This window comes from Streptomyces sp. ADI95-16 (assembly GCF_003721495.1).
GTDB classification, from domain to species: Bacteria; Actinomycetota; Actinomycetes; order Streptomycetales; family Streptomycetaceae; genus Streptomyces; species Streptomyces goshikiensis.
In genome coordinates, this window is the sequence record NZ_CP033581.1 from 2,228,065 (window position 1) to 2,285,735 (window position 57,671).

45 protein-coding genes and 3 pseudogenes (2 of these 48 only partly in view) are annotated in these 57,671 nt (G+C 73.6%); 19 read left to right on the forward strand and 29 right to left on the reverse strand.

Annotation, left to right across the window (positions count from 1 at the left end; all coding sequences use genetic code 11):
- Nucleotides 1-1,075 carry the 5' portion of a hypothetical protein gene (locus tag EES41_RS09635; protein WP_367995774.1) on the reverse strand. It extends 146 nt beyond the left edge of the window, so 1,075 of the gene's 1,221 nt are visible here — the first part of the coding sequence; it begins with the start codon at nt 1,073-1,075; the stop codon falls past the left edge of the window.
- Entirely contained in the window at nt 1,072-4,548 is a 3,477-nt protein-coding gene (locus EES41_RS09640) for a DNA polymerase III subunit alpha (RefSeq protein WP_123077274.1), read from the reverse strand. Before EES41_RS09640 ends, EES41_RS09635 begins: the two co-directional genes overlap by 4 nt.
- A gap of 169 nt (nt 4,549-4,717) precedes the next feature.
- Here EES41_RS09640 and EES41_RS09645 point away from each other — a divergent pair, with 169 nt between their 5' ends.
- Entirely contained in the window at nt 4,718-5,800 is a 1,083-nt protein-coding gene (locus EES41_RS09645; protein WP_123077276.1) for an ABC transporter permease, read from the forward strand.
- 122 nt (nt 5,801-5,922) lie between these two features.
- Here EES41_RS09645 and EES41_RS09650 read toward each other — a convergent pair whose 3' ends face one another.
- A complete protein-coding gene (locus EES41_RS09650) occupies nt 5,923-6,333 on the reverse strand; it encodes a hypothetical protein (RefSeq protein ID WP_123077278.1) in 411 nt (136 codons plus the stop codon).
- Between the two features lie 169 nt (nt 6,334-6,502).
- On the opposite strand from EES41_RS09650, the gene EES41_RS09655 reads away from it, so the two are divergent.
- Nucleotides 6,503-7,405, forward strand: a complete 903-nt coding sequence (locus tag EES41_RS09655; protein ID WP_123077280.1) for an alpha/beta fold hydrolase — start codon at nt 6,503-6,505, stop codon at nt 7,403-7,405.
- A 6-nt stretch (nt 7,406-7,411) separates the two neighbouring features.
- Here EES41_RS09655 and EES41_RS41345 read toward each other — a convergent pair whose 3' ends face one another.
- Nucleotides 7,412-7,591: a hypothetical protein gene (locus tag EES41_RS41345; RefSeq protein WP_164495797.1), complete on the reverse strand. Its 180-nt coding sequence runs from the start codon at nt 7,589-7,591 to the stop codon at nt 7,412-7,414.
- A 306-nt stretch (nt 7,592-7,897) separates the two neighbouring features.
- Between EES41_RS41345 and fxsA the strand changes: the two genes are divergently transcribed.
- The 6 genes from fxsA to EES41_RS09685 all read left to right on the forward strand — a co-directional run bounded on the left by fxsA (nt 7,898) and on the right by EES41_RS09685 (nt 17,617).
- Entirely contained in the window at nt 7,898-8,062 is a 165-nt protein-coding gene (gene fxsA, locus EES41_RS09660) for an FxSxx-COOH cyclophane-containing RiPP peptide (protein ID WP_254211390.1), read from the forward strand.
- 28 nt (nt 8,063-8,090) lie between these two features.
- Nucleotides 8,091-10,397: a radical SAM/SPASM protein FxsB, inactivated metallohydrolase extension form gene (gene fxsB, locus EES41_RS09665; protein WP_174261663.1), complete on the forward strand. Its 2,307-nt coding sequence runs from the start codon at nt 8,091-8,093 to the stop codon at nt 10,395-10,397.
- On the forward strand, nt 10,394-11,221 hold the full coding sequence (locus EES41_RS09670) for an aminoglycoside N(3)-acetyltransferase (RefSeq protein ID WP_174261664.1): 828 nt from the start codon (nt 10,394-10,396) through the stop codon (nt 11,219-11,221). Before fxsB ends, EES41_RS09670 begins: the two co-directional genes overlap by 4 nt.
- Nucleotides 11,222-11,301: 80 nt before the next feature.
- Complete coding sequence (locus EES41_RS09675; protein WP_164495798.1) at nt 11,302-12,678, forward strand: TIR-like protein FxsC; 1,377 nt, start codon at nt 11,302-11,304, stop codon at nt 12,676-12,678.
- The gene (gene fxsT / locus EES41_RS09680; protein WP_123077285.1) at nt 12,662-16,642 is read left to right on the forward strand and encodes an FxSxx-COOH system tetratricopeptide repeat protein; all 3,981 of its coding nucleotides are present in this window, start codon (nt 12,662-12,664) and stop codon (nt 16,640-16,642) included. Before EES41_RS09675 ends, fxsT begins: the two co-directional genes overlap by 17 nt.
- Before the next feature lie 87 nt (nt 16,643-16,729).
- Nucleotides 16,730-17,617, forward strand: coding sequence for a DUF4231 domain-containing protein (locus EES41_RS09685; RefSeq protein WP_123082371.1), 888 nt, complete (start codon nt 16,730-16,732; stop codon nt 17,615-17,617).
- Between the two features lie 48 nt (nt 17,618-17,665).
- On the opposite strand, the gene EES41_RS09690 is transcribed toward EES41_RS09685, so the two are convergent.
- The 4 genes and pseudogenes from EES41_RS09690 to EES41_RS09705 all read right to left on the reverse strand — a co-directional run bounded on the left by EES41_RS09690 (nt 17,666) and on the right by EES41_RS09705 (nt 21,077).
- Complete coding sequence (locus EES41_RS09690) at nt 17,666-18,145, reverse strand: hypothetical protein (RefSeq protein ID WP_123077287.1); 480 nt, start codon at nt 18,143-18,145, stop codon at nt 17,666-17,668.
- Between the two features lie 110 nt (nt 18,146-18,255).
- Nucleotides 18,256-19,152 (reverse strand): S1 family peptidase, encoded by an 897-nt coding sequence (locus tag EES41_RS09695; RefSeq protein ID WP_123077289.1) that lies wholly within the window; start codon nt 19,150-19,152, stop codon nt 18,256-18,258.
- A gap of 264 nt (nt 19,153-19,416) precedes the next feature.
- Nucleotides 19,417-19,674 (reverse strand): annotated as a pseudogene (locus tag EES41_RS09700) (hypothetical protein); the annotation flags it as partial.
- A 77-nt stretch (nt 19,675-19,751) separates the two neighbouring features.
- Complete coding sequence (locus EES41_RS09705) at nt 19,752-21,077, reverse strand: DUF5685 family protein (protein ID WP_123077292.1); 1,326 nt, start codon at nt 21,075-21,077, stop codon at nt 19,752-19,754.
- 282 nt (nt 21,078-21,359) lie between these two features.
- Here EES41_RS09705 and EES41_RS09710 point away from each other — a divergent pair, with 282 nt between their 5' ends.
- The gene (locus EES41_RS09710; protein WP_123077294.1) at nt 21,360-21,821 is read left to right on the forward strand and encodes a cell division protein SepF; all 462 of its coding nucleotides are present in this window, start codon (nt 21,360-21,362) and stop codon (nt 21,819-21,821) included.
- A gap of 9 nt (nt 21,822-21,830) precedes the next feature.
- Here the strand turns inward: EES41_RS09710 and EES41_RS09715 are convergent, their stop codons facing one another.
- Together EES41_RS09715 and EES41_RS09720 are read right to left on the reverse strand one after the other, a co-directional pair.
- The gene (locus tag EES41_RS09715) at nt 21,831-23,003 is read right to left on the reverse strand and encodes an acyl-CoA dehydrogenase family protein (RefSeq protein ID WP_123077296.1); all 1,173 of its coding nucleotides are present in this window, start codon (nt 23,001-23,003) and stop codon (nt 21,831-21,833) included.
- 317 nt (nt 23,004-23,320) lie between these two features.
- A complete protein-coding gene (locus EES41_RS09720; RefSeq protein ID WP_123082372.1) occupies nt 23,321-24,928 on the reverse strand; it encodes an MFS transporter in 1,608 nt (535 codons plus the stop codon).
- 368 nt (nt 24,929-25,296) lie between these two features.
- On the opposite strand from EES41_RS09720, the gene EES41_RS09725 reads away from it, so the two are divergent.
- Both EES41_RS09725 and EES41_RS09730 read left to right on the forward strand, forming a co-directional pair.
- Nucleotides 25,297-26,406, forward strand: a complete 1,110-nt coding sequence (locus EES41_RS09725; protein WP_164495799.1) for a glycosyltransferase family 39 protein — start codon at nt 25,297-25,299, stop codon at nt 26,404-26,406.
- Nucleotides 26,407-26,599: 193 nt separating this feature from the next.
- Entirely contained in the window at nt 26,600-27,664 is a 1,065-nt protein-coding gene (locus tag EES41_RS09730) for a phosphatase PAP2 family protein (protein ID WP_123077300.1), read from the forward strand.
- A gap of 716 nt (nt 27,665-28,380) precedes the next feature.
- Here the strand turns inward: EES41_RS09730 and EES41_RS43800 are convergent.
- Nucleotides 28,381-28,971 (reverse strand): annotated as a pseudogene (locus EES41_RS43800) (transglycosylase family protein); the annotation flags it as partial.
- 297 nt (nt 28,972-29,268) lie between these two features.
- On the opposite strand from EES41_RS43800, the gene EES41_RS09745 reads away from it, so the two are divergent.
- Entirely contained in the window at nt 29,269-30,084 is an 816-nt protein-coding gene (locus tag EES41_RS09745; RefSeq protein ID WP_037794344.1) for a hypothetical protein, read from the forward strand.
- Between the two features lie 153 nt (nt 30,085-30,237).
- The gene (locus tag EES41_RS09750) at nt 30,238-30,708 is read left to right on the forward strand and encodes a hypothetical protein (RefSeq protein WP_123077302.1); all 471 of its coding nucleotides are present in this window, start codon (nt 30,238-30,240) and stop codon (nt 30,706-30,708) included.
- 27 nt (nt 30,709-30,735) lie between these two features.
- On the opposite strand, the gene der is transcribed toward EES41_RS09750, so the two are convergent.
- The 5 genes and pseudogenes from der to EES41_RS09775 all read right to left on the reverse strand — a co-directional run bounded on the left by der (nt 30,736) and on the right by EES41_RS09775 (nt 35,516).
- A complete protein-coding gene (gene der, locus EES41_RS09755; RefSeq protein ID WP_123077304.1) occupies nt 30,736-32,196 on the reverse strand; it encodes a ribosome biogenesis GTPase Der in 1,461 nt (486 codons plus the stop codon).
- 75 nt (nt 32,197-32,271) lie between these two features.
- Nucleotides 32,272-32,859: a 1-acyl-sn-glycerol-3-phosphate acyltransferase gene (locus tag EES41_RS09760; protein WP_250570246.1), complete on the reverse strand. Its 588-nt coding sequence runs from the start codon at nt 32,857-32,859 to the stop codon at nt 32,272-32,274.
- Nucleotides 32,860-32,915: 56 nt separating this feature from the next.
- On the reverse strand, nt 32,916-33,614 hold the full coding sequence (gene cmk, locus EES41_RS09765) for a (d)CMP kinase (RefSeq protein ID WP_123077308.1): 699 nt from the start codon (nt 33,612-33,614) through the stop codon (nt 32,916-32,918).
- 209 nt (nt 33,615-33,823) lie between these two features.
- Nucleotides 33,824-34,930 (reverse strand): annotated as a pseudogene (locus tag EES41_RS09770) (prephenate dehydrogenase); the annotation flags it as partial.
- A gap of 118 nt (nt 34,931-35,048) precedes the next feature.
- On the reverse strand, nt 35,049-35,516 hold the full coding sequence (locus EES41_RS09775; RefSeq protein WP_123077312.1) for a YidB family protein: 468 nt from the start codon (nt 35,514-35,516) through the stop codon (nt 35,049-35,051).
- Between the two features lie 139 nt (nt 35,517-35,655).
- On the opposite strand from EES41_RS09775, the gene EES41_RS09780 reads away from it, so the two are divergent.
- The 3 genes from EES41_RS09780 to EES41_RS09790 all read left to right on the forward strand — a co-directional run bounded on the left by EES41_RS09780 (nt 35,656) and on the right by EES41_RS09790 (nt 37,277).
- A complete protein-coding gene (locus EES41_RS09780) occupies nt 35,656-35,997 on the forward strand; it encodes a DUF952 domain-containing protein (protein WP_123077314.1) in 342 nt (113 codons plus the stop codon).
- 80 nt (nt 35,998-36,077) lie between these two features.
- The gene (locus EES41_RS09785; RefSeq protein WP_123077316.1) at nt 36,078-36,536 is read left to right on the forward strand and encodes a Rieske (2Fe-2S) protein; all 459 of its coding nucleotides are present in this window, start codon (nt 36,078-36,080) and stop codon (nt 36,534-36,536) included.
- 42 nt (nt 36,537-36,578) lie between these two features.
- Nucleotides 36,579-37,277 (forward strand): nucleotidyltransferase domain-containing protein, encoded by a 699-nt coding sequence (locus tag EES41_RS09790; protein WP_123077318.1) that lies wholly within the window; start codon nt 36,579-36,581, stop codon nt 37,275-37,277.
- A gap of 4 nt (nt 37,278-37,281) precedes the next feature.
- Here EES41_RS09790 and EES41_RS09795 read toward each other — a convergent pair whose 3' ends face one another.
- From EES41_RS09795 to EES41_RS09855, 13 genes are all read right to left on the reverse strand, one after another.
- The gene (locus EES41_RS09795; RefSeq protein ID WP_123077320.1) at nt 37,282-38,304 is read right to left on the reverse strand and encodes an ADP-ribosylglycohydrolase family protein; all 1,023 of its coding nucleotides are present in this window, start codon (nt 38,302-38,304) and stop codon (nt 37,282-37,284) included.
- Nucleotides 38,301-39,170, reverse strand: coding sequence for an NUDIX hydrolase (locus tag EES41_RS09800; protein ID WP_123077322.1), 870 nt, complete (start codon nt 39,168-39,170; stop codon nt 38,301-38,303). Before EES41_RS09800 ends, EES41_RS09795 begins: the two co-directional genes overlap by 4 nt.
- Nucleotides 39,167-40,261, reverse strand: coding sequence for an AAA family ATPase (locus tag EES41_RS09805; RefSeq protein WP_123077324.1), 1,095 nt, complete (start codon nt 40,259-40,261; stop codon nt 39,167-39,169). The genes EES41_RS09800 and EES41_RS09805 overlap by 4 nt, the downstream gene beginning before the upstream one ends.
- Entirely contained in the window at nt 40,258-40,875 is a 618-nt protein-coding gene (gene pnuC / locus EES41_RS09810; RefSeq protein ID WP_254211392.1) for a nicotinamide riboside transporter PnuC, read from the reverse strand. Before pnuC ends, EES41_RS09805 begins: the two co-directional genes overlap by 4 nt.
- 144 nt (nt 40,876-41,019) lie before the next feature.
- Nucleotides 41,020-42,528, reverse strand: a complete 1,509-nt coding sequence (locus EES41_RS09815) for a pseudouridine synthase (protein ID WP_123077328.1) — start codon at nt 42,526-42,528, stop codon at nt 41,020-41,022.
- Nucleotides 42,528-43,148 (reverse strand): SMC-Scp complex subunit ScpB, encoded by a 621-nt coding sequence (gene scpB / locus EES41_RS09820; protein ID WP_123077330.1) that lies wholly within the window; start codon nt 43,146-43,148, stop codon nt 42,528-42,530. The genes EES41_RS09815 and scpB overlap by 1 nt, the downstream gene beginning before the upstream one ends.
- Nucleotides 43,145-44,449, reverse strand: coding sequence for a ScpA family protein (locus tag EES41_RS42895; RefSeq protein ID WP_254211745.1), 1,305 nt, complete (start codon nt 44,447-44,449; stop codon nt 43,145-43,147). Before EES41_RS42895 ends, scpB begins: the two co-directional genes overlap by 4 nt.
- A gap of 1,347 nt (nt 44,450-45,796) precedes the next feature.
- Complete coding sequence (locus EES41_RS09830) at nt 45,797-46,252, reverse strand: hypothetical protein (protein WP_123077334.1); 456 nt, start codon at nt 46,250-46,252, stop codon at nt 45,797-45,799.
- A complete protein-coding gene (locus EES41_RS09835) occupies nt 46,237-47,274 on the reverse strand; it encodes a ParA family protein (RefSeq protein WP_229895477.1) in 1,038 nt (345 codons plus the stop codon). The genes EES41_RS09830 and EES41_RS09835 overlap by 16 nt, the downstream gene beginning before the upstream one ends.
- A gap of 459 nt (nt 47,275-47,733) precedes the next feature.
- On the reverse strand, nt 47,734-48,849 hold the full coding sequence (gene ald / locus EES41_RS09840) for an alanine dehydrogenase (RefSeq protein ID WP_008742716.1): 1,116 nt from the start codon (nt 48,847-48,849) through the stop codon (nt 47,734-47,736).
- Nucleotides 48,850-49,001: 152 nt separating this feature from the next.
- Nucleotides 49,002-51,056, reverse strand: coding sequence for a tetratricopeptide repeat protein (locus EES41_RS09845; protein ID WP_123077337.1), 2,055 nt, complete (start codon nt 51,054-51,056; stop codon nt 49,002-49,004).
- Nucleotides 51,057-51,112: 56 nt separating this feature from the next.
- The gene (locus EES41_RS09850; protein ID WP_123077339.1) at nt 51,113-51,745 is read right to left on the reverse strand and encodes an NUDIX domain-containing protein; all 633 of its coding nucleotides are present in this window, start codon (nt 51,743-51,745) and stop codon (nt 51,113-51,115) included.
- 86 nt (nt 51,746-51,831) lie between these two features.
- The gene (locus EES41_RS09855) at nt 51,832-53,484 is read right to left on the reverse strand and encodes a CTP synthase (protein WP_123077341.1); all 1,653 of its coding nucleotides are present in this window, start codon (nt 53,482-53,484) and stop codon (nt 51,832-51,834) included.
- A gap of 479 nt (nt 53,485-53,963) precedes the next feature.
- Between EES41_RS09855 and EES41_RS09860 the strand changes: the two genes are divergently transcribed.
- From EES41_RS09860 to EES41_RS09870, 3 genes are all read left to right on the forward strand, one after another.
- Nucleotides 53,964-55,775 (forward strand): glycoside hydrolase family 15 protein, encoded by a 1,812-nt coding sequence (locus tag EES41_RS09860; RefSeq protein WP_123077343.1) that lies wholly within the window; start codon nt 53,964-53,966, stop codon nt 55,773-55,775.
- A 189-nt stretch (nt 55,776-55,964) separates the two neighbouring features.
- Nucleotides 55,965-57,347: an FAD-binding oxidoreductase gene (locus tag EES41_RS09865; RefSeq protein ID WP_123077345.1), complete on the forward strand. Its 1,383-nt coding sequence runs from the start codon at nt 55,965-55,967 to the stop codon at nt 57,345-57,347.
- A gap of 22 nt (nt 57,348-57,369) precedes the next feature.
- Nucleotides 57,370-57,671: the 5' end (the start) of a PucR family transcriptional regulator gene (locus tag EES41_RS09870; RefSeq protein ID WP_123077347.1), read on the forward strand. 1,318 nt of this gene lie beyond the right edge of the window; the window shows 302 of its 1,620 coding nt (coding positions 1-302); the start codon lies at nt 57,370-57,372; the stop codon falls past the right edge of the window.

A 57,671-nucleotide genomic window follows, 5' to 3' on the forward strand; every position in this document is an offset into this window, starting at 1 on the left:
CGGCACCGGTCAGGTCCTCCGCGCGGAGCACCATTCCGGTCAGCCGGGCCCGCTGCAGCCCGGCCGCGTCCATCAGGCGGTACGCCAGGGTCCGCAGGTCCTCGTCGTGCGCGGACGGCTCGGGCAGCCGCCGGGTCTTCTCCCAGCGGGTGCCGCCCGCGAACCGCAGGGTCAGGGTCAGGGCCCGGGCGGCCTGGCGGCGGCCGCGCAGGGTCGCGCCCAGCCGGACCACCAGGCCGAGCAGCTCGGCCCGGGCGTGCGGGCCGTCCAGCTCCTCCCGGGCGAACCGGCTCCGGACGGCCGCCGAGGAGGGCAGGTCCCTCGGAGTGACCGGGCGCGGGTCGATGCCCCGGGCGCGCTCGACGACCACCCGGCCGGCCCGGCGGCCCAGGATCCGCTCGACGACCCCGGGCGGGACCTCGGTCAGCGCCCCGACGGTGTGCAGCCCGTACCCGCGCAGCGCCTCGGCCTGGCGGGAGCCGAGGCCGTACAGCTCCTCCACCGGCAGCGGCCCGAGGAACTCCGCCACCCGCTCCCCGGGCACGGCCAGGACCCCGCCGGGGCCGGGGATCCGCGCGGAGGCCATCGCGGCGACCGCCCAGGTGCCGGCGACGCCGATCCGGACGTCCGTGCCGAGCCGGGCCACCGCGCGCAGCCGGATCACCTCCGCGATGCGTTCGGCGTCCACCCCGAAGTACCGCTGGGCACCCCGGACCTGGACGAGGGCGGCCCGCGGCGGCAGCGCCTGGACCAGCGGGGAAAACTCCCGCAGCAGCTCCAGCACCGCCCGGTACCCCTCCCCGGACAGCGCCGGAGCGCACCGCAGATGCAGAAAGCCGCCGACCGCCCCGCCGGGCACCCCGGCAGCAACCCGGGCAGACGCCCCGGCCGCAACCCCGGCAGACGCCCTGCCGACAGCCCCGGCCGTCACTCCGGCGGCCGCCCCGGCTTCGCCCTCAGCCGTCGTCCAGTTCGCAACTCCGGCCATCACCACAGTCGTTGCCCCGGTGGGCACCCCGGCCGGGGTGCCCGTCGTCACCCCGGCGGGAGCCCCCGTCGCAGCCGGTCGTGTCATCCCGCGCTCCCCGGGCTGGAGTGCCATAGTTTGCGGCCCGTCGCGGCGGGGGTGCCCGGGGGTTGGAGGTCGGACCACGGGTTCATCTCGTATCCCGTCGGCAGGTGGATCCGACGGCCGGCGTCAGCGGGCCCGGGGCCGGGGCCGGGCATCGGCTCCGACAGGCGGGCCGCTACCGCGTCCACGCCGCCCGACGCCCGCAGTTCCACCAGCTCGGCCAGGTTCCAGGCGGCCGTGCCGACCACGCTCAGGCTCTGCGGGCCGCGCCGCTGCACCACGCCCCGTACCAGCAGCAGGAAGGAGTGGAAGACGGTGTGCGCGCACGCCTCGTGACTGTCGTCGAAGAAGGCCAGGTCGACCAGGCCGGTCCCGTCGTCCAGGGTCGTGAAGATGACCCTCCTCCCGGACCGGATCGGCGGCGTCTGGGTGGCCGCCTTGGCGCCCGCGACCAGGACCGTCTGCCCGTGCCCGGTCTCCCGAAGCCGGCGCGCCGGGACCACGCCCAGTTCGGCCAGGAAGGCGTGGTGGTCGCCCATCAGGTGCCGCGAGGCGTCCATGCCGAGGACGCCCAGCTCGGCGCTGAGCCGCTCGGTGTCGGTCAGGTCCGGCAGTCCGACGGCCGCCGTGGACTTCCCGCCGACCAAAGGGAGTTGACCGGCTCCCCGGGCGCCCGCCGCGCGCTGCGCGCCGTGCAGTTCGGTCAAGTGGAGCAGCAGGTCGCGCCGGTTGGCGCCGAAGGCGTCCAACGCGCCCACCTGTGCGAGCCGTTCGGCGACCGGCCGTCCCGGGTGCGCCCGGTCCCAGAAGTCGCGCAGGGAGGCGTACGGCTGCCCGGACTCGATCCGGCCCGCCTCCGCCTCGCTGATCCCGTGGACGTCGGCCAGGGCGAGCCGCAGCCCCCACAGCGGGGGCACATCGGACACCAGTTCGATGCGGTGGGCGACCGCCGACCGGTTCACGTCCAGCGGCAGCACCGGCACGCCCCGCCGCCGCGCGTCCGCCAGCAGCAGCCGCTTGGGGTACATGCCCGGGTCGTGGGTGAGCAGCCCGGCGTAGAAGGCCGCCGGGTGGTGGGCCTTCAGCCAGGCCGACTGGTACGTGGGCACGGCGAAGGCCACCGCGTGCGCCTTGCAGAACCCGTACGAGCCGAAGGCCTCCACGATCTCCCAGGTACGGCCGATCACCTCGGGCGAGTAGCCGCGCCCGGCGGCCGTCGCCGCGAACCAGACCTTGATCCGGCCCTGCGACTCCGGGTCGGACAGCCCGCGCCGCACCCGGTCGGCCTCGTCCCGGCCGCAGCCGGTCATGACGTGCACGATCTCGATGATCTGCTCGTGGAAGACCACCACCCCGTACGTCTCGCGCAGCGCGTCCGCCAGGTCCTCGTGCGGGAAGCGGACGGGGGCCCTCCCGTGCCGCGCCTCGATGAACGGCCGCACCATGTCGGCGGCCACCGGCCCCGGCCGGAACAGCGAGATGTCGACGACCAGGTCGTGGAAGGTCGACGGCTGGAGCCGCCCCACCAGGTCGCGCTGGCCGGGCGATTCGATCTGGAAGCAGCCCAGCGTCTCGGCGGAGCGGATGAGTTCGTACGTCGCCCCGTCACCCGGGGGCACCTGCGCCGGGTCGTCGAGGTCGAGCTCCTCCCCCGTGGCGCGCCGGAGTTCGGCGACCGCGTGGGCCATAGCGGACTGCATCCGTACGCCCAGCACGTCGAGCTTGAGCAGCCCGAGGTCCTCCACGTCGTCCTTGTCGAACTGGGACATGGGGAACCCCTCGCCGCTGGTGGGCACCACGGGGGTACGGGCGAGCAGCGAGGCGTCGGAGAGCAGCACCCCGCACGGGTGCATGGCGATCCCGCGCGGCAGCGCGTCCAGCGCCTCGACGAGCTCCCACAGCCGCCCGCGCTCCTGTCCGCGCACGTCGCGCAGCTCGGGGAGCTCGGCGAGCGCGGCGCGGGCGTCGCGGGCCCGGATGTGCGGGAACGCCTTGGCGAGCCGGTCGGTCTCGGCCGGGTCCATGGACAGGGCGGCGCCCACGTCGCGGATGGCGTGCCGGACGCGGTAGGTCTCGGGCATGGCGACGGTGGCGACGCGCTCGGTGCCGAAGCGGTCGATGACGCGCCGGTAGACCTCCAGCCGACGGGCGGACTCCACGTCGATGTCGATGTCGGGCAGGACGTGGCGGCGCTTGGACAGGAAGCGCTCCATCAGCAGGCCCTGCGCGACGGGGTCGGCGTGCGCGATGCCGAGCAGGTGGTTGACGAGCGAGCCGGCGCCGGAGCCGCGGGCGGCCACCCGGATCCCCATCGCCCTTACGTCGTCCACGACTTGAGCGACCGTCAGGAAGTACGAGGCGAAGCCGTGGTAGGCGATGACATCGAGCTCCTGGTGCATCCGCTCCCAGTACGCGCGCTCGCCGGCGTAGCCGCGCAGCACCATGCCGGCACAGGCGCGGGAGGCCAGCACCCGCTGGGCGGTGCGGTGCCCGGCGCCGACGAGGTGGGCCTCGGGGAAGTGGACGGAGCCGATGCCGAGGTCGTCCTCGGGGTCCACCGCGCAGGCTTCGGCGCTGCGGCGGGTCTCCGCGAGCAGCCGGCGCGCGTCGGCGGGGCGCAGGCCGGCCGCCTGGGCGATCCGGTCGGCGGCCGCGGCCATGGCCGCCGGGTCCTTGAGCCAGCGTTCACCGCTGTCCAGGGGCTTGCGGGGGTCTACGGGGACCAGCCGGCGGGCGGCGTCGAGGATGTCGGCGACCGGGCCTTGGCCGGGGTCGGCGTACCGGACGGCGTTGGTCAGCACGGCCGGGACGCCCTGCTCGGCGGCGAAGCCGACGGTACGGGCGGCCAGGCGCAGCGAGCCGGGGCCGGTGCCGGTGCGGCCGTGGTGGACGGCCTCCAGGCGCAGGGCGTCGCCGTAGATCTCCCGCCAGGGCGCGAGCAGCCGGGCCGCCCGGTCGGGGCGGCCGGCGGCGAGCGCCCGCCCCACCTCGGATCCGGGGCCGAGCAGCACGAGCACGCCTTCGCCGCGCAGGGCCTCCCAGGGGAGCGCGGGCTGCGGGCCGGGGCCGGCGTGGGCGGCGGTGACCATCCGGCACAGCTCGGCCCAGCCGGCCGCTCCGTCGCGGGCCAGGAACACGGCGCGGGGGGCGGACTCGTCGACGAAGGCCCCGCCTTTGACGGGGGTGCGGCGACGGTGGGAGACCTCCGGGCCGGCGCCTGTGCCCAGGCCCGTGCCCGCGCTCGTACGGGGGGACACCGCGGGCGGTACGGCCAGGTCCACGCCGAACAGGGGCCGGATGCCGGCCGGGCCGCACGCCTTCGCGAACCGCACCGCACCCGCGAGGGTGTCCCGGTCGGTCAGGGCGAGGGCGTCCATGCCGCGCTCGGCGGCGCGCTCCGCCAGTCGTTCCGGGTGGGAGCCTCCGTAGCGCATGGAGAACCCCGAAACGGTGTGCAGATGCGTAAAACCAGGCACCCGCCGCCTCCTGCTTCGCTCGATACCCCCCAACACTCTTTCGTCCCGTCTCCACCATAGAGCAATTCGAATACCCGTGCGAAACACCTGTTCGAGCCGTAGCGGGGGCGATCAGCCGTTCGGACCGCCCCTGCTGCGGCTCCGGCGCCGTACGCCGAGCGTGTGAGACATGACCCAGCCCACCGACGCCCCGCCCGCCGGATTCCTCGCCGAACTCAAGGACGCCGTCACCACCCGGGCCGCCCTGCTGGTCCTCGGTGTGCTGGCGCTCCAGCTCGCCTTCATCACCTCCTACGTGGGCGCCTTCCACGACCCCGAACCGAGCGAGATCCCCCTCGCCGTGACCGCCCCGGCCGCGGCGGCCGCCGCGCGGTCCGTGGAACAGCTCGACGCCCTCCCCGGCAAGCCGCTCGACGCCCACACCGTCCAGAACGAGGCGGCGGCGCGCGCGCAGATCGGGAACCGCGAGGTGGACGGCGCGCTGATCATCGACCCCGCCGGCACCACCGACCGGCTGCTCGTCGCCAGCGGCGGCGGGGCCTCGCTCTCCCAGGCCCTCGCCGCGGTCGTCAGCCGGGTCGAGCAGTCCCAGGGCCGCGACCTGCGCATCACCGACGTGGTTCCGGCGGCCCCGGGCGACGCGCGCGCCCTGAGCGCGTTCTACCTGGTGGTCGGCTGGTGCGTGGGCGGCTACCTGTGCGCCGCGATCCTCGCGATCAGCGCCGGGGCCCGGCCCGCCAACCCCCACCGCGCCCTCATCCGGCTCGGCGTGCTGCTCGCGTACGCGGTCGTCGCCGGACTCCTCGGCACGGTGATCGCGGGGCCGGTCCTGGGCGCGCTGCCCGGCAGCATCACGGCCCTGTGGGGCCTCGGCACCCTGGTCGTCTTCTCGGTCGGCGCGATCACCCTGGCCTTCCAGGGCCTGGCGGGGGTGGTCGGCATCGGCCTGGCGATCCTGGTGGTGGTCGTCTTCGGCAACCCGAGCGCGGGCGGCGCCTACCCGTACCCGCTGCTGCCGCCGTTCTGGAAGGCCATCGGGCCCGCGCTGCCGCCGGGCGCGGGTACGTACGCCGCGCGCTCGATCGCGTACTTCCGGGGCAACGACGCGCTCGGCTCCTTCCTCGTCCTGGCCGGCTGGGCGGTCCTGGGCACGGTCGCCACCGTCGCCTGCGCGCTCTGGCGCCGGGACCGCGCGGACGCGCCACGCCCCGAACGCGGCGCGGCACCCGCCGGGGAACACCCGGGGGCATGATCGGTCACCGCCCACCGCGAACTCGGCCTGTCCCGCCCGGACACGCGGGCGGCACGGCCACCCGGAGCCGAGGCCGGACACCGTCGCGGCCGGGCCGGGCCGGGCCGGGGCCAAGGCCGGGGTCAGGCTCCGGGCCGCCCCGGGTCTGCCGGTCGGCGGTCCCGGGTCACGGAGGTGGCCACGGCGCAGAGGGCGGAGGTGCCGATGAGGCTCCCCAGCGCGACCAGGCCCACGCCGATCACGAACAGGCCGCTGGAGTCGTCCGACCAGTCGTAGCCGGCGGCGAAGGTCAGGCCGGCCGTGGTGGCGAGCACGGCGCCCGCGACCAGGCGCCGGGACGCGGCCCACCACACCGGTACCGCCACGGTCAGCACCAGCCCGATCACCTGCCAGGCCTCGTACGGCCCGGTGACCGAGCCGTCGGGGTGTACGTCGCGGTGCTGGTCCCAGCCCAGCCAGGCGGCCCAGGCCGCGACCGGCGCGAGAACCAGCGGCAGCAGGAAGAGAGCGGACTTCATTGGTTTCCGGCGCATGGCACAACCCTCCCGCCCACCCCCGACCCGGGGAAGAGCACAGGTACTCACCTGCCCCCTGAGTACCGGCTCACGCCGGAACTCCGCGGTGAACGCGCCCTATCGCGCTCCTCCCCCCAGCGCGCACAATCACCGTGACGACCCGCGTCGACCGTGAGGGAGGGAGCGCGTGCGCGATCAGGTGCGCGCCGCGGACGGACGCGCTCTGACGGTGGAGCGCTGGGGCGACCCGGAGGGCAAGCCGGTCTTCCTGCTCCACGGCATGCCCGGCAGCCGGCTCGGACCCGCCCCCCGGGGCATGGTCCTCTACCAGCGCCGGACCCAGCTCATCGCCTACGACCGGCCCGGTTACGGCGGCTCCGAGCGCCACCCGGGCCGCACCGTCGCCGACGTGGCCCAGGACGTGGCCTCGATCGCCGACGCCCTCGGCCTGGACACCTTCGCCGTGGCGGGCCGCTCCGGCGGCGCCCCCGGCGCCCTGGCCTGCGCCGCCCTGCTCCCGGACCGGGTCACCCGGACCGCCGCCCTGGTCCCGCTCGCCCCCCGCGACGCGGAGGACCTGGACTGGTTCGCCGGAATGGCCGCCTCGAACGTACGGGAGTACACCACCGCCTCCACCGACCCCGAGGAGCTCGCGGCCCGGCTGATCCCGCGCGCCGACGGCATCCGCAAGGACCCCGGTCGGCTGCTGGACGAGCTGCGCCGGGAGCTGACCGCGAACGACCGCATGATCGTCTCGGACTCGGGGCTGCGGTCGATGCTGCTGCGGAACTACCGGGAGGGGCTGCGCACCTCGGCGTGGGGGTGGATCGACGACGTCCTCGCGTTCAGCGGCCCCTGGGGCTTCGATCCCGCCGACATCCGCACCCCCGTCCTGATCTGGCACGGGGAACTGGACGTGTTCTCCCCCGTCGGCCACTCCCGCTGGCTGGGCCGCCGGATCCCGGGGGCGACCACCACCATCGACCCCCACGCCGCGCACTTCGCGGCGCTGCGCGCGCTGCCCGACGTATTGACCTGGCTGCTGCGGGCGCTGCCCGCCCCGCCCCTCGGCGAACAGCAGCCCGCCTGAGGGGCGTTACCGCGCCGGGTGCCCGGGCTCGCAGTCGGTCAGGACGCAGCCGGCGCGCCGCACAGGCCCCGGGCCGTGACGCCCCAGGAGAGGGTCGCCGTCCACGACGGGCGTGTAGTCGATCGACTCGATCGCGACCGTCCCGGGATCGGTGGAGAACCGCGAACAGTCCACTACCGGGGCCACGAGCTCCTTCAGTTCGGCGACACTGCCCGCGCGCGGCAGCCCGGGGCCGTCTGACGCCGCGTCGACACGGCTGCGGGGCCGGTCAGGGCCGGGTCCGGGAAGCGGAAAGGGAAATGGATCTTGTCATCAGGCGAACGGCCGAATACGGGACGGCGGAAATGCCCGGGGCCTCCCTTAGAACGCTTGACCAGGCGTCATGTCCCGGTTGCCAATGGGGTGCGGACGAGTAAAGTCCACGCTTGACACCAGCATGCCGCTGGTGCCATTCACATGCCCATTCCACATGGCTTCCCCGAGGACGGTGTCGTGAACACTTCCGCAACCCACCCGACCAGCACGGTCAAGGCCCGTCGGGTCCCGCTCGCCCGGATCGACGTCCGCAGCGCCTCCGCCACCGCGACGCTCGGTCGCGTGCTGCCGACGGAATCCGGTCGTTCGGTCCAGGCGCCCATCTTCAACTCCGCGCTCTGACCCGGAAGTACGGCTCTAGACTGGTGGAATGACCGGCCTGATCGCTTTTCGCGAGATCGTCCTGAAAGTTCACAGCAGATGCGATCTTGCTTGTGATCATTGCTACGTCTACGAACACGCAGATCAGAGCTGGCGAGGCCGGCCCAAAGTGATCTCCCCCGAGGTCGTCACCCACACCGCGTCACGACTCGCCGAGCATGCCCGTGACCATGCGCTCCCCTCCGTCACGGTGATTCTCCACGGAGGGGAACCCCTGTTGGCCGGGACCGCCCGGCTCCGGTTCGTCTGCGAGGAATTCACCCGGGCGCTCGCCGGAATCGCGGAACTCGATCTGCGCGTCCACACCAACGGACTTCAGCTCGGCCCCCGGCATCTCGACCTCTTCGCCGAATTCGGCGTCCGGGTCGGCGTCTCCCTCGACGGCGACCGCGCCGCCAACGACCGGCACCGCCGCTTCGCGGACGGCCGCACCAGCCACCCCCTGGTCCTCGCCGCCGTCGCGCTGCTCCGTTCGGAGCCCTACCGCCACCTCTACCAGGGCCTGCTCTGCACGGTGGACGTGGCCAACGACCCCGTCGCCGTCCTGGACGCCCTCGTCGAGCTGGAGCCGCCCCGGGTGGACTTCCTGCTCCCGCACGCCACCTGGGAGACCCCGCCGGCCCGGCCCGACGGCGCCCCCGACGCGTACGCGCGCTGGCTGCTGCGGGTCTTCGACCACTGGGAGCGGCGCGAGCGACCGGTGCCCGTACGGCTCTTCGAGTCCCTGCTCTCCACCCTGCGCGGCGGGCCCAGCCTGACCGAGTCCCTGGGCCTCGCCCCGACCGACCTCGTCGTGGTCGAGACGGACGGGACGCTGGAGCAGGTGGATTCCCTGAAGAGCGCCTTCGACGGGGCCGCGGCCACCGGGTTCAACGTCTTCGACCACGCGTTCGACCAGGTCGCGGCCCACCCGGGGGTACGGGCCCGGCAGCTGGGCCTGGCCGGAGTCAGCGACTCGTGCCGCCGCTGCCCCGTCGTACGCTCGTGCGGCGGCGGCCTCTACACGCACCGCTACCGGGCGGACAACGGCTTCGACAACCCCTCCGTGTACTGCGCCGACCTGCGCGAGCTGGTCGACGGGGTGCAGGCCCGCACCGCGCCGCGCGAGAGCGCGCCACAGCTCGCCGACCCCGCCGCACTCGCCCGGTCCCAGGAGGAACTGACCCGGGTGCTGCTGGCCCGGCTGCACGAGGACCTGGCGGGCCACGCCGACTGGGAGCGGGCCTGGGAGCTGCTGGCCGAGGTGGAGGAGCGCGCCGGGGCCGGCCGGGAGGACGCCGCGGCCGCGGTGGACACGGTGGTGGACCACCCGTTCACCCGGACCTGGGTGCTGGCGGCCCTGGACGCCGTCCGGGAACGCCGCAGCGGCGGCGCGGAGCGCGAGGACCCGGCCCGGGAGGCCGCGCGCAGGCTGGCCGCGCTGACCGCCTCGGCCGTGCTGCGCAGCGGGCTGGAGCTGCCGGCCGAGGTGGCGTACCGGGACGGCGAGGTGTACCTGCCGACGCTGGGGCTGCTGCGGCTCGGGGCGCCCGGCACCGACGGCCGGGCCGCGCTGCGCGCCACCGGCGACGGGTACGCCGTACGGGACGGCCGCGCCGAGCACCGCTTCGGACCCGGCGCCGGGGACGCCCGCTGGCTGCCCGTACGGACCTGGCCGCCCGGGCGGCCGGACGCGGCGCCGGGTACGCCTGCGACGCCGGTGGCGCTGGAGGACCTCGACCCGTACCGCAACTGCTTCGCCCGGCCGCCCCGGCTGCGGCTCGGGGCCGGCGAGGCCGAGGAGTGGCGGACCCGGCTGGACCGGGCCTGGGCGCTGCTGCACGAGACGGTCCCGGAGTTCGCCCGGGCCGCGCGAACGGGGCTGACGACGCTGACCCCGCTCGCGGGCGGCCCGCGCTCGGCGGTCTGGGGCGAGGCCGGGCGGCACGGGCCGGGGGCGCTCGGGGTGCCGTACGCGGCGGGCGTGCGGGAGACCGCGCTCGCGCTGCTGACGGGGCGGCGGCGGGCCCGGCTGCGGGCGCTGACCGAGGTGACGGACCTGTACGCGCTCGACGGGGCCTGGCAGCACCCCTCGCCGTGGCGGGAGCGGCCGGTCCCGGTGTCCCGGCTGCTGGCCGACGTACACGAGCGGGTGGCGGTGGAGGCGTACCGGCGGGCCACCGCGGCGCCGGAGCCGGGCGGGGCGGACCGGATCCACCGGGCCCTGGACCGGCTGTCCGGGGCGGCCGAGCTGACCAGTACCGGCAAGCGGCTGGTGGAGGAACTCCGCTGGGAGCTCAAGGGGGTCGGCGCATGACTCCCCCACCGCCGCCCGCGGCCCCGCCGCCCCCCGCGACCCCGGCCGGGGTCCTCGCGCTCGCCGTCCAGTTGCGCCTGCTGGGCGTACGCCCCCGGGCGCGGCTCCTCGTGCACGCCTCCCTCGGCGGCACCGGCCTGAGGGCCGCCGCCCTGCGCGACGCGCTCACCGGGGTCCTCGGGCCGCACGGCACCCTGCTGGTGCCGGCGTTCACCCCGGAGAACTCCACCACCTCCGGCGCCCACCTGGCCAGGATCGCCGGTCTGACCGAGGACGAGGTACGGGCCTTCCGCGAGCGGATGCCCGCCTTCGACCCGGCGCGCACCCCGAGCCAGGGGATGGGCGCCTTCGCGGAGGCCGTCCGTACGACCCCCGGCGCGGCGCGCAGCGGGCATCCGCAGACCTCTTTCGCGGCGCTCGGGAAAGACGCGGAACGGCTGTGCGCGGGGCACCGCCTCGAAAGTCATCTGGGAGAGGAGTCGCCCCTGGGAAAGCTGTGCTGGGAGGGCGGCCAGGTACTCATGATCAATGTGGGATTTGCGGTCTGCACCGCTTTCCATCTCGCGGAGTATCGAATTCCGAAGCCCCCCTTGCGCATGTACGAGTGTGTGGTGAAGGTGAACGTTCCGGGAGTTCAGCGGGGGGAAGGATGGACCGCGTACGAGGATGTCGCGCTGGATGACGGCGATTTCGCGGAGATCGGCGGGTCGTTCCCGGAATCCCGGGTGCGCAGGGGGCGGGTGGGAGGGGTATCGGCCATGCTCTTCTCCCTCCCGGATGCCGTCGATCACGCGTTGGACTGGATGACCGAAAACAGATGCTGATTGACTGAACCATGAGGGGATGTGGCGGAGCAGCTCCGGAATGATGTTTCTTCGCTCGGCATCTTCGGGACGGGGGTCGTGTGCCCGCATCAGTGCAGCCTTATTTTTTTCTCAGTTATGCGCATACGCCGAGATTCGGTGCCGGGGGGCCCGACCCCGACATGTGGGTCGAGCGCCTCTATCGCGATCTCTGCAGTCACGTCATGGCCCTGACCGACCTGCCCGCCGGATCCGACGCGGGTTTCATGGACCGGGAGATACGCAGCGGCGAGGGATGGTCGGAACGGCTCGCGCAGGCGCTCGCCACCTGCCGGGTCTTCGTACCCCTGTTCTCGCCCCGGTACTTCGCCAGCGAGATGTGCGGGAAGGAGTGGTTCGCCTTCGCGCAGCGCGCCATCCAGCACGGCGCGATCAGCAACCAGCCGGCCGAGGCCATCGTGCCCGCCCTGTGGGTACCGGTGCCGCCGTCCCAACTGCCGGGACCCGCCGAGCGTTTGCAGTTCAACCACAACACCTTCGGCGAGCGCTACGTCACCGACGGCCTGTACGGGCTGATCAAACTGCGCGGCTACGCCGAGCAGTACGAGCGGGCCGTGTACGAACTGGCCAAGCGCATCGTCCGGGTCGCCGAGAGCGTCCGCCTGGAATCGGTGCGCCCGGTGGACTACCGGGTGGTGCCGAGCGCCTTCGGGACGCCGAGCGGCCCGGCCCGCACCCTGCACGTCACCGTGGCGGCCGCCTCCCGCCACGACCTGCCGGAGGGCCGCAGCCCCGAGTACTACGGGGAGAGCGCGCTGGACTGGAACCCGTACCACCCGACCTCGCAGCGGCCCATCGCCTACGTCGCCGAGGACCTGGTGCGCAATCTCAACTACCGCACCACCATGAGCTCCTTCGACGACGAGGCGGGCCACTTCGACGGCAAACAGCCGCCGACCCGGCCCGAGATCCTGCTCATCGACCGGTGGGCGGTGGACGACGAGCAGCGCCGCCAGCGGCTGGCCGCCTTCGACCAGGAGTCCCGGCCCTGGATCAACGTGGTGGTGCCGTGGAACCGCTACGACCACCAGAGCCGCGCCAGGGAGAACGAGCTGGCGCACCGGCTGGAGGACACCATGCCCGTCAAGATGAGCCAGGGCCGCGCCGCCTGCCGGGCCGCCGCCAACGGGGTCGCCAACATGGAGACCCTCGGGCAGATCCTGCCGCAGGTCGTGGAGGCGGCTGCCCAGCAGTTCCTCAGACACGCCCAGGTGTACCCGCCGGCCGGCGGCACCCCCACCGAACGCCCGCGGCTGCTCGGCCCGATGGGGATGAACGGGCCGCCCGCGCCGCCGCCCCGGGCCCCCTTCCCGCCCGACGCGGCCGGGGGCGGCGCCACCGGCCCCGGCCACCGCGAACGCGATGCCACAGCCGACTACGACACCGACCGGGGGGACACGGATGACAGCGAGTCGTGACAGCAGCGGCCGTGACGGACGCATCGTCACCTTCTACTCGTACAAGGGCGGTACGGGCCGCACCATGGCCCTGGCCAACACCGCCTGGATCCTCGCCGCCAACGGCAAGCGGGTGCTCGCCGTGGACTGGGACCTGGAGGCCCCCGGCCTGCACCGGTTCTTCCACCCCTTCCTGGACCCCTCCACGCTCGGGGCCACCACCGGGGTCATCGACCTGATCAGCGAGTACGCCTGGGCCGCGACCAGCCCGGCGCGGCGCGCCGACGACTGGCACAAGGACTACGCGCGGATCCAGCCGCACGCGGTGTCCCTCACCCCCGAGACGCTGGGCTGGGAGTTCCCCGACGGCGGCACCCTCGACTTCGTCTCGGCGGGCCGGCAGAACCGCGAGTACTCGGCGACCGTCTCCACCTTCGACTGGGACAACTTCTACGACCGGCTCGGCGGCGGCCTCTTCTTCGACGCCTTGCGCGCGGACATGAAGCGGAACTACGACTACGTCCTGATCGACAGCCGCACGGGCCTCTCCGACATCGCCGACATCTGCACCGTGCACCTCCCGGACGTCCTCGTGGACTGCTTCACCCTCTCCGACCAGTCCATCGACGGCGCCGCCGCCGTCGCCCGCCAGATCGACGAGCGGTTCGGCGACCGCGGCATCAAGATCTACCCGGTCCCGATGCGCATCGACGAGGGCGAGAAGGAGAAGGCCGACGCGGGCCGCGCCCTGGCCCGGATCAAGTTCGACCGCTTCCCGAGCGGCCTGGTGGGGGACGAGCTGACCTCGTACTGGGGCGCGGTGGAGATCCCGTACCGGCCGTACTACGCCTACGAGGAGACCCTGGCCACCTTCGGCGACGAGGCCGGGCTGACCAACTCGCTGCTGTCCGCCTTCGAGCGGCTCACCGCCGTGGTCACCGAGGGCGGGACCACCTCCATGCCGGCCATCCGCGAGGAGGTCCGGCTGCGGATCCGCGACGCGTTCACCCGGCGGCGCCCGGCACTGCCCGCCGACCTGTTCCTCTCCTACGTCGCCGAGAACCGGATGTGGGCCGACTGGATCGAGTCGGTGCTCACCCGGGCCGGGTTCCGCGTCGTTCCCAAGGACGTCTCCGCCGAGCGTCCCCCCGGCACCGCCCCCGGCGACACCCTGGGCGCGGGCCTCAGCATCGACACCGCCGCCCGGACCGTGGTGCTGCTCTCCAGCGCCTACCTCAAGTCGGCGCGGGCGGTGAACGTCTGGGAGCGGGCGGCCGCCGAGGACCCGACCGGGGGCCGGCGGCAGCTGGTGCCGCTGCGGGTGGGCGACGTACGCCTGTCCACGCCGTACATCGACCGGAATCCGGTGGACCTCTTCCGGCTCGACGAGGTGCACGCCACCACCGCCCTGCTGCGCGCGGTCGAGCGGCCCATGGCGCTGCCGGACAGCGTCGCCGGCGCCTCGCACCCCGGTCCCCGGTTCCCGGGGACGGTGCCGAAGATCTGGAACGCGCCGCCCCGCAACCCCGGGTTCACCGGCCGCAGCATCGTGCTGGAGCGGATGCGCGACCAGCTCGGCGGCGGCATGGCCGTGGTGCTGCCGCAGCCGCAGACCCTGTACGGGCTCGGCGGCGTCGGCAAGACCCAGGTGGCGCTGGAGTACGTCCACCGGTTCATGGCGGACTACGACCTGGTGTGGTGGATCTCCTCGGAGCAGACCGACGACGTGGTCGCGGCCCTCGCGGAGCTGGCCGTACGGCTGGGCGCGCAGACCGGCGAGGACATGTCGGCGGCCTCGCAGGAGGCGATCGACCTGCTGCGGCGCGGGGTTCCCACCTCGCGGTGGCTGCTGGTCTTCGACAACGCCGACGATCCCGAGGCGCTCAAGCGGTTCTTCCCGCCGGGCGGCCCGGGCCACGTGCTGGTGACCTCCCGCAACCAGTCCTGGTCCCAGTACGGGGACGCGCTCCCGGTGGACGTGTTCCTGCGCGAGGAGTCCATCGAGCACCTCCAGCGCCGGGCCCCCGGGCTGACCAAGGACGACGCCGAGCAGGTGGCCGTCGCCGTGGGCGACCTGCCGCTCGCGGTCGAGCAGGCGGGCGCCTGGATCGCGGAGACGGCGACGCCGGTGTCCGCGTACCTGGAGCAGCTGGCCCAGCAGGCCGCCCGCGTCCTGGGGCTGAACCAGCCGCCCGGGTACCCGGAGCCGGTGGCGGCGACCTGGAACGTGTCGATCGAGCGGCTCCAGTCCCGCTCCCCCGCCGCCGTCCGGCTGCTCCAGCTGTGCGCCTTCTTCGCGCCGGAGCCGATCTCGGCGAACCTCCTCTACAGCAAGGAGATGATCGACGCGCTCAAGCCGTACGACTCCTCGCTCCAGGAGAAGCTGGTGCTGGGCCGGGTGATCCGGGAGATCGGCCGGTTCGCCATGGCCAAGGTGGACCAGGTCGGCAACAGCATCCAGGTGCACCGGCTGGTGCAGGCGGTGATCCGGGCGCAGCTGTCCGAGGCGGAGCAGCGCGAGGCCCGGCACGCGGTGCACCGGATCCTGGCGGGAGCCCGGCCGGACGACGACGAGCCGATAGACAATCCGGAGACCTGGCCGCGGTTCAACACGATCTGGCCGCACCTGTCGCCGTCCGAGGCCCGGTTCTGCCGGGAGCCGGAGACCCGCCGGCTGATGATCGACCGGGTCCGCTACCTGTGGAAGCGCGGTGACTTCAAGGCCGCGTACGCGCTGGGCGAGGAGCTGCGCGAGACCTGGAAGGAGACCCTCGGCAACGACGACCTCCAGTACCTGTACCTGCGCTTCCACCTCTCCAACATCCTGCGCTCGCAGGGCCGGTTCGTGGAGGCGAAGGAGCTGGACGAGGTCACGCTGGAGCGGCAGCGCGCCGCGCTCGGCCCCTCGCACCCGCACACGTACATGACCACCAGCGGTCTGGCGATGGACCTGGGCGCGCTCGGCCGGTACGGGGAGGCGATGGACCTGGCGAAGGCGGCGCACGAGGGCTTCGGCCAGATCTTCCACGAGGCGCACCCGCGCACCCTGGCCGCCGCGAACAACCTGGCGCTGAACCTGCGGATGGTCGGGCAGTACGCGCGGGCCCGGGAGATCGACCAGGAGGTCTTCGACCGGCGGACCGAGGTGCTGGGCCCGGACCATCCGTACACCCTGTCCTCGGCGCAGAACCTGGCGCGGGACCTGCGCGAGGTCGGCCGGTACGACGATTCGGTGCAGTTGCTGAGCCGGACGTACGAGATCTACAAGCGGCAGCTGGGCCGGGCCTTCCCGGGGACGCTGTCGGCGGCGAAGAACCTGGCGGTCTCGCTGCGGCGGGCGGGCGACCTGGAGGACGCGCTGCGACTGACCACGGCGACCCGCAACCGCTACCGGGCCAAGTACACCTCGGTCAATCCGGACCTGCTGGCCTGCGAGCTGAACCTGGCGGCGGACCTGTTCGCGACCGGGGACCCGGGCGGGGCGCGGGACCTGGCGCAGGAGGTGGTGGACGAGTACATGACGGTGCCGGGCGAGCGGCACCCGTACACCCTGGCCGCGGTGAACAACCTGGCGGTCTTCCACTGGGGCACGGGGGCGGCGGAGACGGCCGAGACGATGCTGCGGCAGACCATCGGTTACATGCGGGAGGTACTGGGCGACCACCACCCGCACACCATCTTCGCCCACCTGAACCTGGCCAACGCCCTCGCCGACCTGGGTGATCCCGAGGGCTCCCTGGAGCTGGAGCGGGCGGCGGTGACGCGGCTGCGCGAGGCGCTCGGGGCGCATCACCCGGAGACCCTGGCGAGCGCCTCCAACATGGCGGTCAGCCTGGACGCGATGGGCCGCAAGGAGGAGGCGGCCCGGGTCCGCGCGGACGCCGTCGCGGAACTGACGCGGCTGCTCGGCGAGGACCACGGCCTGACCCGATACGCCCGCGACGAGCGACGGGTCCACCGCGACCTGGAGCCGCTGGCGGTGTGATCCGACCGCGGGTGGCGGGGCGACGAGGAGTCCCCGCCACCCGCATCCACCCGACAGCAGACTGGGGGGTTCGCTGTGACCGACAGCATGACCTTTCGACACGAGGACCTGCCGGCCCTCTTCCACCACACCGACCGGGCGGCGATCTCCCGGCAGCGGGAGTCCACCCAGGCCACGCGCGCCCAGCTGCTGCTGCTCGTGGCGGCCGCCGGGGCGGCCAGCCTGACCTCGGCGTCCGCGGTGGGCCCGCCGCGCGTGTTCGCGGCGTTGAGCGCGCTCGCGTACGCGGGGGTGCTGGTCGTGGGCGTACGGGCGACCAGGCGGCGGGCCCGCCCGCAGTGGCAGCTCAACCGCAGCGCGGCCGAGTTCATCAAGTCCCTGGCCTGGCGGTACGCCGTGCACGGGGCGCCGTTCGGCAGCGAGGTCGCGGACCCGCGGGCCACGTACCGGACGCGGCTGGAGAAGGGGCTGGACGAGCTCCGCAAGATGGGCTGGGAGGATCCGCGGGCGGCGGGCCTGGTCCCGGAGGGCGGGGAGGTCACCGGTGCGATGGAGCGGCTGCGCGGGATGGGCTACCAGGCGCGGCGCGAGACGTACGTACGGGACCGGCTGATCGAGCAGCGCGACTGGTACCGGCGCAAGACGGAGGTGTCGCGGCGGGCCACGTCGCTGTGGTCGTGGACGATCGTGCTGCTGACCTGCCTGGGCCTGCTGCTCGCCGTGTCGGGGGTGTGGGTGGGCGCGGGGGTGCCGGGGCTGCTGAGTTCGGCGGCGGCGGCCGCGATCGCCTGGAACGAGGTGCGGCGCCACCATCCGCTGATCGAGGCGCACACCCTGATCGAGCAGGACCTGGCGGCGATGATGGTCGTGATGCAGACGACGATCACCGAGGTCTCGTGGCCGACCGCGGTGTACGAGACGGAGCGCTACGTCTCGCCGCAGCACACGGACTGGCTGGCCCGGCACAGCAGCTGACGGCACGGCCTCCCGACGGCTGTCGGGGCGGCGGCGGAGGGGCGTGGCTCAGTCGCGGGCCGCGCCCTCGCGCCAGACGACGGTGACCGGTTTGCCGAGGGCGCGCGCGTAGGCGACGATCTCGGCGGTGCCGCCGTGGCCGCGGGCGGGCAGGCCGTCCCAGACGGCGACGAGCCGGTCGCAGGAGTCGGCGATGTAGGTGCCGGCGGCGTAGTAGGCCTCGTCCGTGGAGCGGGCGAAGGCCAGCCGGATCTCCTGGGAGGCGCGCGCCTTGAGCCGCCGGTAGCCGGCCAGGGCCCCGGGGTCCTCGAAGCGGTCCTCGTAGTCCCCGCTGGGGATGACCACGGTGAGGTCGGCGCCGCATTCGAGTGCGATCGCGGCGAAGAGCTGGTCCGCTCCCTCGGCCAGGCTGGAGAGGGCTTCCAGCGGTCCCTCGTGCTCCCGCAGTACGGCCCGCAGGCCGTCCCGCACATGGCCGAGCGCCTCGTCGGGAATCGACCGGTGTCCGGTCACGCCGATGCGTTTCATACGGAACCTGCCCCCCTGGACACGGACCCCCTGGACATCCTCCCAGAAGGCGGGAGGACGTCCAGGGGTGCGACGGGGGCGCGCGGAGCGGCCGCCCGCGCGGTGCCCGGTCAGTAGACGCTGACTCCGTAGGCGCTCAGGGCTTCCACGACGGGCTGGAAGAAGGTGGTCCCGCCCGAGGAGCAGTTGCCGCTGCCGCCGGAGGTCAGGCCGACCGCGCGGGCGCCGGAGTAGAGCGGGCCGCCGCTGTCGCCGGGTTCGGCGCAGACGTTGGTGCGGATCATGCCGTAGACGATGTCGCCGCCGCCGTAGTTGACGGTGGCATTGAGGCCGGTGACGGTGCCGCTGTGGATCCCGGTGGTGGAGCCGCGGCGGGTGACGGACATGTTGAGGGTGGGGTCGACGGCGCTGGTGATGTCCTGGCTGCCGACGGTGCCGGGCGGCACCGGTGTGTTGCTCGCGTACTTGATGAGGCCGTAGTCATTGGTCGGGAAGCTGGATCCGACGGTGCTGCCGACGACGGCGGTGCGGGCGGAGTCGCTCCACCAGGTGCCCGCGCCGTCGGTGCAGTGCCCGGCGGTCAGTGCGTAGTAGGTGCTGCCGCTGCGTACGTTGAAGCCGAGGGAGCAGCGCCAGCTGGTCGCGTAGATGGCGTCGCCGCCCGAGACGAGCTTGGTCAGCTTGCCGGGGATGCGCTCGATGCGCAGGGCGGCGGCGTCGGCCCCGGCCTCGCGTCTGATCTTCGCGAGGGACGCCTCGGTGACGGTGGAGTCGGCGGAGACCACGAGGGTTCCGGTGGCGGGGTCGGTGTGCCAGGCGGTGCCGCCGACGTCGGCGCGCAGGACGGAGGCGCCGGCCGAGGCGAGCCGGGCGGCGCTGAATCCGGCGTCCTGGCCGTCGCGGGGGCCGTCCGCGCTCGCCGCGGTGGGCGCGGCGAGGGCCGCGGCGGCGGCCAGGCCGGTGGCCACCGCGAGCAGCCTGGTACGGGTGATGCTCTTGATCCTCACTTCTCGTCCTCCCGGGAGGGATCGGGGGCCCGGCGAACGTGGGGGTGCCGGAGCCCGTGAGGCGCAGTCGGGGGCACGGCGGGCGCATGGGCTCGGGTCGTGCTCCTGACGCGCCCCTGACAATTTCCTGGCCAGCCCTCGACAAACACTGTCGGGAGTGTCCTGGCGTCAGTTACCGGTCGCAAGGGCGTCTTTCAGCCGTCGCTCGCCCGCGTGGACGAAGCCCGGCTCGCCGCCGAGGTCCGGTCCGCGCGGGCGGACCTCGTCGGCGGCGAGTATGGCCTCTCCGGCGAAGGGCTTCCCGTCGAGGGCGATGCCGTCCGAGGGGGCCGCCGAGAGCTCCGTCGCGTCACCGACGGCGCGCCAGTTCCCCGGAGCGGCTGGAATTCGACCGTCCGGACAGTCGGCGAGCCAGAGGGTTCCGGTCAGCGCGAGGGGGCCGTGGGGGGCGGACACGGTGGCCACCCGGTGCTCGTGCCAGGTCCGCCAGGCGGCGTGCGGGTCGTGCGCGTCATCGTTCATGCCGCTCAAGCCTTCCACGCCCGCCCGGACGGGAACCACCCCGTACGCCGTCCGGGCGCGCGGAATCTGAGAGGGCCTCAGCTACAGCCGCAGTCGCAGTCGCACCCGTCGCAGCAGCAGCCGTCACAGTTGCAGCAGCCGTCACAGCCGCCGCAACCGGGATCGCCGCAGTCGCTGCACGCGTCGCACCACGGGTCCCGCTTCTTGCGGGACCACGGGCCGTCGTGGTCGGTGCAGCAGAGCTGGCAGGTGCAGAAGAGCCCGAGGGCGACGGCGCAGCCGGCGAGCAGCCCGCGGCGCGGCTTCTGCGGCGGCAGCCCGCCACCGCCGTGCCCGCCGGAGCCACCGGGACCGCCCGGACCACCCGGGCCCATGGGCGGCGGCAGCCCCGGGCCGCCGGGGGCGACCGGGGCGGCGGGGCCGTGGGGCTGGTGGCCGTAGGGCCCCTGGGCGCCGCCGTACGGACCGGCGCCCGCGCCCGGGGGGCCGTAGCCCTGCGGCGGCGCGCCGTAACCCCCTGCCGAGTTCGTGACGGTGTGCCCGCAGGCGCTGGTCCCGAAGGCCCGGTCCACCGAGGTCCGCAGCTCGTGGACGAGCAGCCGGTGCGCCAGCCCCGCGTCCGCGAACTCCACCTCGCGCAGTGCCAGCCGGATGCCCCGCAGGGCGTCGTCGCACAGCCGGCGCGCCTCGGCGAGGGGGGTCCCGGTGGCCGTGAGCGGGTTCCAGGCGCCCGCCGCGGCGTCGGCGGCCCGGTCCTCGACGGCGTCGAGCAGGTGCGCGAGCCGCCCGAAGTAGCGCCCCGCCTCGGCGAGCGGGGCGGCGTTGCCTGGCCGTCCCGCGAGGACCGCGGTATGCGCGAAGGCGGCGGCCGTCGCGGTCTCCGTCGGCTCGGTCACCACGAGCACGGGGGTGCCGGGCCCGGCCAGGGTCTCGATGCCGCCCTGCCGGTCGACGGCGTCCACCAGCACCGCCGTGTCGAAGCCGAGCGAGGCCCCGGTACGGGCGCCGGCCCGGTCCCAGCCCCGGGCCACCTTGCGCGCGGCGGCGGCGATCGGGGCCCGGGCCAACAGCCCGTCCCGGTCGGCCACGTGGTCCCGTACCTTCGCGGAGGCCAGCACCAGCGAGACGGCGGCCGCGAGCCGGGCCCCCTCGCCGTTGGCCACGGGGGCGGTGCGCATCCCGCGCAGCGGGCAGGGCCCGGCGGTGCGCCGGGCGCCGGGAGCGGGACCGGACTGAGCCTCCGTCAGAACGGAGACCAGCAGCCCGTCATAGTTGGTGACGATCCGGGCGAATTGCCCGTGGTCACCGCGAAGTGCCAGGCAGAGACCGCAGAGATGGGCCATCCACTCTGTCTTGAAACGCTCGCCCAGGCGGTGCGTGCAGGGCCTGACGATGCCGAACAATGCGTTCCCCCGTGTGTCATACGCGTACGTGCGGGGCATCGTATCCAGCCGGTTCGTTCACCCGTACGCCCCCACCGCTCACCCGCACGGCGGCGGCGGTCGTATTTTCACTCAGTCAGCAGCGGTAGCCGCCGGGAACCTCGGCCGTGCAACGGATGTTCTGCACCAGTACCGTCACGAAACCCCTGCGCGGCGGCTATCCACTTGGCGCGTTGTCAGCATCATGGACGACCATAGGGGCAGCTGAGAGAAGACAACTGACCGCGGTGAAGGGAGGCGTCCATGGGTTCGGTGCGCAAGGCGAGTGCCTGGTTGGGTCTCGTGGAGGACAGCGACGACGATCGGTACTACGACGACGACTACGCGGAGGCGGTGGAGCGGCAGCACGGCGGGTCGGTCTCCGGCCCCGGCGACCAGTGGGTCACCGACCCCCGGGTCAAGGTGGCCTCCGATTCGGCGGTCGAGCAGGGCCGGCGGATCGCGACCGTGACCCCGGACGGTTTCCGTGACGCGCGCGGCATCGGCGAGCTGTTCCGCGAGGGCGTACCGGTGATCGTCAACCTGTCGTCCATGGACCCGGGTGACGCGAAGCGCGTGGTCGACTTCGCCGCCGGTCTGACTTTCGGCCTGCGCGGCTCGATCGAGCGGGTGGCGACCAGGGTCTTCCTGCTGACCCCGGCCGACACCCAGATCGTGAGCGGCGAGCCCGCCGGCCGCTCGCGCGACTTCTTCAACCAGAGCTGAGCAGGGCCCTCACCGGAAGGCGTCGAGCCCGGTGAGCGCCTTGCCCAGCACCAATTGGTGCATCTCGACGGTGCCCTCGTAGGTGAGGACCGATTCGAGGTTGGTGGCGTGCCTCATGACGGGGTATTCGAGCGAGATCCCGTTGGCTCCCAGGACGGTCCGCGCGGTACGGCAGATCTCGATGGCCTCGCGGACGTTGTTGAGCTTGCCGAAGCTGATCTGTTCGGGCCGCAGCGTGCCCGCGTCCATCCGCCGTCCCAGGTGGTGGGCGAGCAGGATCCCCTTGTGGAGCTCCAGCGCCATGTCCGCCAGCTTGGCCTGGGTGAGCTGGAAGCCGCCGATCGGCTTCCCGAACTGCTCCCGCGTCCTCGCGTAGTCGAGCGCGGACTCGAAACTGGCGCGCGCCGCGCCCATGGATCCCCAGATGATCCCGTACCGCGCGTGGCTGAGACAGCCGAGCGGTCCCTTCAGCCCGGTGACACCGGGGAGCACCGCGTCGGCGGGCAGCCGTACGTCGTCCATCACCAGCTCGCTGGTCACCGAGGCACGCAGCGACCACTTGTGCTTGATCTCCGGCGCGGAGAAGCCGGCGCTGTCGGTCGGCACGGCGAACCCGCGGATGCCCTCGTCGGTCTGCGCCCAGACGACGGCGACCGCCGCGACGCTTCCGTTGGTGATCCACATCTTGCGGCCGGTCAGCACCCAGTCGGCGCCGTCGCGCTTCGCGTACGTGCGCATCGCCGCCGGGTCGGAGCCGACGTCGGGCTCGGTCAGCCCGAAGCAGCCGATCAGCTCGCCGGCCGCCATGCCGGGGAGCCAGCGCTGCTTCTGCTCCTCGGAGCCGTACTTCCAGATCGCGTACATCGCGAGGGAGCCCTGGACGGAGACCAGCGAGCGGATCCCGGAGTCGGCGGCCTCCAGCTCCAGGCAGGCCAGGCCGTACTGCACCGCGCTGGCGCCGGCGCAGCCGTAGCCCGTGAGGGACATCCCGAGCGCGCCGATCGAGCCGAGTTCGCGGGCGAGGTCCCGGATGCCGGGGAGTTCGCCGTTCTCGTACCACTCGGCGATGTGCGGCAGCACCCGGTCGGCGGCCCAGCCGCGGACGGTGTCGCGCACGGCGCGGTCCTCGGCGGTGAGGAGCTCGTCGAGGCCGAGCGGATCGGTGGGCAGGAACGGTGACACGGGGCCTCCCGGCGGCCTGAGTCGTTACCTAGCAGCGCAAGTCTGGCACCGCCCGCCCGACGCTAGACGCCACCCCTCCCCCGATCAACCCCCACCGCCCCGGCCCCACCGGCGGCCGCCCGAATCCAGCCCCGCCGGCGTTTGACGCGCGGAGTCCGGGGCGGAGCCCCACCCGCGCTCAGGCCGCCCGAATCCAGCCCCGCCGGCGTTTGACGCGCGGAGTCCGGGGCGGAGCCCCGGCGGCGCTCAGGCCGCCCGAATCCAGCCCCGCCGGCGTTTGAGGCGCGGGGTCCGGGGCGGAGCCCCGGCGGCGGCGCTCAGCCCACCCGCCCCGAGGAAGCCGGGCACGGCTCACCGGCGGTCTGCGCCGGCACCCACGCCTCAGCGTCGCCGTCGTCAACGCCGACGGCCTCGGCGCCCCCGCACTCCATGACCTTCGGCAGCTTCAGCGCCATCACCGCCCCCACCAGCAACAGACCTGCGCTGACCAGCAGCGTCACGTGCAGCCCGTGGACGAACGCGTGCCGCGCCGCCGCGTGCAGGGCCGCCCCGGCGGGGCCGCCGAGCTGCGCCGCTATCTGGTAGGCCTCGCCGAGCGAGTGGGCCGCACCCGCCGCGTCCCGTTCCGAAACCCCCGGCACCCCCACGAGCCCCGGCGCGTACGCCGCGTTCATGACGCTGCCGAGCAGCGCGATGCCCATGCCCGCGCCCAGCTGGTATGAGGTCTCGCCGATCGAGGCCGCGCCGCCCGCCGTGGCCGCCGGGGCCTCGCTCAGCATCGACTCGTAGGCCGCGAACAGCGTGGTCTGGAGGCCGAAGCCGAGCAGGATGAACCCCACGGTGAGCAGCGCCGGCCGGTCCTGCTGGCCCATCAGCGTCAGCAGCAGCACCGCTAGGGCCGTCAGTACGAAGCCGCCGGACACCATCGTGCGCGGCCCGATCCGGGCGAGCGTGTACGAGCCGGTGGCGCCGGCGGCCATGGCGGCGAAGGTGAGCGGCAGCAGCCGCAGCCCCGTCTCCAGCGGGCTCAGGCGCAGCACCAGCTGGAGGTACTGGACGGCTATGAGCTCCAGTCCGACCAGGGCCAGCATGGCGAGCACGATGCAGCCGACGGACGTCGAGAAGGCGGCCCGCGAGAACAGCCGCATGTCGATCAGCGGGTGCGTGCGCCGCCGCTGCCGCCGGACGAACAGCACCAGCAGCGTCGCCCCGAGCAGCAGCGGGACCAGCGCCTCGGCGTCGGCGAGGTGCCGCTCCGCGCCGATCCGCTTGATCCCGAGGACCGCGCCGAGCACGCCGACGGCGGCCATGAGCGCGCCGAGCACGTCCCACGGGCCGTCGCAGGAGCCCTTCGACTCGGGCAGCAGCCAGCGGCCGAGCGGCAGGATCAGCGCCATCAGCGGGATGTTGATGAGGAAGACGGAGCCCCACCAGAAGTGCTCGACGAGGAAGCCGCCGAGTACCGGTCCGCTGGCGGCCCCGACGGCGGCGACGGCCGTCCAGATGCCGATGGCGAGGGCCCGCTCGCGCCGGTCGGGGAAGACCTGGCGCAGTATCGACAGCGTGGCGGGCATGATCATCGCGCCGCCGACGCCGAGCAGGGCGCGGGCCGCGATCAGCACCTGCGCGCTGTCGGCGAGGGCGGCGATCGCGGAGGCGACGCCGAAGAGCCCGTAGCCGAGGAGCAGGATCCGGCGGCGGCCCACCCGGTCGCCGAGGGTGCCGAACAGGATCAGCAGCGCGGCGCAGACCAGCGGGTAGGCGTCGACGATCCAGAGGAGTTCCATCGGGCCGGGGCGCAGGTCCTCGGTGACGGAGGGGACGGCCACGTGCAGGATCGTCGCGTCGAGCGCGACGAGGACGAGGCTGACGCAGAGGACGGCGAGGACGAACCAGCGGTTGGCGCCGCCGGAGGCCGCGCGCATCCGCTGCCGGAGAGAAGGGGCCGGGTGGCCGTCGGCACTGCCGACGGACCTGCGGTCGGCCGCGTTCGTCTCCGACATGCATGTACCTCCCAGGGTGAGCCCTCGTACTCGGTGGACCAGCGTCTTGCGGAGCCGCTGTGGGTGGTGCGCGGTGCGGCGTCCTACGGGGTCCGGCGTCGACGTGCGAGTGAACGGTCAGCGTACGCGAGTTCGTCAGCACCCCACGTGGTCAAGCTCTCATCCCGACGGCGGTCGCCGTGTGGCGTGCGCCACTCGCCCCGAGCCCTCCCCTCCCCCCGTGTACACGAGCGCTCACGGCCCGTGGTTGCGTCCGTCCCGCCCCGGACGGGCCACCGATAATCGTCCCTGTGAAAGATCTTGGATTTCGCCGGGCCGCACCCGCACTGGCCGTCTTCGCGGCGGTCCGGCTGCTCGGGCTCGCCGTCCTCGGGGTGTGGGGGGCGGTGGCCGGCAGCAGCCCGCACACGCTGCTCTCGGCGCGCTGGGACTCCCTCTGGTACGCGCGGATCGCGGCCGAGGGGTACGGGTACGAGGTGGTCCTGCCGAGCGGGGCCGTCCACTCGAACCTGGCGTTCTTCCCGCTGCTGCCCTGGCTGGAGCGGCTGATCGCGGCGCCGACCGGACTGTCGTACGGCTCGGCGGGCCTGGTGGTCTCGGCGGTCGCGGGGCTCGCGGCGGCCTGGGGGATCTTCGCGGTCGCCGACCTCTCCTACGGCCGCCGGGCCGGGGTGCTCGCGGTGGCGGCCTGGGCCGCGCTGCCCGTCGGCGTCGTGCAGTCGATGGCGTACAGCGAATCGCTGTTCACCGCGCTGGCCGCCTGGGCGCTGTACGGGGCCCTGCGCGGGCACTGGCTGACGGCGGGGCTCCTCGCGGCCGCGGCCGGGCTGACCCGCCCGGTCGGGGCGGCGGTGGTGGCGGCGGTGTGGGTGGCCGCCGTCCTCGCGCGGCGGGGCGGGGAGCGGTCCTGGCGGATGCCGGCCGGAGTGCTGCTGGCCCCGCTGGGCGCGGCGGCGTACGTGCTGTGGGTCGGGGCCCGCACCGGTGGCGGGCTGCTCGGGTACCTCGACGTACAGGGAGGCTGGGGCAACGGCTTCGACGGGGGCTGGGCCTTCGCCCGCTTCATCGGGGCGCGCCTCGCCTCCTCCGCCTTCCTCGCCGGCGTCGGGCTGATCGCGGGGGTCGCGCTGGTGCTGTGGCTGTACGCGCTGTGCGTACGGCAGCGGCAGCCGGCCGCGCTCCTCGTGTACTGCGGGATCGTGGTCGCGCTCGCGCTGTGCGCCTCGGGGTACTTCGGTTCCAAGCCCCGGCTGCTGCTGCCGGCGTTCCCGCTGATGTTCCCGGTCGCGGTGGCGCTGGCGCGGTGGCGGACCGGGCGGGCGGCCGCGGTGCTGGGGGCGGTGGCCGCGGCCTCGGCGGTGTACGGGGCGTTCTGGCTGAACGGGTCGGGACCCCCGTAAGGAAATCCCGCCTGCTGAAATAAAGTTCAGGTAAGCATGAGAAACAATGTACGGACGATGGATCAAGGCGGCTCCAACGAATGCCGCGATAAAGGGAATTAACTCCCGCGTGAGACCAACTCCACATCACATGGTCATCACAAAGCGCGTGATTCGCACGGGCCGAGCATCGCCGCGCGGTAACGTCGATTCAGTGCGTACCGAACATTTCCTGACCCGTCTGGACCGGGCGTTCGCCCGGCTCGACCGGGAACCAGAGCGACCGGCTCATCTGCAAACGCCGCGGATGAGCCGGCACCGCGTCGTGCTCCTGGGATCGACCCTGGCCTTCTACCTCGCCATCGTGGTGGCCGTCCTGACCACCTCCTGGCTGGTCCGGCTGGACTGGCAGATCATGTTCTTCCGGCCCTACGAGCAGTGGCCCCAGCTGCACGCCTTCCTCGACTACCTCGTCGTGCTCGGCCAGCGCGGACCCACCGCCGTCATGGTCGCGGCCTGGCTCGGCTGGCGCTCCTGGCGACAGCACACCCTGCGCCCGCTGATCACCCTCGGCGTGTCACTGCTGCTCCTCAACATCACCGTCGGCGCCGTCAAGCTCGGCCTCGGCCGGCTCGGCCCGCACTACGCCCGGGAGATCGGCTCGGCCGAGCTCTTCGCGGGCGGCGATATATTCCCCTCCGGCCACACCGCCAACGCCGTCGTGACCTGGGGGATCCTGGCCTATCTGGCCTCCACCACGGTCACCCGGCGGGTGCTGTCCGTGGTCTCCGCGGTCGTCTCGCTCAGCGTCGGCGCCACCACCGTGTACCTGGGCACCCACTGGGTCAGCGATGTGCTGCTCGGCTGGTCCGCCGGCCTGCTGATCCTGCTGGCGCTGCCCTGGTTCGAGCCGCTCATCGCCCGGATCGAGGCCTACGTGTTCGAGGTCCGCGAGCGGATGCGCGGCCGCGTGGAGGCCGGGCTGGTGCCCGAGCCGGTCGCGGCCGCGCTCACCCCGCTGCTCTCCGCGGGCGGGAAGTGGCAGCGCCGCCGCCCCGTCGGGCCCGTCGCCCCGGCGGCCCAGCCCGCGCCGGCCGCCACCGCCGCGGCGGGGCACTCGCCGGTCACCGTCCGGCCCGCCGCGCACCTGCCCCGGCCGCACGTCATCCGCTCCGAGCGGACTCCGGTCACCCCGGCCGGCAGCCGCCGCCCGGCGCACACCGAGCGGGCCGGAGCCGCCGCCCGGGGGACCTCGGCCCGCCCGGTCGCCGGCGGCTGAGCCGCCCGGCCCGCGGGGGCGGTACGCACGACTCCCCCGCGGCGCGCACAGCCCACCCTCGCGGCGGGCCGGTCACCGACCGGCCCGCCGCGGGCATTTGGGGCGCGGTCGTCCATTTGGCCAAGTCGTCAGCGTGACGCCGGGACGTTCGCCCGTCCCGGGTCACGCTTGGGTCACGGAATGTCGACAGTTCTTTGACAGAGGCGCGTTCGCCCCACTCCGTCTGCAAAGGTGCCCCGGCATTTGTTTCGGGCGGTGCGACACGCCCGCCGTACCGGTGGTTTCGAATTCCCGCCCGGTGCCATTTAATTACCGTGGGGTATTGCCGGACGTGCTGGTTCAGACCAGGCGAATCCCCCTCAGATTCCTTACATCTCCTTCACCTTCGGACGCCGGATTCCCCGCCCCGGCGCGGCGCGCCCGGGCCCCTACGGGGCCGGGGCCGAAGCCGTGGGCCGCGCGGCCGACGGGACGGGGGCCACCGCCGGGAGCCGTGCCGGGAGGGCCTGGATCGGGTTCGGGATCGGGGCCGGGATCGGAGTCTCGGCCGAGGCAGGGATCGGGGCCGGGATCGGAGTCTCGTCCGAGGCAGGGATCGGAGCCGGGGCCGGGGTCTCGGCCGGAGCCGGGATCGGAGCCGGGGTCGGAGCCGGAGCCGGGGCCGGGGTCGGGGTCGGCCGGGCCGGGTCGTCGGCGGGGGGCAGGGTCAGCAGGGTGCCGGCCGTGAGGGCCTGCGGGCGGGGGCCGATCGCGGGGCGGTTCATCTCGTACAGCGCCCGCCAGCCGCCCCGTACCCGGCGCCGCCGGGCGATCGAGTCCAGCGAGTCCCCGGCCCGCACCACGTGCATCCGCCCCGCCAGCCCGTACCGCTTCGAACACGCCGGCCACGCGTCCCACCCCTGCGTGCCCAGCAGCTCCTCCGCCACCGCGATCTGCTGCGCCCGGGTCGCCAGGTCGGCCCGGGCCGCGAAGGCCAGTCCCTCGTGTTCCTCCCACGTCCGCTGCCAGAACTGCAGCCCCCCGTAGAACCCGTTCCCGGTGTTGACCGACCACCGCCCGCTGCTCTCGCAGTCGGCCACGCAGTCCCAGGGCCACTCCCCGCCCGGCCCGCAGTCCCCGGGGCCGGTCCCGATCACCCCCGGCGAACCGGGGTGCGCCGCCGTGGGCCCGGGCGCCGGTGGCGGCGGAGCCGAAGCGGCGGAGGCCTCCGCCACGGTCCAGGGGAGTACGAGGGCCAGCGCGGCCGCCGACACGGCCCGCCGGACCCGGTGGGGGCGCGGACGGAGCCGGAAGCGCAGATCGGGCATCGCGCCACGCTACGCGGCCCCCGCCGGCCGCCCGGCCCGCCACGCGGCGCGTCCCCGCGGCCCACCCGGACGGCCGACCCGCCACCCCGCCCGAAACGGCCAGCACCGGCCACCAACTGCGCACAACCAACCAACACTTGACACGGAAACGAAGGTGCGGTCCGACCGTTCACTCCTCCGGGTGCCAGGTTCGATTCCGTTCCCTCAATCGGCGTGACCCCACCCGCCGATCCCCCGTTGAGCCCGGCGAGCCGGGGACCGCCCGGCCCCCGCACGCCTAGTCCGAGGAGCCACCCCGTGCCGCGCATGCTCGACGTCAGTGATGAGGTACGTGCCGAGATCGGTGACGAAGAAGCCGACAGGCTGCTCGTCGGCCCCGACGCGCCGGGCAGTTACGACTGCACCTCCTGCCGTACCCCCGGGGACCCCGAGAACGACCCCACCAGCACGGTGCTGTTCGTCGGGGAGGAGACCGCCGTCCTCGCGTTCGCCCACGCCACCTGCATCCCCTCGCAGGTCGTCTCCGTCTCCGAGGAGCAGCTCCAGGGCGCGGTCCGCAGCATCACCGGCGACGGCCCGGCCCCCGCCGGCCCCGCAGCCCCCTCCGACTCGCCGCAGAACGTCCCCGGCGGCCAGGCCGTCCTCGGCATCACCAGCGGCCTGGTCCTGATCGGCGGCGAGCTGCACCCCGCCCTCGTGGTCGAGCCGACCGCGCCGATCGCCCGCCCCGGCACCACGGGCCCCGGCGACGACTTCCTGCCGCTCCTGATCGAGCAGGGCTTCATCCCGGTCACCGACACCGCCCAGCTCCCCTCGCCGCTGGGCGGCTGGTCCGTGCTGCTCGCCGCCGGCCAGCTGCACGCCGTGCTCCAGCCCGGCGCCGACGGCGGCGGTCAGGTCGCGTGGTGGCAGGCGCACCAGGCCCTGTCGGTCACCGACGGCTGGCGCGCCGCCGTCAACAAGACCCAGCGCGTGCTCATCTACGCCGCCCCGGTCGGCTCCATCGGCCAGCAGCCCCGCGAGGACCTGCTGCGCGACGCCCTCGACAAGGCCGCCGCCGACGGCAAGCTCGTCGCCGCCTCGATGCCCCTGGCCGGTACGCCGGGCGCCTGATCCCCCTCCGCCCCGAACTGCCGTCCGCCCCTTGCCGAGGGGGCCGGACGGCGTGCGCCGGGGGTTGCGCGGTCCGTCCCGCGCACCCCCGGCGATCTGCGTTTTCTCCCCCAGCGCCCGCATCCGCAGGGCGCCGGTTTCGTTGGCTGATACGTGCATCCATACGACCCACCCCGCGCCCCGTACCACCCGAGCACCGTCACCCCGCTGCGCCCCGCACGGGACCGGCAGAGCGCTCCGGCCGCCTCGCACACCCCGATCTTCGACACCCTGTACTCGGAGTACCTGCGCGCCTTCCGGACCCTGCCGGGTGACCGTACGGGCGAGGAGGACCTCGGCTTCACGGCCTTCTCTTACGGGGGCGCCCACTACGCCTCCCACGGCGAATCCCCGTACGGCGGCGGCAGCCTGAGCGGCTCCGGCTGGAGCCCCGCGTGGCAGCAGACGGAGGCCTGGCAGCCCTCGTACGTCCCGCAGCCCGCCTACTCGTACGCGGGCCAGGGCGTCACCGCGCAGCACGCCGCCCCGGCGCCCCCCGCCGGATACGGCAACGGGCGGCAGCACCAGACCGGGACGCACCACGTCCCGGCGGCCCTGCCGCCCGCTCCGCGCCGGGGCTACTGACCCCGGCCCTGCGTCACCGCGTACGCCCTACTTCTTCTTGTGCTGGGCACCGCGCTTCTCGCGCACCCGCACCGAGATGTGGATCGGGGTGCCCTCGAAGCCGAACTCCTCGCGCAGGCGGCGCTCGATGAAGCGCCGGTAGCCGTGCTCCAGGAAGCCGGAGGCGAACAGGACGAACCGCGGCGGCTTGCTGCCCGCCTGGGTACCGAACAGGATGCGGGGCTGCTTGCCGCCGCGGATCGGGTGCGGGTGCGCGGCGACGACCTCGCCGAGGAAGGCGTTCAGCCGGCCGGTGGGGACGCGCGTCTCCCAGCCCGCCAGCGCCGTCTCGATCGCCGGGACCAGCTTCTCCATGTGGCGGCCGGTGAGCGCCGAGACGTTCACCCGGGGCGCCCAGGCGACCTGCTGCATCTCGGTCTCGATCTCGCGTTCGAGGTAGTAGCGGCGCTCCTCGTCGAGCTCGTCCCACTTGTTGTAGGCGATCACGATCGCGCGGCCGGCCTCGACGGCCATGGTGATGATGCGCTGGTCCTGGACGCTGATCGTCTCGGTGGTGTCGATCAGGATGACCGCGACCTCCGCCTTCTCGACGGCGGCGGCGGTGCGCAGGGAGGCGTAGTAGTCGGCGCCCTGCTGGAGGTGGACCTTCTTGCGGATGCCCGCGGTGTCCACGAACTTCCAGGTCACGCCACCGAGCTCGATGAGCTCGTCGACCGGGTCGCGGGTGGTGCCGGCCAGCTCGTTGACGACGACGCGGTCCTCCTTCGCGACCTTGTTCAGGAGCGAGGACTTGCCGACGTTCGGGCGCCCGATGAGGGCGATGCGGCGCGGGCCGCCGAGGGCGGCGCCGCCGAAGGTCTGCTCGGGGGCCTCCGGCAGCGCTTCGAGCACGGCGTCGAGCATGTCGCCCGTACCGCGGCCGTGCAGCGAGGAGACCGGGTGCGGCTGGCCGAGGCCCAGCGACCACAGGGAGGCCGCGTCGGCCTCGCCGCTCTGGCCGTCGACCTTGTTGGCGCACAGCACGACGGGCTTGCCGGCCCGGCGCAGCAGCCTGACGACGGCCTCGTCGGTGTCGGTGGCGCCGACCTTGGCGTCCACGACGAAGACGACCGCGTCGGAGGCCTCGATGGCGTACTCGGCCTGGGCGGCGACGGACGCGTCGATGCCGAGGACGTCCTGCTCCCAGCCGCCGGTGTCGACGACCTTGAAGCGGCGGCCGGCCCATTCGGCCTCGTAGGTGACGCGGTCGCGGGTGACGCCCGGCTTGTCCTCGACGACCGCCTCGCGGCGGCCGATGATCCGGTTCACCAGGGTCGACTTGCCGACGTTCGGGCGGCCGACGACGGCGAGTACGGGGAGCGGCCCGTGGCCGGCCTCCGAGATCGCGCCTTCGACGTCCTCGACGTCAAAGCCTTCCTCCGCGGCGAGCTCCATGAACTCCGCGTACTCGGCATCGCCAAGCGCTCCGTGGTCGTGCTGGTCGTTCATGAAGTCCGTTCCTCGTCGTTCGTGGTGATCGGTGGCACCCGCGCAGCGCGGTTCCACTACTGGTTCAAGTCTCGCTCAGCGCCCGGTGAGGCGCTTGGCGTCGGCCAGGTGGGCGGTCAGCCGGTCCTGGATGCGTACGGTGGCCTCGTCCAGCGCGGTACGGGTCCGGCGGCCACTGCCGTCCCCCGCGTCGAAGGCGTCGCCGAAGACGACGTCGACCCGGCTCCCCAGCGGCGGCAGGCCCTTGACGAGCCGGCCCCGGCGGTCGGTGCTGCCGAGCACGGCGACCGGCACGATGGGCGCCGCCCCGCGGACCGCGAAGTACGCGAGCCCGGCGCGGAGCGAGGCGAAGTCTCCCTCGCCCCGGGTGCCCTCGGGGAAGATCCCCAGGGCCCCGCCCTGTTCCAGTACGCCGAGCGCCCGGGTGATCGCGGTGCGGTCGGTGCCGGACCGGTCGACCTTCACCTGCCCGATCCCCTCCAGGAAGGGACCGAGCGGGCCTATGAAGGCCTCTTTCTTGATCAGGAAGTGCAGCGGCCGGGGGGCCGTGCCCATGAGCATGGGGCCGTCGATGTTGTGCGCGTGGTTCACGGCCAGGATGACGGGGCCGGAGGCCGGCACCTTCCAGGCCCCCAGCACGCGCGGTCTCCACAACCCGTACATGAGGCCGATCCCGATCCGCCGGCCGACCGCCGCACCCTTGAGGGAGGGCGTTTCGCTCACTTGCGCCCCGCCCGCTTCTCCTCGACGAGGGTCACGACGCACTCGATGACCTGGTCGAGGGTGAGCTCGGTGGTGTCGACCTCGACGGCGTCGCCGGCCTTGGCCAGCGGGGAGGTCTTGCGGCCGGAGTCGGCCGCGTCCCGCTTGATCAGGGCTTCCTTGGTGGCCGCCAGGTCGGTGGCCTCCTTGCCCTTCAGCTCGCCGCTGCGCCGGGCCGCGCGGGCCTCGGCGGAGGCGGTGAGGAAGACCTTGAGGTCGGCGTCGGGCAGGACGGTGGTGCCGATGTCCCGGCCCTCGACGACGATCCCGCCGTCCGCGTCGGCGGCGATGGCGCGCTGCAGCTCGGTGATCCGGGTGCGGACCTCGGGGACGGCGCTGACGGCGCTGACCTTGGAGGTGACCTCCTTGGTCCGGATCGGCCCGGAGGCGTCCAGGCCGTCGACGGTGATGGTGGGCGCGCAGGGGTCGGTGCCGGAGACGATGGCGGGCTTGCCGGCGGCGACCGCGATGGCGTGCGGGTCCTCGGTGTCGACGCCGTTGGTGATCATCCACCAGGTGATGGCCCGGTACTGGGCACCGGTGTCCAGGTAGCGCAGCCCGAGCTTGGCGGCCACGGCCTTGGAGGTGCTGGACTTGCCCGTGCCGGAGGGACCGTCGATGGCGACGATCACGGCGGACGGAGCTGCGGTTTCCACGGTGCGGGCACCTTCCTGGTTGCGCGTACGTGTCCGGGCGCGCCAAAGCGCCCCTCTCCAAGGTTACCGGCCCCGCGCACCTCCCGGCCCCGCCCCCGTTCCCGCCCCCTCGCCGCCCCGTCCGGCCCGCCGCCCAGCCCAGCCCCGCCCCGCCGGACCGGCAGGGGTGTGAGGCGGGGGGCCGGGGTCCGGGGGCGGGGCCCCGGGGGCTACTGCTGGCGCAGGGCCCAGCCGCGGTCGCGGAGTTCGGCCGTGAGGCCGGGAACGGCCCGCGGGTCCACCATCAGCTGCACCAGCCCGGCCTGCTGCCCCGTCGCGTGCTCGATCCGCACGTCCTCGATGTTCACACCGGCCCGTCCCGCGTCCGCGAAGATCCGCGCCAGCTCCCCCGGCTGGTCGCTGATGAACACCCCGACCGTCTCGTACGCCATCGGCGCCGCCCCGTGCTTGCCCGGCACCCGTACCCGCCCCGCGTTGCCGCGCCGCAGGACGTCCTCGATCCCCGCCGCGCCGCCCCGCCGCTTGGCCTCGTCCGCCGACTGGAGCCCCCGCAGCGCCTCCACCGTCTCCGACAGGTCGGCCGCGATCCCGGACAGGACGTCCGCCACCGGTCCCGGATTCGCCGACAGGATCTCCACCCACATCCGCGGATCGGACGCCGCGATCCGCGTCACGTCCCGGATCCCCTGCCCGCACAGCCGGACCGCCGTCTCGTCGGCCTCCTCCAGCCGGGCCGCGACCATGCTCGACACCAGCTGCGGGGTGTGCGAGACCAGCGCCACCGCCCGGTCGTGGGCGTCCGCGTCCATCACCACCGGTACGGCCTTGCACAGCGCCACCAGTTCCAGCGCCAGGTTGAGCACCTCGTGGTCGGTGTCCCGGGTCGGCGTCAGCACCCACGGCCGCCCCTCGAAGAGGTCCGCCGTCGCCGCCAGCGGACCCGAGCGCTCCTTGCCGGCCATCGGGTGCGTTCCGATGTACGCGGTGACGTCCACGCCGAGCGCCTCCAGCTCCCGCCGCGGCCCGCCCTTGACGCTCGCCACGTCCACGTACGCCCGGGCCAGGTCCCGCCCGATCGCGTCGGCCAGCGCCGCCGCGACGTGCGCCGGAGGGACGGCGACGATCGCGAGGTCGACCTTGCCCTCCGGGGTGTCGTCCGTACCGGCGCCGAGGGAGGCGGCCGTCCGGGCCTGGGCGGGGTCGTGGTCGGCGAGGTGGACGGCGATCCCGCGGGCGGTCAGGGCGAGCGCCGCGGAGGTGCCGATCAGTCCGGTTCCGATGACGACGGCGGTTCTCACGGGGCGCTCCAGGGTTGATCGCGTACGGGCAGTCCTGACTCAGGGTAGCCAGCCCGTACGGGACGGGGGCCCGGCGACCGCCCCTTGGACGGCCGCCGGGCCCCCGCACTCCGGCCGGGTGCCGGCCGGGGACCGGCTAGAGGTTCTGCTGCCGGATGATGTCCTCCAGCGATCCCGACGGCAGCTGCCCTTCCGGGCTCAGCTTGTCGACGGCCGTCGGCAGCGACCGAGCGATCTGGTCGGCGGCCTCCTGGGGGCTGACGCCGGTCTGCTCGGCCACCTTCTGGAGGGTCGCGTCCGGCAGCGCCTCGGCGATCTGCGCGCCGGAGACGGGCTGGTTGTCGCCCTTGCCGATCCACGACTGCGCCTGGTCGGTCAGGCCCGACTTGGTCAGCATGTCCATCAGCCCGCCGAGCGGGTTGCTCCCGCCGCCTCCGGCCGCCTGGGCGCCGCCGCCCGCACCGGCGCCGCCCATGAGGGCGCCGAGGAGCGCGCCGAGGATGTTGCCGCCGCCGCCCTGGCCGCTTCCGCCACCGCTGCCGCTGCCGCTGCCGCTGCCACCGAGGAGACCGCCCAGCAGAGAGCCGAGGTCATTTCCCGCCATGGTCACGCCTTTCGAAGAGGGGCCGGGCCGCACAACCCTGTACACCCCGGCTTCGAGACACGGACAATGTCGCCCGGACCGGACAGCCCCGCCACCTGGCGCGGGCCGGCCGGCCCGGCGCTGCGGTAGAACGTTCGGCATGATCTTCCACATCGTCCCGCTCTCCGACTGGACCGCCGAGCCCGGCCTCCCGTACGCGCCGTCCTCGCTGGAATCGCAGGGTTTCGTCCACTGTTCGGCGGATCCCGAGACCGTCCTCGCGATCGCCGGGACCCACTACCGCGAGACGCCGGGAACCCTGCTGGCGGTGGAACTCGACGAGTCGGCCCTGACGTCGGAGGTCCGCCGGGAGGGTGATTCCGGAGACCGTTACCCACATGTCCACGGCCCGTTGAACCGGGACGCGGTGAGCCGCGTGTGGCAGGTGGTACGTACCCCTGGCGGCCCGGCGGAACTGGCGCCGTGGCAGCCGGGGCCCTGAATCGGTGTGGCGGGCTTCTGATGGGGCCCGCCACTTGCCAGGATGCCTCTCGCCATCCCGGCAATGAGCGAGGAGATGTCATGAGCGACCCCAACCGCACGGCCCGGCGTACGGTTCTGGCGGCAGGAGCGGCCGCGCTGGCGGGCGGCGCCCTCACCGCGTGCGGCAGCGAGGACAAGGCCGCGACCGGGTCGGGCAGCCCGGCCCCGCAGCCGCCCGGAAGCGCGCAGGGCTCCGCCCCGGCCGCCGGGAAGGCGCTGCTGAAGACGGCGGACGTCCCGGTCGGCGGCGGAACCGTCCTCAAGGAGCAGAAGCTGGTGGTGACCCAGCCGACGGCCGGGTCCTACCGCTGCTTCACGGCGGTCTGCCCGCACCAGGGCTGCCTCGTGAACAAGGTCGAGAACGGCACCATCGACTGCCCCTGCCACGGCAGCGAGTTCAAGGTCACCGACGGCGCGGTGGTCAAGGGGCCGTCGACCCGCCCGCTCGCGGAGAAGAAGATCAACGTGACCCCGGCCGGCGAGATCCAGCTCGCCTGAATCCCCTCGCGGGGCGGGCTGCGGTCTGGCTACGCTCCCCCGATGAACGAACCGACGTCCGAATCCCTGGAACTGGTGCGCGACCACACGGTGTACGCGTGCGTGATGGGCTCGCGGGCGTTCGGCCTGGCGACGGAGGCGAGCGACACCGACCGGCGCGGTGTCTACCTCGCCCCCACGCCGCTGTTCTGGCGGTTCGAGAAGCCGCCGACGCATGTGGAGGGCCCGCGGGAGGAGCAGTTCTCCTGGGAGCTGGAACGCTTCTGCGAGCTCGCCCTGCGCGCCAACCCGAACGTCCTGGAGTGCCTGCACTCCCCGCTCGTGGAGCGGGTGACCCCGGTGGGCGAGGAACTCCTCTCCCTGCGCGGGGCGTTCCTCTCCCGCCGGGCCCACACCAGCTTCAGCCGGTACGCGGCCTCGCAGCACACCAAACTCGTCGCGGACGTCCGCATCCACGGCGCCCCGCGCTGGAAGCACGCCATGCACCTGTTGCGGCTGCTGCTGTCCTGCCGCGACCTGCTGCGCACGGGCCGGCTGACCATCGGCGCCGGCCCGCACCGCGACCGCCTCCTCGCGGTCAGGCGCGGCGAGCTGTCCTGGGCCGAGGTCGACGCCTGGATGACCCGCCTCGCGGAGGAGACCGAGGCGGCCCTCTCCAGCACCCCGCTCCCGGAGTCCCCGGACCACGCCCGCGTGGCGGACTTCCTCCACCGCACCCGCAGCGCCTCGGCTGCCGCCTAGGCCGTCACTTGTCCCAGAGGGCGCCGAAGGCGAGGAGTTCGGGGCGGTATTCGATCCGGCCCTCCCAGTCGCGGGGCCAGACGTCCGCGCCGAGGTGGGCGCCCGCGAAGGCGCCGGCGAGGCAGGCGAGGGAGTCCGAGTCGCCGCGCGTGCAGGCGGCCCGGCGCAGGGCGAGCAGCGGCTCCTGCGGGAAGAGCAGGAAGCACTGCAGGGCCGTGGCGAAGGCCTCCTCGGCGATCCAGCCGTCGCCGGTGGTCAGGCAGGGGTCGGTCTCCGGCGAGGGGTCGCGCAGGGCCGCCGCGAGACGGTCCAGGACGGCCAGGCACTCGTCCCAGCCCCGCGAGATGAAGGACTCCGCCGAGGCGTCGGAGGCGGTGCGCATCCAGAGGTCGCCGAGCCACCGCTCGTGGTAGCGGGTGCGGTTCTCCAGCGCGTACGAGCGCAGCAGACCCACCAGACCGGTCACCTCCGTGCCCCGGGCCAGCAAGTACACCGCGCGGGCCGTGAGGTCCGAGGCGGCGAGCGCCGTCGGGTGGCCGTGGGTGAGGGCCGACTGGAGCTGGGCGGCGCCGGCCCGTTCCTCCTCCGTCCAGCCGGGGACCAGGCCCACCGGCGCCACCCGCATGTTCGCGCCGCAGCCCTTGGAGCCGATCTGGCTGGCGTCCCGCCAGTCGCGCTCCGGCTGGTCGAGCAGGCGGCAGGCCTTCAGGCAGGTGTTGCCCGGGGCCCGGTTGTTCTCCGGGGAGTGGTACCAGTCGACGAACTCCTCCCGGACCGGCCGGGCCAGGCGCAGCGGGCCCACCCGGCCGCGGTCGGCGGCCGTCCGTATGCCGCGCGCCAGGGCCAGCGTCATCTGGGTGTCGTCGGTGACGATCGCCGGGCAGGGCAGGCCCATCTCCCGCCAGGGGCCGGTCTTGGCCAGGATCGTCGGCACGTCGTTGAACTCGGTGGGGAAGCCCAGGGCGTCGCCCAGGGCCAGGCCGATCAGCGCGCCCGTCGCGGCTCGCTTGGCCGGGTTCGTCGTCATCGCGTGGATCCTTCCGAGGGTCGGAGCAGGGGCGGGTGCAGGGTGGTCGCCGGTCCCGGCCGGTACAGCGCGGCCGGTTTGCCGCGCCCGCCGGTCAGCCGGGCGGCTCCCGGCACGGCCTCGACGAAGCCGGGCGTGGCCAGGACCTTGCGGCGGAAGTTGGGGCGGTCCAGGGCGGTGTCCCAGACGGTCTCGTAGACGGCCTGGAGCTCGCCGAGGGTGAACTCGGGCGGGCAGAAGGCGCTGGCCAGGCAGGTGTATTCGAGCTTCGAGCCCACCCGTTCGCGCGCGTCGGCGAGGATCACGGCGTGGTCGAAGGCCAGCCCGGATCCGGCGCCGGGGTCCGCGCCGAGTTCCGCGCCCGGGTCCGAGCCCGGGTCCGTGTCCGCGCCCGCGCCCAGGTCCGCGCCCGCGCCCGCGCCCGCGCCCGCGCCCAGGTCCGAGCCCGCGCCCGCGCCCGGGCCGGCCGCCTCGCCCACCGGTACCCAGCGGGCCCGGTCGGCGTCTCCGCCGCCCCCGGCGGCCGGCTCGGGCATGTCCGGGACCAGCGCGGTGAAGGCCACCGAGACCACCCGCATCCGGGGGTCGCGGTCCGGATCGCTGTAGGTCCGCAGTTGCTCCAGGTGCAGGGCGGCGACCACGCCCGGCGCCAGCCCGGTCTCCTCCGCGAGCTCCCGCCGGGCGGCCGTCTCGGCGGACTCCCGGGGCAGCACGAAACCGCCGGGCAGTGCCCAGGTGCCCGCGTACGGCTCCTGCCCGCGCCGGATCAGCAGCACGTGCAGGGCGCCGGCGCGGACGGTGAAGACGGCGAGGTCGACGGTCACCGCGAACGGCTCGAAGGCGTGCGGATCGTATCCGGCGGTCACGAGACCTCCGCCCGGACGTTCTCGGGCAGCGGGTCCGCGAAGTGCCAGCCCTCTCCGAGCAGTTCGTCGACCGCGGCGACGGCCCGGGCCAGCCGCGCCTCCCGGTCCCCGGCCACGACCAGGAAACGCCGCCCGGTCCGCTCCAGTTCCTCCCGGAACCGGCCGGTCATCCAGGGCCGCAGGTGGGGCCCGTCGCGCAGCCCGTCGTCCTCGAACGGCACGTCGGCGTGGTCGGTCAGCAGGTACAGGTCCCGCCGCCTGCCGGCGGCGATCCGCTCGACCTCCGCGTTGCGGCCGTCCATGTACCGCTCGTGCCAGATCCCGGTGGCGAAGGAGTCGGTGTCGCAGAACAGCACCGGCGAGCCGAGGCGGGCCGCCCGCTCCTCGTCCGCGTCCTGGCGGCGCGCGATGACGGGGAACTCCTCCGAGGTGAAGGAGACGTCCGGCCAGGACGCCGCCGGGTCCGCCGCGCGGGCCGCCGCCAGCTTCTCCTCGCTGTACCGGCGCCCGTACTCGGCGACCCAGCCCGTCTTCGCCCAGACCCCGCCGCGGGAGCGGTAGTGCCCGGCCAGCGCCCGCGACAGCGTCGTGGTGCCGGTGGACTCGGCGCCGAGTACGACGATCCGCCGGGTCAGGGCCGCCCGTACCGAGGGCCCGAGGAACTCCCAGGCCGCGACGGGGTCGGCGCGTACCGCCGTACCGGAGACGGGGAACAGGGTGCGCTTCCGGTCCACGAGGACCTCCTCGGCCCCGAACCGGCGGGCGAGTTCGCCGCCGTACTCCTCCGAGGTGAACACGGCGTCGACGCGGCCGGGGACCGCGCCCCGGAAGACCGCCATGTGGGCCTCCCAGACCGCCGGGTCGTACAGGTCGACGGGGATGTCGTCCACCGCGCCGACGACCTCCGCCCCCGGGTGCGCCTCGCGCATCCAGGCGACCCGGTCGGCGAGCGGCACCGACTCCACCGAGGCCGCGCACACCAGTACGGTGAGCCGCTCGCACTGGTCCTGGGCGGTCCGTACGAGGTGGTGGTGCCCGGCGTGCGGCGGGTAGAACTTGCCCAGCACCAGTCCGTGCCCGAAGCGCCTCATGCCCTCGCCTCCACCGTCTGCGCCCCGGTACGGGCACCCGGCGCGGGCAGCGCGCGCCGCCAGCCGAGCAGTCCGACGACGCAGAGCGCGAGGAAGCCGACGTACAGGGCGGAGGTCAGGTAGAGCCCCTTGTAGGCGTAGAGCGGGACGTAGACGAGGTCGGCGGCGATCCACAGCCACCAGGACTCGACGAGCTTGCGGCACTGGCCGTAGGTGGCGGCCAGCGAGAGCCCGGTGGTCAGGGCGTCCCAGAACGGGACGGTGGAATCGGTGGCCGCGTCCAGCAGGAGGGTCAGGCCGAGCACCCCCACCGCCCCCGCCGCGGCGAGCGCGGCCCATTCGGTGCGCGTGGTGCGGCGCACCGGCAGGGCCTCGGTGCTTCCCGGTCCACCCCCGTGGGTCCAGGACCACCAGCCGTACGCGGCGAGGGCGATGAAGACGATCTGGAGTCCGGCGTCGGCGTACAGGCCGGACTGGGCGAAGAGCACGATGAAGAAGACGTTGTTGGCGATGCCGATCGGCCAGTTGGCGATGTGCTGCCGGGCGACCAGCCATACGCACAGGGCGCCGGTGGCGAAGCCGAGCACCTCGGTCCAGCTCATGGTCCAGCTCATGCCGGGCCCCTCCCTCATCCCTTTAATAGTCACCTTGACTATAAACAGTGATCGGGGTTCGGACAAGCGAAAAAACCCGCGGCGCCCGAAGGCACCGCGGGTTCCTCGTGGCGGCCGGACGCTCTCGCGCCGGCGGCCGGACGACTACAGGCCGACCTCGCGCATGAGCATGCCGACCTCGGTGTTGGTCAGGCGGCGCAGCCAGCCCGACTTCTGGTCGCCCAGCTCGATCGGACCGAAGGAGGTCCGGACGAGCTTCTCGACCGGGAAGCCGGCCTCCGCCATCATGCGGCGGACGATGTGCTTGCGGCCCTCGTGGAGGGTCACCTCGACCAGGTAGTTCTTGCCGACCTGGTCGACGACGCGGAAGTGGTCGGCGCGGGCGTACCCGTCCTCCAGCTCGATGCCGTCCTTGAGGCGCTTGCCGATCTCGCGGGGCAGCGGGCCGGTGATGGCCGCGACGTACGTCTTCTTCACGCCGTACTTGGGGTGCGTGAGGCGGTGGGCCAGCTCACCGTGGTTGGTGAGCAGGATGATGCCCTCGGTCTCGGTGTCGAGCCGGCCGACGTGGAAGAGACGCGTCTCACGGTTGGTGACGTAGTCGCCGAGGCACTGGCGGCCGTCCGGGTCCTCCATCGTGGAGACGACACCGGCCGGCTTGTTCAGCGCGAAGAACAGGTACGACTGGGTGGCGACGGTCAGGCCGTCCACCTTGATCTCGTCCTTCGGCTGGACGCGCTTGCCCTGCTCCAGCACGATCTCGCCGTTGACCTCGACACGGGCCTGCTCGATGAGCTCCTCGCACGCGCGGCGCGAGCCCATGCCGGCACGGGCGAGCACCTTCTGCAGGCGCTCCCCCTCCTCCTCGGCGCCCGGGAAGGTCTTCGGGGTCTTGATCACGGGCTTGTCGGCGTACCGGTCGCGCACGCGCTCCTCGATCCGCGCGTCCAGCTCGCGCGGCCGGGACTGGCCGCTGCGGCTGCCGGGACCGCGGCGCGGGCCGCCGGCCCCGCCGATGCCGGGGGTCTTGGAGGTCTTGGGGCCGCCCTTGGCACCGCCGCGCGCCGCGTCACCGCGGGCACCGCCGCGGTTGCCGTCGGCCGCGCCGCGGGCACCGCCGCCGCCCGCCTTGGCACCGCCGCGGCCGTTGCGCTCGCCCTCGGGGCCCACGTCGTAGCGACGCTCCTCGGGGCGGGGGTTGCGGATGCGGGGAGCGGGCTCACGGTCGCGGTCGGAGCCGCCACCCTGGTAGCCGCCGCCCTGGTACCCGCCACCGCTGCCGCCCTGGTAGCCACCGGAGCTGCCGCCACGGGAGGAGCTGCCGCCCTGGTAGCCGCCCGAGCTGCCGCCACGGGAGGAGCTGCCGCCCTGGTAGCCGCCGGAGCTGCCACCGCGGGAGGAGCTGCCGCCCTGGTAGCCGCCGGAGCTGCCGCCGCGAGAGGAGCCGCCGCCCTGGTAGCCGCCGGAGCTGCCGCCGCGAGAGGAGCTGCCGCCGCGGGGGCCGCCTCCCGAGCCGCTGCCGCCGCCGGAGCCGCCACCGCGGTAGCCGCCCCCGCCGCCGCTGGAGCTGCCGCTGCGGGCGTTACCACGCCCGCCGCCGCCACCGCCGCCGCTGTTCCTGTTGCCACCGTTGCCGTTGCCGCTGCTTCGCATCAAAGTTCCGTCGTCTTGTCGTCTTCATCGGTATCCGGAGAGTCCGGATCGAACGACGGAACACCCTCTTGCGTCTCGGCTTCGATCGCGTCCGCCTCGGGGAGGAAGGGCGCGAGCTCCGGGAGCTCGTCCAGGCCGCGCAGGCCCATCCGCTCCAGAAAGTAGTTCGTCGTCCTGTACAGGATCGCACCTGTTTCAGGTTCCGTCCCCGCCTCGGCCACCAGACCCCGCTGCAGGAGGGTCCGCATGACCCCGTCGCAGTTGACTCCGCGCACCGCCGAGACCCTCGACCGGCTGACCGGCTGGCGGTACGCGACGACCGCCAGGGTCTCCAGCGCGGCCTGCGTCAGACGGGCCTGCTGCCCGTCCAGCACGAAGGCCTCGACGGCCGGCGCGTAGGCGGCGCGGCTGTAGAACCGCCAACCCCCGGCGACCAGCCGCAGCTCGAACCCGCGGCCTTGGACGGCGTAGTCGTCGGCGAGCTCGCGCAGCGCGTCCGCGACCTCCCGCGGGGGCCGCTCCAGCACCTTGGCCAGGTGTTCCTCGGTCGCGGGCTCGTCCACGACCATGAGGACGGCCTCCAGGGCCGGCTTCAGCGCCAGCTCGGACACGTCGCTCATTCCTTGACCTCCACGATCCGATCGAACTCGTCGCTCACGCCCGGCGACCCTCCCCCGTCGGCGTCACCGTCGCCGCCGCTCCAGCGCACCGTGAGCGTCCTCAGGGCCTCCTCCTGGTCCAGGACGACGACCTTCTCCCGGTAGAGCTCCAGAAGGGCCAGGAAGCGCGCGACGACGGTCAGGGTGTCGGGGGCGTCCTCGGTGAGTTCCTGGAAGGTCGCCTCCCCGCGGACCCTGAGCAGGGCGACGACGAACCCGGCCTGTTCGCGCACGCTGACGAGGGGGGCGTGGATGTGGTCCACGTAGACCTGCGGTTTCGCCTTGGGCTGCATCGCCAGGACGGCGAGCCGGGCGAACCCCTCGGCGCCGATGCTGATGACGACGTCGGGCAGCAGCCCGGCGAGGTGCGGCTCCAGCCCGACGGTGCGGGGGTAGCGGCGGGCCTCGTCCTCGGCGCGGCCCTGGAAGATCTCGGCGACCCGCTTGTACGCCTTGTACTGGAGCAGCCGCGCGAAGAGCAGGTCCCGGGCCTCCAGCAGCGCGAGGTCGGCCTCGTCCTCGACCTCGGCGACGGGCAGCAGCCGCGCGGCCTTCAGATCGAGCAGTGTGGCGGCGACCACGAGGAACTCGGTGGTCTGGTCGAGATCCCAGTCGGGCCCCATGGCCCGGATGTACGCCATGAACTCGTCGGTCACCTTCGACAGCGCGACCTCGGTGACGTCGAGCTTGTGCCGCGAGATCAACTGCAGCAGCAGATCGAACGGCCCCTCGAAGTTGTCCAGCCGCAGCGTGAACCCGCCCCGCGCCCGCGAGGCCGCCTCCGAGCCCCCGTCCACGGGCCCCGGCTCAGGTGCCCGCCCCGGCGCCCCCGAAGCCGCGTCCGAGCCCCGGTCCGAAGGCCCCGCAGCGACGTCCCCCGGTCCGGATGTCTGCCCCGGCGCCCCCGGGGCTTCGTCCGAGCCCCCGTCCACGGGCCCCGCTGCGGCGGCCGGCGCGGGGGTACCCCCCGGCCCGGGTGCCCGCCCCGGCGCCCCCGAAGCCGCGTCCGAGCCCCGGTCCAAAGGCCCCGCAGCGACGTCCCCCGGTCCGGATGTCTGCCCCGGCGCCCCCGGGGCTTCGTCCGAGCCCCCGTCCACGGGCCCCGCTGCGGCGGCCGGCGCGGGGGTACCCCCCGGCCCGGGTGCCCGCCCCGGCGCCCCCGAAGCCGCGTCCGAGCCCCGGTCCAAAGGCCCCGCAGCGATATCCCCCGGTCCGGATGTCCGCCCCGGCGCCCGCGAGGCTTCGTCCGGGCCCCCGTCCACGAGCCCCGCCGCGGCGGCCGGCGCGGGGGTACTCCCCGGCCCGGGTGCCCGCACCGGGCCGGGAACGATGGCGCGCTCCGGCGAGGCAGCGCCTGGGGGCGCCGGTGCGGGTGCGGCGGCAGCCGCGTCGGCGGCGGGAGGGGGGCCGGGGGTCTCCCCCCGGTTTCGGGAAGGGGCGGGATCGGGGAGAGCCTCCTGCTCGGCCGCGCCTTGGGGGGCGGCCGCACCCGGGCCTCGGCCCAGCGGGCGGCGGTTCGGGCGGCCGGGTTCGGCGGAAGTGGGCATCGCGATCCAGGGTGGTGCGGAAGGGGCGTCCGGTCGGCCGACCACGAGTCGCGCCCGGACGGGGCGGCCCGGGGCAGTCCCCGCCGCCACGAGCACCCTAAAGCCCGGCCCGCCCGCACACCCGCATCGCCCGGCGGAAACCCGCCCCGGCCCCGTTCTGACGCCGAGAGCCCTGCCGGCACCCGAACCCGGCACGAGACCCGCACGGCCGGCGCCGGACAAGGCGGCGGGGCAGCAACCCCAGGGGCGTGTGACCCCAGAGCCGACGGCACAGCCGCCGGAAGGGATCGGTAGAGCGGGCGGGCCGAGCCCCGAGCGAGCACGCCCCGCAGGGTGCCCGCCCCGGGGGTGGGCGCAGAAGGGGCTGAGCCCGTACAGGCGGGCCTGCGGCAGTCGGGGCGACCGTGGGGCGAGGGACGCGCGCTCAAGGCCGCCACGGGGCGGGCGCAGCCCCTTGACGGCTGCACACGGCGGAGGCCAGGGCCCCTGAAGCCGGACCCGGACGCGGGCCGGGGGCCTGAGCAGGAGCCGGACGCGGGCCGGGATCCTGAGCGGAACCGGGCGCGAACCGGGGTTCCAGAGCCGAAACCGGACGCGGGCCGGGGCCCTGAGCCGAGACCGGGCGCGGACCGGGGGTCCTGCCGGAACCGGACGCGGGCCGGGATCCTGAGCCGGGACCGGGCCGGGGGTCCCGCCGGAACCGGACGCGGACTCGGACGCTGGCCGGGATCCTGAAGCCAGAACCGGGCGCAGGCCGGGGCCCTGAGCCGAGACCAGGCGCGAACCGGGGTCCTGAGCCGGAACCCGGCGCGGGCCGGGGGTCCAGAGCCGAAACCGGGCGCGAACCGGGGTCCTGAGCCGGAACCCGGCGCGGGCCGGGGGTCCAGAGCCGAGACCAGGCGCGAACCGGCGTCCTGAGCCGGAACCGGACGCGGGCCGGGGCACTGAGCCGGAACCGGACGCGGGCCGGGGGCCTGGGTCGGAACCGGGCACGGGGCGGGGGCCTGGGTCGGGACCGGGCCGGGTGGCGCCAGTAGGGGCGCCGGGGGAACGGACGGGCGGCTAGCGGCCGCGGAGGCGGCGGACCAGGATGCTCGCGTCGCCGCGGGACTCCAGGTCGGCCAGGACGACCGCCACCGCCTCGCGCACGATGCGGCCCCGGTCGACCGCCAGCCCGTGCTCCCCGCGCAGCACCAGCCGCGCGTGTTCCAGGTCCATGAGCTCCTCGGCGGAGACGTAGACCGTGATCTTCTCGTCGTGCCGTTCACGCCCGCTCGGCCGCCGGTTCGCGCCCCGGCCCTGCCCGCCGCCGTTGCCCCGCCGGGGCTCCGGGCTGACAGAACCTTCCTGCGGGCGTCGCGGTGAACCCACCACCGGCTCCGCCTGCCCCGCCGCCTGCCCCGGCCCCTGCTCGCCGGCCGCCGGTTCGTCCCGCCTCGGCGAGGACGACTGGAGTGCCATCCCCCCGGTCGTACGGAACAGTTCGTCGGCCCCGGGCAGACTCACTCGGCGGGACACCGCGCGAGCACCTCCCTGGCAAGTTGGCGATAGGCGGCGGCACCGACGGAGTTGGACGCGTACGTGGTGATCGGCTCACCGGCGACCGTGGTCTCCGGGAAGCGCACCGTACGGCCGATGACCGTGTGGTAGACGTGGTCGTCGAAGGCCTCGACGACGCGCGCCAGCACCTCACGGCTGTGCACCGTACGGGAGTCGTACATCGTGGCGAGGATGCCGTCGAGTTCCAGCTCGGGGTTGAGCCGCTCCTGCACCTTCTCGATCGTCTCGGTGAGCAGCGCCACTCCGCGCAGCGCGAAGAACTCGCACTCCAGCGGGACGATGACCTTGTGAGCCGCCGTCAGGGCGTTCACGGTCAGCAGGCCGAGCGAGGGCTGACAGTCGATCACGATGTAGTCGTAGTCGGCCATCAGGGGCTTCAGGGCCCGCTGGAGCGTCGACTCGCGCGCGACCTCGCTGACCAGCTGCACTTCGGCGGCGGACAGGTCGATGTTGCTCGGCAGCAGGTCCATGTTCGGAACGGCCGTCTTGAGCAGCACTTCGTCGGCCGACATGCCCCGCTCCATGAGCAGGTTGTAGACCGTCAGGTCGAGTTCCATCGGGTTGACCCCGAGGCCCACGGACAGCGCGCCCTGTGGGTCGAAGTCGACGAGCAGCACGCGCCGCCCGTACTCGGCGAGTGCGGCGCCCAGGTTGATGGTCGACGTGGTCTTTCCCACGCCGCCCTTCTGGTTGCACATCGCGATGATCTTCGCCGGACCGTGGTCGGTCAGCGGACCCGGGATCGGGAAGTACGGCAGCGGCCGTCCGGTCGGGCCGATCCGCTCACGGCGCTGGCGGGCAGCGTCGGGGGCGAGGGTGGCCGCGTACTCGGGGTCGGGCTCGTACTCCGCGTCCGGGTCGTAGAAGTGCCCTTCGGGCACGTTTTCGTAGTCGGCGAAACCCACGGGCTTTTCGCCGCTCAGGTCGCCGGCCCTGGAGTTCACGTCTAGGCCGTCCATGCTCTTTTGGGGCGTCGTCATGTGCTGGTGGTTTGCGAAGGTGCGTACTGCGACGGAGCCGACAGCTTCGAGCCCGGCTGGGCTCTGGCCCCGCTCAGGCGTCCCTGCTCGACCACCTCCAGGAGTGAATGTCGACTCATTCACAAGTCGTCTTACCTCCTCGGACGTGACCAGGACACTTATCGATAGGTCAGCGTGGCACCATGCCGACGGTTGGCGACTCTATGGCGTGTCACCGCCCAGCGGCAACACAATCCACCGGACCCGACGCGTTGTGTCGGCAACCGAACACCACTCTGTCAAGGGCGTGCGGGCCGTCACCGCGAAGTTTCGCGGGTGCGCGAAAGGGTTAAAGGGTTACGTTCGAGGCGAGTTGAGCGGTACGGACGGGTCCTCCGCAAACGCGTCCGGCCGGACCTTGCGGGCAAGGTCCGGCCGGATACGTGAGATTGACGTCAGTCGTTGACGAGGTCCGGCTGATCAGCCGAGCAGCGTGCCCAGCTCAAGGGTCGGCATGCCGTGGGCCTCGGCGACCGGGCCGTAAACGACCTGGCCGTCATGGGTGTTGAGACCCAGGGCGAGCGCCGGGTCGCGGCGCAGCGCCTCGGCCCAGCCGAGGTTCGCGAGCTGCACGATGTACGGCAGGGTCGCGTTCGTCAGGGCGTAGGTGGAGGTGTTCGGCACCGCGCCCGGCATGTTGGCGACGCAGTAGAAGACCGAGTTGTGGACCTGGAAGGTCGGCTCGGCGTGGGTGGTCGGACGGGAGTCCTCGAAGCAGCCGCCCTGGTCGATCGCAATGTCGACAAGGACACTTCCGGGCTTCATCTTGGCGACGAGCTCGTTGGTGACCAGCTTCGGGGCCTTCGCACCCGGGATCAGCACCGCGCCGATGACGAGGTCGGCCTCGATGACGGCCTTCTCCAGCTCGAAGGCGTTGGAGACGATCGTCTTGATCTTCGTGCCGAAGACCTTGTCGGCCTCGCGGAGCTTGTTGATGTCGCGGTCCAGCAGGGTCACGTGGAAGCCCATGCCGATGGCGATCTGCGCGGCGTTCCAGCCGGAGACGCCGCCGCCGATGACCACGCACTCGCCGGCGTGGGTGCCGGGCACGCCGCCGGGGAGGACGCCGCGGCCGCCGGCCGAGCGCATCAGGTGGTAGGCGCCGACCTGCGGGGCCAGGCGGCCCGCGACCTCGGACATCGGGGCGAGCAGCGGGAGCGCGCGGTTGGCGAGCTCGACCGTCTCGTAGGCGATGGCGGTGGTGCCGGACGCCAGGAGGGCGTCCGTGCACTCGCGGGAGGCCGCCAGGTGCAGGTACGTGAAGAGCGTCTGGTCCTTGCGGAGGCGGTGGTACTCCTCCGCGATGGGCTCCTTGACCTTGAGGAGCAGGTCCGCGGTGGCCCAGACCTCGTCGGCGGTACCGAGGATCTCGGCGCCGGCCGAGACGTACTCGGCGTCCGTGATCGAGGAACCCACGCCGGCGTTCTGCTCGACGAAGACCTGGTGGCCGCCCCGGACCAGCTCATGCACGCCGGCGGGCGTGATGGCGACCCGGAACTCGTTGTTCTTGACCTCGCGGGGGATGCCGACCTTCATCGTCGATCACGGTCCTTGGCTCAGGGGATTTTTCAGGGCACTTACATACATACCCGCCCACAAGAACGCGCAACGGGATGCACCACGGGTTGTCGTGGTGAAGCCAGTCTAATGAAGGACGACTCGCTGTCTAGCCTTGCAAACAAATAACTTCAGTCGGAATCACTACGGATTTCGCAGGCTGCGGGATCGTCTCCCAGCAATCTGTCAGCCGTGGACCGGTGCAGCCTGGCCGCCGCGGGATCGCCGAGCCGGTCCAGCGTGTCGGCCAGCCGGACCTCCAGCGCGGCCTGAAGTCGCAGGTCCCCGGCCCGACGCGCGAGGTCCACCGCCTCGCGGCAGGTGTGCAGCGATTCCTCGGGACGCCCGGCGTACTCCTGCACCCGCGCCATCTCGCTCAACGCCTTGGCCTGGCCGGGCACATCGGTCAGCTTCCGGTAGCCCGCGGCGGCCGTGCGCCAGCTGCGCAGCGCGTCCCCGTAGCGGCCCGCGTACGTGTGCACGTTGCCGAGCCGCCCGTACAGCCTGGCCTCGTCCGCGCGCTCCCCCCGCGCGAGGGCGTGGGACAGGGCCCGGCCGAACCAGTCGGAGGCCCGGTGCCAGTCCCCCAGCTCCTGGTAGGCGCCGCCTACGGATTCCATCGCGCGGCCGGCGGCGTACGGATCGTTCGCCGCCCGCCCCGCGTCCAGCGCTGCCCGGTAGCGCTCCAGCGCCTCCTGGGTCCGGCCGGTCTCGGCGTCCAGGTCGGCCAGGTTCAGCAGCGCGGCGGCCTGCTCCCGGTGCAGGTTCCGGCGCTCGGCCACGTCCAGGACCAGCCGGTGCAGCCCGTACAGCTCGGGCGCGGCGGCGGCGGTGCCGCGGTGCTCGGCGAGGGCCCGTACGAGGGCCGCGACCAGCCGGCGGGCCAGGGTGTCCAGCTCACCGTCCGCGACCGCGAGGGAGGCGGCCGCCGACAGCGCGGGCAGCCGGGTGTCCAGCCAGGTCGCGGCGGCCCGCCGGTCGGGGAAGCGCAGGGCGCGGGGCAGCCCGCCCAGCTTCTCGGGACCGCCGATGCCCGGGTCCTCCTCCTCGGTGGCCATGGCCCGGCAGGAGTGCAGCAGCCGGACGGTGCGCTCCAGCATCCGCGCCCGGGCCAGCTGGACCTCGGCGGGGCGCTCCTTGTCCTCCAGCAGGGCCCGCAGGAACGGGGTGAGGCAGCCGGGCAGCTGGAACAGGCCGCCCTCGCCGTGCCGGACGAGTCCCAGCCCGGCGAAGTCCTCCAGGGTGGACTGGGCGGCGTTCACGGAGCAGCCGGCGAGGGCGGAGGCGGTGTGCGAGTCGAGGACGCCGGCGGGCGCGAGCGGAAGCAGCCGCAGGGTGCGCTGCGCGGGCTGCGGCAGGGATTCGTAGACGAGCCGGAACGCCCGGCCGAGCGGGCCGTTGATGCCCGGCGGCATCTCGTGGAGCTGCTTGGCCACATCGGCGACGGAGGCCTTGGGGTGAGCGGCGAGCCAGCCCCCGACCAGGGCCAGCGCGGCGGGCTGGCCCCCGCACTCCTCGGCGAGGCCCTCGGCGGCGCGCGGGTCGACGGTGACGCGGGTGTCCCCCATCCGGCGCGCGAGCATCGCCACGGCGGAGGTGGTGTCGAGCCCGCCGAGGGTGCAGGGGCGGACATCCGGAATCCCGGTGAGGGGTCCTTCGGCGGTGACGACGACCAGGCACTCGGGGGTGTCGGGGAGCAGGGCGTCGACCTGGAAGGGGTCGGCGGCGTCGTCGACGAGCAGGATCGCCTTGCGGTCGGCGAGGGCGGCGCGCAGGGCGGAGCTGAGCTCGTCCTCGGAGGCGCCGGGCGGGGTGGGCCGTCCGAGCGTTTCGAGCAGGCCGCGCAGGGCCCGCTCGGTGGCGACGGTCTCCCCGCCGGGGGCGGTGAGGCGGGTGCGCAGGACTCCGTCGGGGTAGTCGGGGCCGACCTCGCGGACGAACGCCTCGGCGAGCGCGGTCCGGCCGGAACCGGGGCGTCCGGCGACGAGCAGGACCCGCGCGCGGGGCGCCTTCGCCTTCCGGCCGGAGAGGGTGTCGAGCCCGGTCCGGGCGATGTCCTCGCGAAGCTCCTTGAGCTCACGCCGCCGCCCGACGAAATCCGTCACGGATCCGCTCCTCTCCCTGCCTTCGGGTTGCGAGCGTAGTTCACGCAGAGCGACGACCCGTGTGGAGCGCGGCGGACACATCGCCCGATCGGATCAGCCGATGGTCACACCACGCCGTCCGGGGTGCCCCGTACGGCTCAGGCCTCGTACGGGCGGGCCGGCCAGGGGGCCGTGGCCGGGCGCAGCGCGTCGGCGCCGCCCTCGGCCGCCAGCGCGGCGGCGAGCGACAGTACGCCCACCACCAGCCCGGAGTTGCCCAGCTCGCCGGCGAGGACGCCCCGTACGAGCTCCTCCAGCGGCACCCAGTCCACCTGCATGTCCGCCTCCTCCGAGCCGGACTCCGCGTACCGCTCTCCCTCCGCCTCCGAGACGCTCCGGGCGAGGAAGACCCGGACGGCCTCGTCCGAGCCGCCGGGCGAGGCGTAGTAGTCGGTGAGCACCCGCCAGTCGTCGGCCTTGACGTACGCCTCCTCGAACAGCTCCCGCTGCGCGCCGTGCAGCGGGTTCTCCCCCGGTACGTCCAGCAGCCCGGCCGGCAGCTCCCACAGCCGGCGTCCCACCGGGTGCCGGTACTGGCTGAGCACCAGCACCCGCCCGGCCGCGTCGAGCGCCAGCACGCACACCGAGCCGGGGTGCACCTGGTAGTCGCGGCGGACGGTGGACCCGTCCGGCATCCGGACCATGTCGGAGTTCACCGACGTCTTCGCGCCCTCGAACGGGCGCCGCGTCGACACGGTCTCCCAGGATTCCGGCGTGTCCTTGATGTTCATGCCCCGTAGTCCTCCACAACGCGCGACAGCCGGGGTACGGAACTCCGTACCCCGGCTGCCTACGTTATGCGTTCAGGCCCGGCCTGCTACTTCGCCGCCTGCTGACGCTCCACGGCCGCCTTCACCAGACCCGCGAACAGCGGGTGCGGGCGGGTCGGGCGCGAGCGCAGCTCCGGGTGGGCCTGGGTGGCCACCAGGTAGGGGTGCACCTCGCGCGGGTACTCGACGTACTCGACGAGCTTGTTGTCCGGGGAGGTGCCGGAGAAGACGATGCCCGCCTTCTTCTCCAGCTCGCCGCGGTAGGCGTTGTTGACCTCGTAGCGGTGGCGGTGGCGCTCGTCCACGTACGCCTGGTCGCCGTAGACCTCGCGGACGATCGAGCCCTCGGCGAGCTTCGCCGGGTACATGCCGAGCCGCATGGTGCCGCCCAGGTCGCCCGCGCCCTCGACGAAGGCCAGCTGCTCCTCCATCGTCGAGATCACCGGGTGGGGGGTGGAGGCGTCGAACTCGGTGGAGTTCGCGTCCTCGATGCCCGCCAGGTTGCGCGCGGCCTCGATGACCACGCACTGCAGGCCCAGGCACAGGCCGAGCAGCGGGATCTTGTTCTCGCGGGCGTAGGTGATCGCGCCGACCTTGCCGTTGACACCGCGGTCGCCGAAGCCGCCGGGCACGCAGATCGCGTCCACGTCGCCGAGCACCGCGGCGGCGCCGGCCGGGGTCTTGCAGTCGTCGGAGGTGACCCACTTGATCTGGACGCGGGCCTTGTTGGCGAAGCCGCCGGCGCGCAGCGCCTCGGTCACCGACAGATAGGCGTCGGGCAGGTCGATGTACTTGCCGACGAGCGCGACCTTGACCTCGTGGTCGGGGTTGTGGACCCGGTCCAGCAGGTCCTCCCAGACCCTCCAGTCCACGTCGCGGAACGGCAGGTCGAGCTTGCGCACGACGTACGCGTCCAGGCCCTCGGTGTGCAGCACCTTGGGGATGTCGTAGATCGACTTGGCGTCGATGGCGGCGACGACGGCCGCCTCGTCGACATCGCACATCAGCGAGATCTTGCGCTTGATGGAGGTCGGGACCTCGCGGTCGGCGCGCAGCACGATGGCGTCGGGCTGGATGCCGATGTTGCGCAGTGCCGCGACCGAGTGCTGGGTCGGCTTGGTCTTCAGCTCGCCGGAGGGGCCGATGTAGGGCAGCAGCGAGATGTGCACGACGAAGACGTTGTCGCGGCCGACCTCGTGGCGGACCTGGCGGACGGTCTCCAGGAACGGCAGCGACTCGATGTCGCCGACGGTGCCGCCGACCTCGGTGATGACGACGTCGACGTCGTCGGTCGCCATGCGCCGGATGCGGTGCTTGATCTCGTTGGTGATGTGCGGGATGACCTGCACGGTGTCACCGAGGTACTCGCCGCGCCGCTCCTTGGCGATGACCTGCGAGTAGACCTGGCCGGTGGTGACGTTGGCCGAGCCGTCGAGGTCGACGTCGAGGAAGCGCTCGTAGTGGCCGATGTCCAGGTCGGTCTCGGCGCCGTCGTTGGTGACGAACACCTCACCGTGCTGGAACGGGTTCATCGTGCCCGGGTCGACGTTCAGGTACGGGTCGAGCTTCTGCATCGTGACCCGCAGGCCGCGCGCCTTCAGCAGCGCACCCAGGCTGGAGGCCGTCAGGCCCTTGCCGAGGGAGGAAGCGACACCCCCGGTGACGAAGATGTGCTTGGTCGTCAGAGATTTGGGCGGCATCGCCAAGAGGGGGCTCCCGTGGTCGCGAAGTGAGGTGCGTCCGGCGCCGGCCACCGTCGATCCGGAGGGGTGTTCCCAGGTCTCAGGGGGCGCCGAAGCTGCGGTTTCGGGGCTCCTGATTCGCACAGGCAGACCACCGGTCCACGGGGTACCAGCCTATCAGCGCCCGGACGGGTCCGCCTCCGGCCACGCTGCCGGGCTGCCTCGCGACAGGCCCGGTGGGAGCGTCCTGCCTGGTCATCCGCAGGGTCACCCGTTCGGCCCAGCCACATTGTTCGCGGGCTTACGGAGATCACTTAGGGTGCCGTCATATCCTGCTCGGATAATCGCTGCACATCGCCCCCCGAGCAGTCCGGCAGACGGCGCGACCCCGCCGGCTTAAGGAATCATGGCTCGATGCGGGGGTTTCTCCACACGGGAGACCGCGCAACCGCGCATTGCAAGCGCCCTTCGGGGCGGACGTGGCCGTTCGACTGGAGATGCACGTGTCCGGGCGCATCGAGGATTACGCACTGATCGGGGACATGCAGACAGCCGCGCTGGTCTGCCGGGACGGATCGGTGGACTGGTTGTGTCTGCCACGTTTCGATTCCCATGCCGTCTTCGCGGGCATTCTCGGCACCGAGGACCACGGGTTCTGGCGGATCGGCCCGTCGTTCCCCTCCGGTGGTGAGGCGCCGGCGGCGAGCCGGCGCAGCTACCGCGGTGACTCGCTGGTGCTGGAATCGGAGTGGGACACCCCCCGCGGCACGGTCCGGGTGATCGATTTCATGCCGCCCCGCGAGGACCACGCCCCGCAGCTCATCCGCATCGTGGAGGGCGTCAGCGGGCGCGTGCGGATGCGCTCGGCGCTGCGCATGCGCTTCAGCTACGGCCGGGTCGTGCCCTGGGTGCACAAGGCCGACGGGCGCACGGTCGCCGTCGCCGGCCCCGACTCGGTCTGGCTGGACACCGACGCGCAGACCTACGGCGAGGACCTGACGACGTACTCCGACTTCACCGTCGGCCCGGGCGACCGGCGCGCGTTCTGCATCAGCTGGCAGCCCTCGCACCGCAACGCCCCGGAGTCCCCCGACGCCGAGGCGGCGCTGGAGGCCACCGCCGAGTTCTGGCGCGAGTGGGTCGAGCAGTGCACGTACCACGGGCCCTACCGGGAGGCGGTGATCCGCTCCCTGATCACCCTCAAGGCGCTCACGTACGCCCCGACGGGCGGGATCGTCGCCGCGCCGACCACCTCCCTCCCGGAGGAGATCGGCGGCGTCCGCAACTGGGACTACCGCTACACCTGGCTGCGGGACGCGGCGATCACCCTGTCCTCACTGCTGCGCACCGGCTACCGCGAGGAGGCCCGCGCCTGGCGCGAGTGGCTGCTGCGCGCGGTGGCCGGCGACCCGGAGAACCTGCAGATCATGTACGGGATCGCCGGCGAGCGCGAACTCGGCGAGACCGAACTCGACTGGCTGCCGGGGTACGAGAACTCCCGGCCGGTCCGCGTCGGCAACGGCGCCGCCGGCCAGCTCCAGCTCGACGTGTACGGCGAGGTCACCGAGGCCCTGCACCTGGGGCACATGACGGGCCTGGCCCGCAACGACTACGCCTCGCTGCTCCAGCTCAAGCTGATCCGCTACCTGGAGACCCACTGGGACCAGCCCGACGAGGGCATCTGGGAGGTACGCGGCCCGCGCCGGCACTTCGTGCACTCGAAGGTGATGGCCTGGGTGGCCGTGGACCGCACGATCAAGCTGATCGAGAGCGGCGACGCGGACGGCCCGCTGGAGCGGTGGCGCGAACTGCGCGACGAGATCCACGAGGACGTCTGCGAGAAGGGCTACGACAAGGAGCGCAACACCTTCACCCAGTCGTACGGGTCGAAGGAGCTCGACGCCTCGCTGCTGCTGATCCCCCAGATGGGCTTCCTGCCGCCGGACGACAAGCGGGTCATCGGCACCATCGAGGCGATCCAGCGGGAGCTGTCCACGCCCGACGGCTTCATCCTGCGCTACCCGACGTCCGGCGAGGAGGCCGGCGTCGACGGCCTCGCGGGCGACGAGGGGGCCTTCCTGGCGTGCTCGTTCTGGATGGCCGACGACCTCGCGATGATCGGCCGGGTCGACGAGGCCCGCCGGCTGTTCGAACGCCTGCTGGCCCTGCGCAACGACCTCGGGCTGCTGGCCGAGGAATGGGACCCGCGCCTCCAGCGCCAGGTCGGCAACTTCCCGCAGGCGTTCAGCCACGTCCCCCTGATCGACACCGCCCTGCGCCTGACGGCCAGCGGAGCGTACGGGGGCTGATGCGCAGTCCCGTTCGCCACTCTCGTGAGGCGACGGGCCGGGCCGTGTCCGATGGGTCAGCCGGATCAGTCGGGTCAGTTGTCTGACCGTCCCGGTCGTCCGGGCTCACCCGCCGCGCCGCCGCCAGCGGCGCCGCCTACGCTGGAATGGTCCTGCCGTCCTCCGGAACTCCGGAAGGAGGGGCACACCATGGCTCCCCTCTCCAAGGCGGGCACGGCGCTCGCCGCGCTCCGCGAGGATCTGTCCGGTGCCGTGTTCACCGCGGACGATCCCGGCTACGACGAGGCCCGCGCGCTCTTCAACGCGATGATCGACCGCAGACCCGCCGTCATCGCCCAGTGCGAGAGCGTCTCCGACGTGGCCACCACCGTCCGCTTCGCCCAGGAGCTGGACCTGCGCGTCGCGGTGCGCGGCGGCGGGCACAGCGTCGCCGGGATGTCCCTCAACGACGGCGGGGTGGTCGTGGACCTGCGCCGGATGCACGAGGTGACGGTCCATCCGGCGGCGAAGGCGGTACGGGCCCAGGGCGGGGCCACGATGAGCCACCTGGACCGGGCCTGCCAGCCGTACGGCCTGGCGACGACCGGCGGCCGGGCCTCCACCACGGGCCTGGGCGGCTACGTGCTCGGCGGCGGCTCCGGCTGGGTGGACCGCAAGTTCGGGCTGGCCGTGGACAACCTGCTGGGCGTCGAGCTGGTGACCGCCGACGGGCAGGTCATCGAGGCGACGGCGGAGGAGAACCCCGAGCTGTTCTGGGCCCTGCACGGCGGCGGCGGGAACTTCGGCGTCGCCACCTCGCTGACGCTGCGGCTGCACGACCTGCCGGTGTTCTCGGTGGCCATGGTGATGGCCCTGCCCGAGCACGGGCCGGCGCTGACCCGCGCGTACCGCGACATCATCGCCTCCGGTCCGGACGAGGCCGGTGGCGGGGTCCTCTACCTGACCGGGCCGCCGGCGGAGTTCATCCCGCCGCACCTGGTCGGCACCCTGCTCGCCGGCGCCCTCCTCACGTACACCGGGCCCGAGGAGGAGGTGCGCGCGCTCGCCGCGCCGCTGCTGGCGGTCCCGCACGAGGTGGAGATGGTCACCGCCCTGCCGTACGCGGACTTCCAGTGCCAGTTCGACGACCCGCCCGACCTGCGCAACTACTGGTCCGCCGAGTACCTGAACGAGGCCCCGGACGAACTGCTCGACGTGTTCTGCGCCCGGGCGGACTCCATGCCGGTGCCGTCGGGCTGCCAGCACGTCCTGTTCCCGCAGGGCGGCGCGATCGCGGCGGGCCCCTCCGAGTGGCCGGTCCCGTACCGCGGGGCGCCCTGGGCCGTGCACCCGTTCGGGATCTGGGAGGACCCGGCGGACGACGCCCGCGCCATCCAGTGGGTCCGCGACACCCGGACCGACGTCCAGCCCTGGAGCACCGGCGCGGTGTACCTCAACTTCACCGGCGACGAGGGCCCCGAGCGGGTGGTCGCCGGGCTCGGCTCGGACAACCTGGCCCGGCTGGCCGCGGTGAAGCGGGAGTACGACCCGGACAACGTGTTCCGCTACAACCACAACATCACCCCGGCCTGACCCCCTGGTAGCGTCCCGCGACATGGACAACCAGGGCGGCATCACCGTTCAGCGGGCGCTGGAACTGCCGGGACTGCGCGGTGGCCTGCCCGAGGTGGTGGCCTGCGCCGACCGCCTCGGCCGGACCGTGCGCTGGGTGCACGCGGGCGAGGTCCCCAACATCGCCTCCCTCCTCAAGGGCGGCGAGCTGCTGCTGACCACCGGCCTCGGCCTCGGCACCCGGCCGGCCGAACAGCGCGCCTTCGTACGCCGCCTCGCCGACCGGGGGATCGCCGCGCTGGTCGTGGAGCTGGGCCCGCGCTTCACCCGGCTCCCGGCGACCCT

Coding starts and splice junctions, on each gene's coding strand:
- EES41_RS09710 (WP_123077294.1), top strand. CDS start 21,360: ATGGGTTCGGTGCGCAAGGCGAGTGCCTGGTTGGGTCTCGTGGAGGAC.
- fxsB (WP_174261663.1), top strand. CDS start 8,091: ATGACCGGCCTGATCGCTTTTCGCGAGATCGTCCTGAAAGTTCACAGC.
- EES41_RS09760 (WP_250570246.1), bottom strand. CDS start 32,859: ATGTACGGGTTGTGGAGACCGCGCGTGCTGGGGGCCTGGAAGGTGCCG.
- ald (WP_008742716.1), bottom strand. CDS start 48,849: ATGAAGGTCGGCATCCCCCGCGAGGTCAAGAACAACGAGTTCCGGGTC.
- EES41_RS09775 (WP_123077312.1), bottom strand. CDS start 35,516: ATGGCGGGAAATGACCTCGGCTCTCTGCTGGGCGGTCTCCTCGGTGGC.
- EES41_RS09855 (WP_123077341.1), bottom strand. CDS start 53,484: ATGCCGCCCAAATCTCTGACGACCAAGCACATCTTCGTCACCGGGGGT.
- EES41_RS09720 (WP_123082372.1), bottom strand. CDS start 24,928: ATGCGCGCGGCCTCCGGCGGCGCCAACCGCTGGTTCGTCCTCGCCGTC.
- EES41_RS09865 (WP_123077345.1), top strand. CDS start 55,965: ATGGCTCCCCTCTCCAAGGCGGGCACGGCGCTCGCCGCGCTCCGCGAG.
- fxsT (WP_123077285.1), top strand. CDS start 12,662: ATGACAGCGAGTCGTGACAGCAGCGGCCGTGACGGACGCATCGTCACC.
- EES41_RS09670 (WP_174261664.1), top strand. CDS start 10,394: ATGACTCCCCCACCGCCGCCCGCGGCCCCGCCGCCCCCCGCGACCCCG.
- der (WP_123077304.1), bottom strand. CDS start 32,196: ATGAACGACCAGCACGACCACGGAGCGCTTGGCGATGCCGAGTACGCG.
- EES41_RS09815 (WP_123077328.1), bottom strand. CDS start 42,528: ATGCGAAGCAGCGGCAACGGCAACGGTGGCAACAGGAACAGCGGCGGC.
- EES41_RS09785 (WP_123077316.1), top strand. CDS start 36,078: ATGAGCGACCCCAACCGCACGGCCCGGCGTACGGTTCTGGCGGCAGGA.
- EES41_RS09780 (WP_123077314.1), top strand. CDS start 35,656: ATGATCTTCCACATCGTCCCGCTCTCCGACTGGACCGCCGAGCCCGGC.
- EES41_RS09790 (WP_123077318.1), top strand. CDS start 36,579: ATGAACGAACCGACGTCCGAATCCCTGGAACTGGTGCGCGACCACACG.
- EES41_RS09650 (WP_123077278.1), bottom strand. CDS start 6,333: ATGCGCCGGAAACCAATGAAGTCCGCTCTCTTCCTGCTGCCGCTGGTT.
- EES41_RS09645 (WP_123077276.1), top strand. CDS start 4,718: ATGACCCAGCCCACCGACGCCCCGCCCGCCGGATTCCTCGCCGAACTC.
- EES41_RS09795 (WP_123077320.1), bottom strand. CDS start 38,304: ATGACGACGAACCCGGCCAAGCGAGCCGCGACGGGCGCGCTGATCGGC.
- EES41_RS09690 (WP_123077287.1), bottom strand. CDS start 18,145: ATGAAACGCATCGGCGTGACCGGACACCGGTCGATTCCCGACGAGGCG.
- EES41_RS09845 (WP_123077337.1), bottom strand. CDS start 51,056: ATGTGTCCGCCGCGCTCCACACGGGTCGTCGCTCTGCGTGAACTACGC.
- pnuC (WP_254211392.1), bottom strand. CDS start 40,875: ATGAGCTGGACCATGAGCTGGACCGAGGTGCTCGGCTTCGCCACCGGC.
- EES41_RS09835 (WP_229895477.1), bottom strand. CDS start 47,274: ATGACGACGCCCCAAAAGAGCATGGACGGCCTAGACGTGAACTCCAGG.
- EES41_RS09860 (WP_123077343.1), top strand. CDS start 53,964: ATGCACGTGTCCGGGCGCATCGAGGATTACGCACTGATCGGGGACATG.
- EES41_RS09805 (WP_123077324.1), bottom strand. CDS start 40,261: ATGAGGCGCTTCGGGCACGGACTGGTGCTGGGCAAGTTCTACCCGCCG.
- EES41_RS09685 (WP_123082371.1), top strand. CDS start 16,730: ATGACCTTTCGACACGAGGACCTGCCGGCCCTCTTCCACCACACCGAC.
- EES41_RS09850 (WP_123077339.1), bottom strand. CDS start 51,745: ATGAACATCAAGGACACGCCGGAATCCTGGGAGACCGTGTCGACGCGG.
- scpB (WP_123077330.1), bottom strand. CDS start 43,148: ATGAGCGACGTGTCCGAGCTGGCGCTGAAGCCGGCCCTGGAGGCCGTC.